At 65.3% G+C, this 55,083-nt stretch carries 55 protein-coding genes (1 of these 55 only partly in view); 31 read left to right on the top strand and 24 right to left on the bottom strand.

Annotated features, from left to right (window positions below; all coding sequences use genetic code 11):
- The 5 genes from FDW84_RS01430 to FDW84_RS01410 all read right to left on the bottom strand — a co-directional run.
- On the bottom strand, positions 1 to 389 hold the beginning of the coding sequence (locus FDW84_RS01430; protein ID WP_138605871.1) for an aldo/keto reductase. 445 nt of this gene lie to the left of the window's left edge; only the first 389 of its 834 coding nucleotides appear in the window; the start codon lies at positions 387 to 389; its stop codon lies off the left edge, out of view.
- A gap of 32 nt (positions 390 to 421) precedes the next feature.
- Positions 422 to 2,974, bottom strand: coding sequence for a rhamnogalacturonan lyase (locus tag FDW84_RS01425; protein ID WP_138605869.1), 2,553 nt, complete (start codon positions 2,972 to 2,974; stop codon positions 422 to 424).
- Between the two features lie 208 nt (positions 2,975 to 3,182).
- Positions 3,183 to 4,211, bottom strand: coding sequence for an NAD-dependent epimerase/dehydratase family protein (locus tag FDW84_RS01420; protein ID WP_138605867.1), 1,029 nt, complete (start codon positions 4,209 to 4,211; stop codon positions 3,183 to 3,185).
- The gene (locus FDW84_RS01415; protein WP_138605865.1) at positions 4,208 to 5,179 is read right to left on the bottom strand and encodes an aldo/keto reductase; all 972 of its coding nucleotides are present in this window, start codon (positions 5,177 to 5,179) and stop codon (positions 4,208 to 4,210) included. The genes FDW84_RS01420 and FDW84_RS01415 overlap by 4 nt, the downstream gene beginning before the upstream one ends.
- 34 nt (positions 5,180 to 5,213) lie before the next feature.
- On the bottom strand, positions 5,214 to 6,035 hold the full coding sequence (locus FDW84_RS01410; protein ID WP_138605864.1) for an aldo/keto reductase: 822 nt from the start codon (positions 6,033 to 6,035) through the stop codon (positions 5,214 to 5,216).
- A gap of 192 nt (positions 6,036 to 6,227) precedes the next feature.
- On the opposite strand from FDW84_RS01410, the gene FDW84_RS01405 reads away from it, so the two are divergent.
- On the top strand, positions 6,228 to 7,124 hold the full coding sequence (locus tag FDW84_RS01405; protein WP_138605862.1) for a helix-turn-helix domain-containing protein: 897 nt from the start codon (positions 6,228 to 6,230) through the stop codon (positions 7,122 to 7,124).
- 127 nt (positions 7,125 to 7,251) lie between these two features.
- A complete protein-coding gene (locus FDW84_RS01400) occupies positions 7,252 to 7,467 on the top strand; it encodes a hypothetical protein (RefSeq protein WP_138605860.1) in 216 nt (71 codons plus the stop codon).
- 83 nt (positions 7,468 to 7,550) lie between these two features.
- On the opposite strand, the gene FDW84_RS01395 is transcribed toward FDW84_RS01400, so the two are convergent.
- Positions 7,551 to 7,763, bottom strand: coding sequence for a dodecin (locus FDW84_RS01395; protein ID WP_138605858.1), 213 nt, complete (start codon positions 7,761 to 7,763; stop codon positions 7,551 to 7,553).
- 123 nt (positions 7,764 to 7,886) lie between these two features.
- Positions 7,887 to 8,591, bottom strand: coding sequence for a FadR/GntR family transcriptional regulator (locus FDW84_RS01390; RefSeq protein WP_138605856.1), 705 nt, complete (start codon positions 8,589 to 8,591; stop codon positions 7,887 to 7,889).
- Positions 8,592 to 8,749: 158 nt separating this feature from the next.
- Between FDW84_RS01390 and FDW84_RS01385 the strand changes: the two genes are divergently transcribed.
- The 8 genes from FDW84_RS01385 (at position 8,750) to FDW84_RS01355 (ending at position 16,039) form a co-directional block, all read left to right on the top strand.
- Positions 8,750 to 10,246, top strand: a complete 1,497-nt coding sequence (locus FDW84_RS01385; protein WP_138605854.1) for a four-carbon acid sugar kinase family protein — start codon at positions 8,750 to 8,752, stop codon at positions 10,244 to 10,246.
- Positions 10,247 to 10,275: 29 nt separating this feature from the next.
- Positions 10,276 to 11,175, top strand: coding sequence for an NAD(P)-dependent oxidoreductase (locus tag FDW84_RS01380; protein ID WP_138605852.1), 900 nt, complete (start codon positions 10,276 to 10,278; stop codon positions 11,173 to 11,175).
- Between the two features lie 140 nt (positions 11,176 to 11,315).
- Positions 11,316 to 12,734, top strand: a complete 1,419-nt coding sequence (locus FDW84_RS01375) for a GntP family transporter (protein ID WP_138605850.1) — start codon at positions 11,316 to 11,318, stop codon at positions 12,732 to 12,734.
- Complete coding sequence (locus tag FDW84_RS01370) at positions 12,734 to 13,600, top strand: class II fructose-bisphosphate aldolase (protein ID WP_138605848.1); 867 nt, start codon at positions 12,734 to 12,736, stop codon at positions 13,598 to 13,600. Before FDW84_RS01375 ends, FDW84_RS01370 begins: the two co-directional genes overlap by 1 nt.
- Before the next feature lie 442 nt (positions 13,601 to 14,042).
- Positions 14,043 to 14,378, top strand: a complete 336-nt coding sequence (locus tag FDW84_RS19955; protein ID WP_205754709.1) for a hypothetical protein — start codon at positions 14,043 to 14,045, stop codon at positions 14,376 to 14,378.
- Entirely contained in the window at positions 14,375 to 14,524 is a 150-nt protein-coding gene (locus tag FDW84_RS19950; protein WP_205754708.1) for a hypothetical protein, read from the top strand. The genes FDW84_RS19955 and FDW84_RS19950 overlap by 4 nt, the downstream gene beginning before the upstream one ends.
- Positions 14,525 to 14,539: 15 nt before the next feature.
- Positions 14,540 to 14,869 carry a GNAT family N-acetyltransferase gene (locus tag FDW84_RS01360; RefSeq protein WP_138605846.1) on the top strand — a complete coding sequence of 110 codons (330 nt, stop codon included), beginning with the start codon at positions 14,540 to 14,542 and terminating at the stop codon, positions 14,867 to 14,869.
- A 195-nt stretch (positions 14,870 to 15,064) separates the two neighbouring features.
- Positions 15,065 to 16,039 carry an NAD(P)/FAD-dependent oxidoreductase gene (locus FDW84_RS01355; RefSeq protein ID WP_138605844.1) on the top strand — a complete coding sequence of 325 codons (975 nt, stop codon included), beginning with the start codon at positions 15,065 to 15,067 and terminating at the stop codon, positions 16,037 to 16,039.
- 82 nt (positions 16,040 to 16,121) lie between these two features.
- Here the strand turns inward: FDW84_RS01355 and FDW84_RS01350 are convergent, their stop codons facing one another.
- Together FDW84_RS01350 and FDW84_RS01345 are read right to left on the bottom strand one after the other, a co-directional pair.
- Positions 16,122 to 16,436, bottom strand: coding sequence for a hypothetical protein (locus FDW84_RS01350; protein WP_138605842.1), 315 nt, complete (start codon positions 16,434 to 16,436; stop codon positions 16,122 to 16,124).
- A gap of 193 nt (positions 16,437 to 16,629) precedes the next feature.
- Complete coding sequence (locus FDW84_RS01345) at positions 16,630 to 16,971, bottom strand: hypothetical protein (protein WP_138605840.1); 342 nt, start codon at positions 16,969 to 16,971, stop codon at positions 16,630 to 16,632.
- Positions 16,972 to 17,359: 388 nt separating this feature from the next.
- Between FDW84_RS01345 and FDW84_RS01340 the strand changes: the two genes are divergently transcribed.
- From FDW84_RS01340 to FDW84_RS01320, 5 genes are read left to right on the top strand one after another with little or no spacing between them, the layout of a single operon-like run.
- Positions 17,360 to 18,910, top strand: a complete 1,551-nt coding sequence (locus FDW84_RS01340; RefSeq protein ID WP_138606466.1) for a pyridoxal phosphate-dependent decarboxylase family protein — start codon at positions 17,360 to 17,362, stop codon at positions 18,908 to 18,910.
- Positions 18,907 to 20,265 (top strand): lysine N(6)-hydroxylase/L-ornithine N(5)-oxygenase family protein, encoded by a 1,359-nt coding sequence (locus FDW84_RS01335; protein WP_138605838.1) that lies wholly within the window; start codon positions 18,907 to 18,909, stop codon positions 20,263 to 20,265. The genes FDW84_RS01340 and FDW84_RS01335 overlap by 4 nt, the downstream gene beginning before the upstream one ends.
- Positions 20,262 to 20,849 (top strand): GNAT family N-acetyltransferase, encoded by a 588-nt coding sequence (locus FDW84_RS01330; protein ID WP_138605836.1) that lies wholly within the window; start codon positions 20,262 to 20,264, stop codon positions 20,847 to 20,849. The genes FDW84_RS01335 and FDW84_RS01330 overlap by 4 nt, the downstream gene beginning before the upstream one ends.
- Positions 20,846 to 22,750, top strand: a complete 1,905-nt coding sequence (locus FDW84_RS01325; RefSeq protein ID WP_138605834.1) for an IucA/IucC family protein — start codon at positions 20,846 to 20,848, stop codon at positions 22,748 to 22,750. The genes FDW84_RS01330 and FDW84_RS01325 overlap by 4 nt, the downstream gene beginning before the upstream one ends.
- 39 nt (positions 22,751 to 22,789) lie before the next feature.
- A complete protein-coding gene (locus tag FDW84_RS01320) occupies positions 22,790 to 23,563 on the top strand; it encodes an SDR family NAD(P)-dependent oxidoreductase (RefSeq protein ID WP_138605831.1) in 774 nt (257 codons plus the stop codon).
- Here the strand turns inward: FDW84_RS01320 and FDW84_RS01315 are convergent.
- Together FDW84_RS01315 and FDW84_RS01310 are read right to left on the bottom strand one after the other, a co-directional pair.
- Positions 23,531 to 24,640, bottom strand: coding sequence for an FUSC family protein (locus tag FDW84_RS01315; RefSeq protein ID WP_138605829.1), 1,110 nt, complete (start codon positions 24,638 to 24,640; stop codon positions 23,531 to 23,533). The two genes, FDW84_RS01320 and FDW84_RS01315, sit on opposite strands and share 33 nt — an antisense overlap.
- Positions 24,641 to 24,866: 226 nt before the next feature.
- Positions 24,867 to 26,483 (bottom strand): MFS transporter, encoded by a 1,617-nt coding sequence (locus FDW84_RS01310; protein ID WP_138605827.1) that lies wholly within the window; start codon positions 26,481 to 26,483, stop codon positions 24,867 to 24,869.
- Between the two features lie 640 nt (positions 26,484 to 27,123).
- Between FDW84_RS01310 and FDW84_RS01305 the strand changes: the two genes are divergently transcribed.
- On the top strand, positions 27,124 to 27,381 hold the full coding sequence (locus FDW84_RS01305; protein ID WP_138605825.1) for a hypothetical protein: 258 nt from the start codon (positions 27,124 to 27,126) through the stop codon (positions 27,379 to 27,381).
- Positions 27,382 to 27,518: 137 nt separating this feature from the next.
- Here the strand turns inward: FDW84_RS01305 and FDW84_RS01300 are convergent, their stop codons facing one another.
- The gene (locus tag FDW84_RS01300) at positions 27,519 to 30,065 is read right to left on the bottom strand and encodes an ATP-dependent DNA ligase (RefSeq protein WP_138605822.1); all 2,547 of its coding nucleotides are present in this window, start codon (positions 30,063 to 30,065) and stop codon (positions 27,519 to 27,521) included.
- 40 nt (positions 30,066 to 30,105) lie between these two features.
- Between FDW84_RS01300 and FDW84_RS01295 the strand changes: the two genes are divergently transcribed.
- Both FDW84_RS01295 and FDW84_RS01290 read left to right on the top strand, forming a co-directional pair.
- Positions 30,106 to 31,221 (top strand): non-homologous end joining protein Ku, encoded by a 1,116-nt coding sequence (locus FDW84_RS01295; RefSeq protein ID WP_138605820.1) that lies wholly within the window; start codon positions 30,106 to 30,108, stop codon positions 31,219 to 31,221.
- 187 nt (positions 31,222 to 31,408) lie between these two features.
- The gene (locus tag FDW84_RS01290; protein ID WP_138605818.1) at positions 31,409 to 32,254 is read left to right on the top strand and encodes a class I SAM-dependent methyltransferase; all 846 of its coding nucleotides are present in this window, start codon (positions 31,409 to 31,411) and stop codon (positions 32,252 to 32,254) included.
- 169 nt (positions 32,255 to 32,423) lie between these two features.
- On the opposite strand, the gene FDW84_RS01285 is transcribed toward FDW84_RS01290, so the two are convergent.
- From FDW84_RS01285 to FDW84_RS01265, 5 genes are all read right to left on the bottom strand, one after another.
- The gene (locus tag FDW84_RS01285; protein WP_138132601.1) at positions 32,424 to 32,702 is read right to left on the bottom strand and encodes an HPr family phosphocarrier protein; all 279 of its coding nucleotides are present in this window, start codon (positions 32,700 to 32,702) and stop codon (positions 32,424 to 32,426) included.
- Between the two features lie 62 nt (positions 32,703 to 32,764).
- On the bottom strand, positions 32,765 to 34,846 hold the full coding sequence (locus FDW84_RS01280; RefSeq protein ID WP_138605816.1) for a PTS fructose transporter subunit IIABC: 2,082 nt from the start codon (positions 34,844 to 34,846) through the stop codon (positions 32,765 to 32,767).
- Between the two features lie 11 nt (positions 34,847 to 34,857).
- Positions 34,858 to 35,832, bottom strand: a complete 975-nt coding sequence (locus tag FDW84_RS01275) for a 1-phosphofructokinase family hexose kinase (protein WP_138605814.1) — start codon at positions 35,830 to 35,832, stop codon at positions 34,858 to 34,860.
- Positions 35,829 to 36,629, bottom strand: a complete 801-nt coding sequence (locus FDW84_RS01270) for a DeoR/GlpR family DNA-binding transcription regulator (RefSeq protein ID WP_138605812.1) — start codon at positions 36,627 to 36,629, stop codon at positions 35,829 to 35,831. The genes FDW84_RS01275 and FDW84_RS01270 overlap by 4 nt, the downstream gene beginning before the upstream one ends.
- A 375-nt stretch (positions 36,630 to 37,004) precedes the next feature.
- A complete protein-coding gene (locus FDW84_RS01265; RefSeq protein WP_138605810.1) occupies positions 37,005 to 37,262 on the bottom strand; it encodes a DUF6458 family protein in 258 nt (85 codons plus the stop codon).
- A gap of 237 nt (positions 37,263 to 37,499) precedes the next feature.
- Between FDW84_RS01265 and FDW84_RS01260 the strand changes: the two genes are divergently transcribed.
- From FDW84_RS01260 to FDW84_RS01250, 3 genes are all read left to right on the top strand, one after another.
- Complete coding sequence (locus tag FDW84_RS01260; protein WP_138605808.1) at positions 37,500 to 38,138, top strand: alpha/beta hydrolase; 639 nt, start codon at positions 37,500 to 37,502, stop codon at positions 38,136 to 38,138.
- Between the two features lie 394 nt (positions 38,139 to 38,532).
- Positions 38,533 to 39,285: an HAD family hydrolase gene (locus FDW84_RS01255; protein ID WP_138605806.1), complete on the top strand. Its 753-nt coding sequence runs from the start codon at positions 38,533 to 38,535 to the stop codon at positions 39,283 to 39,285.
- Between the two features lie 124 nt (positions 39,286 to 39,409).
- Positions 39,410 to 41,752, top strand: coding sequence for a glycoside hydrolase family 65 protein (locus tag FDW84_RS01250; RefSeq protein WP_138605804.1), 2,343 nt, complete (start codon positions 39,410 to 39,412; stop codon positions 41,750 to 41,752).
- A gap of 30 nt (positions 41,753 to 41,782) precedes the next feature.
- On the opposite strand, the gene FDW84_RS01245 is transcribed toward FDW84_RS01250, so the two are convergent.
- A complete protein-coding gene (locus FDW84_RS01245) occupies positions 41,783 to 43,093 on the bottom strand; it encodes an MFS transporter (RefSeq protein WP_138605802.1) in 1,311 nt (436 codons plus the stop codon).
- A gap of 157 nt (positions 43,094 to 43,250) precedes the next feature.
- Between FDW84_RS01245 and FDW84_RS01240 the strand changes: the two genes are divergently transcribed.
- Complete coding sequence (locus tag FDW84_RS01240; protein WP_138605800.1) at positions 43,251 to 44,051, top strand: hypothetical protein; 801 nt, start codon at positions 43,251 to 43,253, stop codon at positions 44,049 to 44,051.
- Entirely contained in the window at positions 44,035 to 44,784 is a 750-nt protein-coding gene (locus tag FDW84_RS01235) for a LamB/YcsF family protein (RefSeq protein ID WP_138605798.1), read from the top strand. The genes FDW84_RS01240 and FDW84_RS01235 overlap by 17 nt, the downstream gene beginning before the upstream one ends.
- Before the next feature lie 11 nt (positions 44,785 to 44,795).
- Here the strand turns inward: FDW84_RS01235 and FDW84_RS01230 are convergent, their stop codons facing one another.
- Positions 44,796 to 46,142 (bottom strand): DUF445 domain-containing protein, encoded by a 1,347-nt coding sequence (locus FDW84_RS01230; RefSeq protein WP_138605796.1) that lies wholly within the window; start codon positions 46,140 to 46,142, stop codon positions 44,796 to 44,798.
- 49 nt (positions 46,143 to 46,191) lie between these two features.
- On the opposite strand from FDW84_RS01230, the gene FDW84_RS01225 reads away from it, so the two are divergent.
- The 5 genes from FDW84_RS01225 to FDW84_RS01200 all read left to right on the top strand — a co-directional run bounded on the left by FDW84_RS01225 (position 46,192) and on the right by FDW84_RS01200 (position 49,539).
- Entirely contained in the window at positions 46,192 to 47,091 is a 900-nt protein-coding gene (locus FDW84_RS01225; RefSeq protein ID WP_138606464.1) for a glycerophosphodiester phosphodiesterase family protein, read from the top strand.
- Between the two features lie 100 nt (positions 47,092 to 47,191).
- Positions 47,192 to 47,668 carry a DoxX family protein gene (locus FDW84_RS01220; protein WP_138605794.1) on the top strand — a complete coding sequence of 159 codons (477 nt, stop codon included), beginning with the start codon at positions 47,192 to 47,194 and terminating at the stop codon, positions 47,666 to 47,668.
- Positions 47,611 to 48,465: an AzlC family ABC transporter permease gene (locus FDW84_RS01215; protein ID WP_371419116.1), complete on the top strand. Its 855-nt coding sequence runs from the start codon at positions 47,611 to 47,613 to the stop codon at positions 48,463 to 48,465. Before FDW84_RS01220 ends, FDW84_RS01215 begins: the two co-directional genes overlap by 58 nt.
- A complete protein-coding gene (locus tag FDW84_RS01210; protein WP_138605792.1) occupies positions 48,462 to 48,773 on the top strand; it encodes an AzlD domain-containing protein in 312 nt (103 codons plus the stop codon). Before FDW84_RS01215 ends, FDW84_RS01210 begins: the two co-directional genes overlap by 4 nt.
- A 424-nt stretch (positions 48,774 to 49,197) precedes the next feature.
- Positions 49,198 to 49,539, top strand: a complete 342-nt coding sequence (locus tag FDW84_RS01200; protein WP_138605788.1) for a hypothetical protein — start codon at positions 49,198 to 49,200, stop codon at positions 49,537 to 49,539.
- Between the two features lie 170 nt (positions 49,540 to 49,709).
- On the opposite strand, the gene FDW84_RS01195 is transcribed toward FDW84_RS01200, so the two are convergent.
- Complete coding sequence (locus FDW84_RS01195; RefSeq protein WP_138605786.1) at positions 49,710 to 49,937, bottom strand: hypothetical protein; 228 nt, start codon at positions 49,935 to 49,937, stop codon at positions 49,710 to 49,712.
- A gap of 227 nt (positions 49,938 to 50,164) precedes the next feature.
- Positions 50,165 to 50,800: a TetR/AcrR family transcriptional regulator gene (locus FDW84_RS01190; protein ID WP_138605784.1), complete on the bottom strand. Its 636-nt coding sequence runs from the start codon at positions 50,798 to 50,800 to the stop codon at positions 50,165 to 50,167.
- Between the two features lie 120 nt (positions 50,801 to 50,920).
- Between FDW84_RS01190 and FDW84_RS01185 the strand changes: the two genes are divergently transcribed.
- The 3 genes from FDW84_RS01185 (at position 50,921) to FDW84_RS01175 (ending at position 52,593) form a co-directional block, all read left to right on the top strand.
- On the top strand, positions 50,921 to 51,244 hold the full coding sequence (locus FDW84_RS01185) for a thiamine-binding protein (RefSeq protein ID WP_138605782.1): 324 nt from the start codon (positions 50,921 to 50,923) through the stop codon (positions 51,242 to 51,244).
- A gap of 74 nt (positions 51,245 to 51,318) precedes the next feature.
- Positions 51,319 to 51,996 (top strand): O-methyltransferase, encoded by a 678-nt coding sequence (locus FDW84_RS01180; RefSeq protein WP_138605780.1) that lies wholly within the window; start codon positions 51,319 to 51,321, stop codon positions 51,994 to 51,996.
- A gap of 120 nt (positions 51,997 to 52,116) precedes the next feature.
- Entirely contained in the window at positions 52,117 to 52,593 is a 477-nt protein-coding gene (locus FDW84_RS01175; RefSeq protein WP_138605778.1) for a Dps family protein, read from the top strand.
- A 125-nt stretch (positions 52,594 to 52,718) separates the two neighbouring features.
- Here FDW84_RS01175 and FDW84_RS01170 read toward each other — a convergent pair whose 3' ends face one another.
- From FDW84_RS01170 to FDW84_RS01160, 3 genes are all read right to left on the bottom strand, one after another.
- A complete protein-coding gene (locus tag FDW84_RS01170) occupies positions 52,719 to 52,895 on the bottom strand; it encodes a CsbD family protein (protein ID WP_138605776.1) in 177 nt (58 codons plus the stop codon).
- Positions 52,896 to 53,059: 164 nt separating this feature from the next.
- Positions 53,060 to 53,317, bottom strand: a complete 258-nt coding sequence (locus FDW84_RS01165) for a hypothetical protein (RefSeq protein WP_138605774.1) — start codon at positions 53,315 to 53,317, stop codon at positions 53,060 to 53,062.
- Positions 53,318 to 53,720: 403 nt separating this feature from the next.
- A complete protein-coding gene (locus FDW84_RS01160; protein WP_138605772.1) occupies positions 53,721 to 54,911 on the bottom strand; it encodes a YihY/virulence factor BrkB family protein in 1,191 nt (396 codons plus the stop codon).
- Positions 54,912 to 55,083: the final 172 nt, after the last annotated feature.

The following is a 55,083-nucleotide window of genomic DNA, read 5'->3' as shown; positions in this document are numbered from 1 at the left end:
GCCTGGAGCCGCTCGAACGTTTTCCATGTGGAGATGTATTCACCGCGGGCGGGCAGGGGCCAGTGGATCAGCAGCAGGTCTACATAGTCCAGCCCCAGCCGCTCCAGTGAGCCCTGCAGGCCCTCCACCGCCCTGTCGTTCCCCTGGAAATCGCCGTCAAGCTTGGTGGTGATGAACAACTCTTCACGCGGCAGTCCGCTGGCCCGGATACCGTTGCCCACCCCCTGCTCGTTGCGATACTTCACGGCAGTATCAATGTGCCTGTAGCCGGCTTCGAGGGCCTGGACGACGGCGGTGGCCACCTGATCGTCGTCCAGCGGCCAGGTGCCGAGGCCCACTTGGGGGATGGAGTAACCGTCATTGAGCTTGATCAGCGGTGCAAGTGTCATCTCAATAGTTTCTCCCGTAGGGCGGCGCCGTCCTAGCCCTCAAATGCCCGCAGAATATTACCGGCGTTGTATTCCAGCGCCACGCGAGCGGTGACGGAGACGGCGTCCGGGCCTTTCTGCTGGCCCAGGAAATCCACGAAACGCTGGATGGCCTGTGCGGCCTTTTCGGATTCCCCGTCGGCAACCGCCTTCGAGGCCTGCTTGATGCCCGCACCAAGCTGGCTGGCCACTGGCCCGGCCACGTCCCCTGACTCCACCAGGTCTTCCAGTACATGCTCCAGGGCCTTCACGCTGCCGGGAAGCCACGCCGCGCGCAACGGAACGTCAGCGAAGTCCATGTCCGACGCCAGGTAAAAGTCGGTGTAGGACGGCTGGTTGTAGCTGGTGTTCTGCCGGGCCACTTCCGCTCGGTACTGCGGATCGTGCATAAGGGTGTACAGCTTGTGGCTGGTTACCTCGGTGCTCATGAACATCCGCAGGGCCGAGCTGTCAGCCGTGCGCACCAGCATCTCCTCGCGCCAGTCGCCCACTACGTCTGCCACCAGGCTGGGGTTGCCCTTGGTGTCGTTGTTGGTGCGGGTGCCTGTAGCGGTGAGGAGCCTGCCGCGCTTCCAGTCGTCGATGCTGGGCGCCTGCTCCCTGGAGCCGTAGATGATCTGCGTGGTCATGTCGGCAGCCCACTTGATGCTCATGTTGGTGCCGGGGATGGTGGTGGAGATCTTGTCGCCGTCGGCTGACTGCATGCCAATGGCCCAGTTCTCGATGCCGGGAACCGCAGGATCGACGTCGCCGATCATGCCGCGGCCGGTGTCCCTGCCGGAGTAGGCGCCGAACAGCACCTCGCCCGAGGCGGCATCACGCATGGCGTAGCCGTAGGGAGCGTAGGTTCCGCCTTCATGCACTGTGAAGATTTCCTTGCCCGGCCGGGCGGGATCGATGTCCGTGACGTGCATGGCGTCGCCGTGTCCCAACCGTGCCTCCGTGCCGGGTGCCGCGCTGCCGGCAGGCAGCGTGTCGAACGAGCTGTACAGTACTGATCCGTCGTCGTCGATGGTGGCGGAGCCGTAGACGATCTCCTGCTTGCCGTCACCGTCCACGTCCGACGCGCTGAGGGAGTGGAAACCCTGCGTCGTGAGCTTGCCGTACTCGGGATCGGTGCCGTCACGGCCGTGGGGAGAGTCGTTGAACGGGTTGGTCATGGGCGTCCAGCCGGAATCGATGTTCCAGACGGAGGAGAGGCTGGTGCCGTCCCAGGTATAGCTGGCCATGGCGGTGCGGGTGTAGTAGCCGCGGGCGAAGACCGCGGCGGGCTTCTTGCCGTCAAGGTAGGCGACGCCGGCCAGGAACCTGTCCACGCGGTTACCCGGCTCGATGCGGGCCATCGCGTAATCGCCCCACATGAGGCCGTCGTCGTGCCTGCCTGGCTCGTAGGCGACGGTCTGGAGTTCCTTGCCGGAGGCGCCTTCAAACACCGTAAGGTACTCGGGGCCGGACAGGATGAAGCCCTCGAAGGCGCGCAGGTTATTCCGGCCGCTGCGCGAGGGAGCGTACACGTCCATGAAGTGGTTGGCGAGTGCCTCGGCGTCAGCCTGGGACAGCGGGTACTGGTACTGGGGCGCGATCCCGAAGGCTTCCTCCAAGGTGGCGGGCCAGTTGCCGGCCTTCACCTCCGGGTGAGCGCTCCAGCCCTGGAACATCTTCACGATGTGTTGGTGGTAGTCGGCCGCGCTCATCCGGTAATCGTCGGTGTTGGAGTAGCCGGCGTCGATGTCCGACTGCAGCAGCGAGATGAAGTTCTCGGAGGCAACCTGCCCGTCTGGGGTGTAGCTGGTGCTCTTGGTCCCCGGAGCGGTTTTCATCATCATCTCGGCCCGGCCGTCGCCGTCGAAATCGTTCACCAGGAGCTGGGTGTAGTGCGCGCCGGAACGGATGTTGACGCCCAGGTCGATGCGATGAAGCAGGGTCCCATCAGCCCTGTAGGTGTCCACGTAGGTGTTGCCCGTGTAGCCCACCTGCGAGACGTCCTTGGAGTTGTTCGGGTCCCACTTGACGATGAACTCGTACTGGCCGTCGCCGTCGACGTCTCCCACGGATGCGTCGTTTGCGTTATAGGTGTATGCCTGCCCTGCAGGAGTCATGCCGTCGGCCGGCTTCTTCAGCGGGATGTCCTTGAAGTTGCCGCCCCAGGAGGTGGTGCTGGCACTTGCGTCCACTTCAGCACCTTCGACGACGGCGCGCACCTGGTACTGCGACGTGGCGGTGCCGGAAGCATCCAAAAAGTTGGTGCTGTCAGTGACGGTCGCCAGCTTCTGCCCGTCGCGGTACACGTTGAAGTCCGTGCCCGTGAGTCCAATGGCGGAAGAGCCGGACGCTTCGTGGCCAAGGAGGCGCCAGCTCAGGAAAACACCTTCCGACGTTTTGGCGGCGACAAGGCCGCGGTCCAGGTGGTCCAGCTGGACGGCGGCACCGCCGGGTTTGGGAGAACGTTCGACGGCGGTCGCAGGGGCGGCGAGGCAGCCTACGGTAAGTGCCATACCGACGGCGGCGACGGACAGAAGGCGTACGGGATTGCTCCTCGGATTCATCAGTGAATCCTTTCAATTCAAAAGTGGGAAAACGCTTCCCAGACAACCTAGTGGGGGAGGGGGCGGAAGACAAGCCTTGCGGCCGGGACGGAAAGAAGGTATCTGGAACGTTCTAGAGATGGCGGGAAACACCGATAGCCCGCCGCGGTGGCAGCCCATTGATCGGCTGCACCACGGCGGGCTGGTGGATCTTTAGAAGGCGCTAATCTCAGGAGGCGCTGGGGCGGGCCCACTCCGTCAAACGGTCGCTCAGCTGCATGAACTGCTGGTCCACCACCTGAAGTCCAGGGTTGGCGTCGTACCACTGCACAATTTCGCGGGCACCGTCGGCGAACGGGATGGTTGCGCAGTAGTCCGGCACCAGCGACTTGATCTTCGCGTTGTCGAAGACCACTGAGTGGGAGCGGTCGCCCAGCAGGTTTGCCCCGAGCTCTGCGCTGTGGGCTGCTATGGTCTCGGATGCCACGTGGACCAGTTCGGGTTCGGGGACACCGGCTGCCCGCGCAAACAGCCGATAAATCTGGTTCCACGGCAGGTACTCGTCGGAGGTGATGGTGTAGCTTTCACCCACCGCCTGGGGCCTTCCGAGCAGCCCCACGAAGGCTTTGGCGAAGTCCTTGCTGTGTGTCAGTGTCCAGAGGGACGTGCCGTCTCCGTGTACCAGCACAGGCAGGCCGGCGCGCATGCGGTGAATGTCCGTCCAGCCGCCCACCATGGCGATCTTGGTGCGGTCATAGGTGTGCGACGGACGTACCACGGTGAGGGGGAAGTCCTGCTCCCGGTATGCCTCATAGAACAGTTCCTCGCAGGCGATCTTGTCCCGTGAATACTGCCAGAACGGGTTCTTCAGCGGAGTGGATTCCCTGATCGGCAGCCGCGTTGGCGGCTTCTGGTAGGCGGAGGCGGAGCTGATGAACACATACTGGCCCGTTCTGCCGGCGAAGAGGTCCAGGCTGGCCTTGGCCTGGTCCGGGGTGTAGGTGATGAAGTCCGTGACGGCGTCGAATTCACGCCCGGCCAGCGCGGCGTGGACGGCGGACGGGTCCCGCACGTCTGCAGTGAGGACTTCCGCTCCGTCCGGGACCGGCCTTGTGGACCAGCCCCGGTTGAGCATGGTCAGCCGGTGCCCCAACGCGACGGCGCGTTCTGCCGCCGCCGCGCTGATGACCCCGGTGCCGCCAATGAAAAGGATGCTCCTTGGGGCAACCGTGCCCGCGTCGGGGGTCAGCGCGTTCACCAGGCGTAGTCTTCCGGTGCCGTCTTGTGGCCGGGGAAGATGTCGTCCAGCCGCTTCAGCGCATCGGCGTCGAGGGCGACGTCCAAGGCCCGCACCGCGGCGTCGAGCTGTTCCTGCGTGCGCGGCCCCACGATGGGCGCCGTCACGGCAGGCTGGTGCAGCAGCCAGGCCAGGGCGACGTCGCCGGGCTCGTGGCCCAACTCGTCCGCAAAGTCCTCGTACTGCCGGATCTGGTCTTCGTGTTTCTTCAGCGTCTCCGCCGCCCTGCCCTCGGTGCGCCGGACGCCGTCGCGCTCTTTCTTTAGCACGCCGCCGAGAAGTCCGCCCTGGAGCGGCGACCACGGGATAAGCCCCAGCCCGTACTGCTGGGCTGCCGGAATCACTTCCAGTTCCACCTGGCGCATGAACAGGTTGTAGATGGACTGCTCGCTGACCAGTCCGGTGTAGTTGCGCCGCCGCGCCGCCTCCTGCGCCTGTGCAATATGCCAGCCGGCGAAGTTGCTGCTGCCGGAGTACAGGATCTTGCCCTGCTGCACGGCCACCTCAATGGCCTGCCAGATCTCATCCCAGGGGGTGTCCCGGTCGATGTGGTGGAACTGGTAGACGTCGATGTAGTCCGTCTGCAGGCGCTTCAGGCTCGCATCCAGCGCGCGGCGGATGTTCAATGCTGACAGCTTGGATTCGTTCGGCCGGTCAGTCATGGTCCCGTAGAGCTTGGTGGCCAGCACCGTGTGCTCACGGCGCTCGCCGCCCTTGGCGAACCAGCGGCCGATAATCTCCTCGGTCCAGCCGCGGTGGCCTGCGCCGCCGTAAACGTTGGCTGTATCGAAGAAGTTGATGCCCTGCCCGTGCGCCGAGTCCATGATGGAGTGGGCGTCGGCTTCGTCCGTCTGGGGGCCAAAGTTCATGGTCCCCAGGCAGAGGCGGGAAACCTTCAGGCCAGACCGGCCCAGGTGGGTGTACTGCATTGCTGGATCCTTTCGTGGTTGGGCCTGCCGGAACTTACATCTGGGTAAAGGCGGCGACGGCGGGATCGGACCCTTGGCGGGACCCTGACTCAAGTGCGGTGATGGCGGCAATCTCCTCGTCCGAGAGGGTGAGGGATGAGGCTGCGAAGTTTTCGCGGATCCGGCCGGCGTCGATGGACTTGGGGATAACAATGTTTCCGGCGGCCAGGTGCCAAGCGAGCACCACCTGCGCGGTGCTGGCGTTGTGGGCGTCAGCGATTGCAGTCACCGCATTGCCGTTCAAGTCGGCGCCCCGGCCAAGAGGGCTGTACGCCTCCACCTCGATGCCCAGGTCCCGGCACTTTGCCGCCAGCTCTGCCTGCTGGTAGCTGGGGTGCAGCTCAATCTGGTTCACTGCCGGCACGATTTCCGCTGACTCCAGCAGGTTGTCCAGGTGCTCGGCCAGGAAGTTGGAGACGCCGATGGCCCGGATCTGGTTGTTCTCGTACAGCCGCTCCATTTCCTTCCAAGCCTGCACATACAGGTCCTGCGAGGGCACCGGCCAGTGGATGAGGTACAGGTCCACGTAGTCCAGCCGTAGCGCTTTACGGCTGTTCTGGAATGCCTCCTGGGCCCGGTCCTGTTCGCCGTTACGAAGTTTGGTGGTAACGAAGATGTCCTCGCGGGGAATGCCGCTTGCGGCGATTGCAGCTCCCACGCCTTCCTCGTTGCGGTACGCCGCTGCTGTGTCGATGTGGCGGTATCCCGCTTCGAAGGCGTCTTCCACGGCGCGCTGGGTGTCCTCCGGCGGTACCTGGAAAACACCGAATCCAAGCTGGGGGATGGTGACGCCGTTGTTCAGTGTCAGCTCTGACATAAGGGGCTCCTCGATAAGTGCATGGTGGGTGCCGGTGGCTCGACGTGAGAAAGCGGTTTCCGCTGGCTCGGTATCGAGCCTATGCACATTTGGCCCACAAGTCAGCAACCCTGCCTGATTCTGTTTTTCCTAGGACTGCCAGTCCTACCTTCGTTGTAGGACAGACCCGCGATGCGGGGCACAATGTTCTCCATGGGTCAAAGCGCCGAGTTCGGAAAATTCCTCAAGGCAATGCGGTCCCGGCTGAGTCCCGAGGACGCCGGCGCGGGGCCTACTTCCGGTGCCCGCAGGGTTCCGGGCCTGCGCCGGGAGGAAGTAGCCCGGCTGGCAGGGGTCAGCACCGACTACTACGTCCGCCTGGAGCAGGGAAGGAACATCCATCCTTCACGCACGGTGCTGGAAGCGGTGTCCCGGGCGCTCCGGCTCAGCAGCAGCGAGCATGAGCACATGATGGATCTATTGGAGCACTGTGCCGGCAGTGCGCGCTCGACTGTCCCTGCCGGAGCGCAGGGCGTGCGCCCTGCGCTCCGGCAACTCCTTGATGCAATGGGCGATGTGCCGGCCTTGGTGCTGGGACGGCGAAGTGATGTTTTGGCGGGAAACAGGTTGGCCTTCCTGCTGTTTGCCGATTTCCCTGCCCTGCCGGCAAGCGAACGGAACCTGGCGCGCTGGATCATTCTTGATCCTGCTGCCCGCGAGCTTTTCCGGGACTGGAAAAGTGTCGCGGCGGAAGCAGCGGGCGCACTGCGGCTCGACGTCGGCCGGCACCCCAACGACGCCCAGGCCAACCAGTTGGTGGGCGAGCTCGCGGTCCACAGCGAGCAGTTCAGACAGTGGTGGGCAGGTCACCGCGTGGCCACCCGGTCGGCGGGCAGTGTGCGGCTGCATCATCCCGCCGTAGGAGACCTGGAACTGAACTTTGAAAACCTGGCCCTTCCGGATGATCCTGACCAGACGCTCAGGGTGTATTCCGCGCGGGCAGGGTCGCCGTCGGCCGACGCTCTTGCACTGTTGGGGAGCCTTGGGGCGGCCGAGCCTGCATCGAAGCGGCCGAGTGCCGCTGCGGCAACCGCGGAGGCAGTGGAGTAGCTCGGGCGGGAAATTGTACTTTTGGCTATTCGCGGCACTGCTTTCTGGCCATGAGCCCATTGGGAACGGAAACGCGCTGTTCCTAGGCTGGAGTAACACGCTTTCTCCACCAAGGATGGTCTCAACGATGAAACGCATCGCCCTGCTGAAGGAACGCCAGGCTGCCGCCGCCGGCACTCCCTCCACCGTTACCGGCTCACACTGCCCGGCGTCCGGCCTCTGGAGCCCGGACCATGATCCGCATACCGTTTTGTCCTTCTTTGAAGGCAACGTATTTCCCGCGTTCGACGGCGCTCCCACCGTCTGGCGCCGACGCCCGGCAGGTGCGGTGTCCGCGAACTAGTTAAAACCAAACTGGCCCGCAGTAAACGTTCCGGCAACCCGTCTGGTGCGGCGTTTTCTGCGGGCCAGTCTGGCTGGCTTAGATCACTGTTCTTCGAGGCGGAAGCCGATTTTCATGGTGACCTGCCAGTCAGCAACCTTGCCCTCTTCCAGGTGCCCGCGGATCTCCTTGACTTCAAACCAGTCAAGGTTGCGGAGGGTCTGGGACGCTTTGGTGATTCCGTTGCGGACTGCGTCGTCCACGCCCTGGTCAGATGTGCCGACGATTTCGGAAATGCTGTACGTGTGATTGGCCAACTTCGCTCCTCGTGATCAAAAGTGCTCCCGGTTGCGGGCGGTCCTTGAAGACTAGTGGCATCCCCGGAGCCTTGACCAGCCCTTATACGGATGTTGTGTGGGCCTGTGAGGGCGGAACAGAAGTTACTTTCCCTCGAGCACCAGGTTCTTCAGGTCGTCCAGTGTCTGCTGCATATGTGCGTCCATCGCCTCGCGCGCCCTCGAAGAATCCCTCGACTGCAGTGCCTCCGCGATGGCCCGATGGTGCCTGATGGCGTGTTCCTGGATTGCCGGAACAGCGGACGTTTCCGTGCGCCGCTTCTCCAGGACCCGGTGCAGCGGCTCGAACAGCACGGACACAAACACGTTGCCGGATGCGTGGAGGATGACATCGTGGAAGGCGAGGTCAGCCTCCACGAAGGCGGCGACGTCGTTGACCTCGCGGGCGGTGCTCATGGCGGCCACATGGGCAAAGAGGGTCTCGATGTCCTGCCCGGAAATACGTGTTGCCGCAAGTTCGCACGCCCCGGTTTCGAGCATCCGGCGCAGTTCAATGAGCTGAATGGAAGCCTCAGCCTCATTCCGCCCTTCGGAAGCTGCCCTGAGTACCGCTTCCAGCGACGTCCAGCGGCTGAGCGGATTGACGAAGGTGCCGCGGCCGCGCTCAACACTGAGGATTCGCTGGGCCTGGAGCGTCTTCATGGCTTCGCGCACGGTCATCCGGCTAACCTCGTGCCGGGCGCTCAGCTCATGCTCTCCCGGAACCGTCGCCCCGGGCGGAAACTCACCCGAAATGATGCGGTCAAGCAGTTCATCCGCGACCTCGCCCACCAGCGATTGCCTTGCCATGCTGCCCCCGTCACTGCTGTCGTTGGATATGTCTGACAAGTCTACTTGCGCGTCTTTATGTCCTGTGCCACACTAGCAACCAAATGCAAGATGTCAGACATCTTACAGTTTCTATAACATCCGGATCCTTTCGGATTCAATTCACAATGGAGTGCACTGTGACGCTTGAAGCAGACGTTCTGGCCGCCTACCCGGCCGAAGTCCGGATTCCCGCCGAACTGGTGGCCAGCACCTTGGCCGCTTCCAACGCGGAGTTACCGCGTGTCCTGGTAGTGCTCGACGACGACCCCACCGGGACGCAGTCCGTGGCGGACCTGCCCGTGCTCACCCGCTGGGATGTCGAAGACTTCATCTGGGCCTTCGGCCAGTCCAAGCCCGCTGTCTACGTGCTGACAAACACGCGAAGCCTGGATCCTGCCGAAGCCGCTGCGCGGAACGAAGAGGTGGTCCGCAACGCCCTCGCCGCAGCCGGGGCTGCCAGTGACCTTCGCCTCGGCTTTGTCAGCCGCAGCGATTCCACCCTCCGCGGCCACTACCCCCTGGAACCGGACGTCATCGCCGCAACCGTGGCTGAGGTCAGCGGAGAAAAGACCGACGGTGTTGTCCTGGTGCCTGCCTTCCCCGACGCCGGCCGTGTCACCATCGGCGGCGTCCACTACATGCGCGGCACGGGCGAAGCTGCCGGCATGCTGACCCCCGTCTCCGAGACCGAGTTCGCCAAGGATGCCACCTTCGGCTTCACTACTTCGGTGATGGCCGACTACGTTGCCGAAAAGTCCCATGGCCGGATCGCCGCTGACTCTGTCATAGTGCTGGACCTCAACATCATCCGCGCCGGCGCGGATGCCCAAAACCCGGCTGACAGCGCGAAGATCAATGCAGACGCGATCGCCGACGCGATCGGGGAGGCCACGGACTCCACCCCCATCGTGGCCGATATTGTCACCGAGAATGACCTGCGTGCCCTGTCCCTGGGCCTGGAAGAAGCTGAACGCCGCGGCAAGAAACTCCTCTACCGGGTGGGCCCGCCCTTCGGGCGTGCCCGCATCGGCCAGGAAATCCGCACCGAACTGACCGGCGCCGAGGCCTACGCCGGGAACACCCCGTCCGAGGCCGGCGGGCTCATCGTGGTCGGATCCCATGTTGGCGTCACCACCCGCCAGCTCAAAGCCCTGACGGAACAGCACAGCGCCGCCCGCAGCGTGGAAATCGACGTCGAGAAGCTCCTGGGTGCCCGGGAAGAAGCGGACGCCCACCTGGACCAGACGGTGGACACCGTCGTCGAGGCCCTCCGCGGCGGCGACGTCATCGTCCATACCAGCCGCCTGCTCATCAGGACGGACGACGCCGCCGAAAGCCTGCGGATCGCCCGCACTGTGTCCGCCGCCGTCGTCGCCGTGGTGAACCGGACCCTCAAGACCTTCCCGCCGCGGTTCGTCATCGCCAAGGGCGGCATCACCTCCTCCGACGTGGCCGCGCACGGCTTGGAAATCCGCCACGCCATTGTCCGCGGCCCCATGCTCCCCGGCATCGTGAGCCTGTGGGAACCGGTGGACGGCCCGGCCAAAGGCATCCCGTACATCGTCTTCGCCGGCAACGTGGGGGATGACCAGTCCCTCGCCGACGTTACCCGCAAGCTCAGCAACACCTTCTGAAATCCCCCGGAAATTCAATGGAGAACACCATGACCAGCAACTGCACCGTCACCGTCCTGGGCCTTGGCGCCATGGGCCTGCCCATGGCCACCCGCCTCGCCTCCCAGCTGAACGTCCACGGCTTTGACATCGCCGAACCCCGACTGAAGCTCGCTGAAGAAGCCGGTATCGCCACCTTCGCCTCAGCCCGTGAAGCCGCCAAAGGTGCGGACGCAGTGCTCCTCGCTGTCCGCAATGGCGAGCAGCTCAACGACGTTCTCTTCGGCGAAAACGGCGTGGCCCCGGTGCTGGAACCGGGCGCTGTCGTCATCCTCGGCAGCACCGTGGGCACTGAAGCCATCCCCGCCACCGTGGAGAAGCTGGCGAAGTACGGCGTGGACCTCGTGGACGCCCCACTGTCCGGCGGGCCCAAGCGCGCCGGCGAAGGCGACCTGCTGATCGTCGTCGGCGCTTCCCCGGAAGCCCGTGAAAAGGCAGCCCCGGCCCTGGAACTGCTCGCCTCAACCCTGACCGTGGTGGGCGACAAGCCCGGCGACGGCCAGGCACTCAAGACCGTGAACCAGCTCCTCTGCGGCGTCCACATCGCTGCGGCAGCCGAGGCCCTCGCCCTGGCCGACGCGCTCGGACTGGACCAGGCCAAGACCCTCGCCGCCCTTGAGGCTGGCGCCGCAGGCTCCTTCATGCTGTCAAACCGCGGGCCCCGCATCCTCGAGGCCTACAACGAGGATGGCGCCGAGGTCCTGTCCCGCCTGGACATCTTCGTCAAGGACATGGGCATCGTGGGCAAGGCCACCCGCGCCGCCGGCCTGGCAGCCCCCGTTGCCTCCGCCGCTGAGCAGCTTTACCTCCTGGGCCAGGCGCAGGGCCTCGCCGCCGCCGATGACTCCGCCGTCATCAAGGTGGTCGCCCCCACCAAGCGCACCAAGTAGCAAGTACTTCCCCTCAAAGGTACGACGGCGGCGGTCCCCCCTCCGCCGTCGCCGTACCTCCCAGCGTTTCCCCCCAAGCGCATTCCCCTCATGAAAACCAGCTCGCTACGCTTAGCCAGCAACGTCAAAGGAGACACACGATGAGCGCATTAGCTCTTCTTGCCATAGCAGCGGCGGGCGTCGCCCTGCTGCTTGTGGCCGTCATCAAATTCAAGATTCCCGCCTTCCTCGCACTGCTCGTGGTCAGCGTCACCGTTGCGCTGGTGGCGGGCATCCCTTTGCCGGACGTCATCAAGACCGTGACTGAAGGCATGGGCGGAACCCTCGGTTCCGTTGCCATCCTGGTTGGCCTGGGCGCCATGCTGGGCAAGATGATCGAGATTTCCGGCGGCGCCCAGTCGCTCGCCGGCAAGTTCACCCAACTGCTCGGTCCCCGCCGGGTCATCGCCGCCCTCACCGCTGCCGCCTTCCTGTTGGCAATCCCCGTCTTCTTTGACGTCGGATTCATCATCCTGATCCCCATCATCTACGGCTTCGCCAAGGCCGCCGGCGTCAATCCCGTCAAGATCGGCCTGCCCGTGGGCGCCATCATGCTGGCAATCCACGTCGTTGTGCCGCCGCACCCAGGCGTGGTGGGCGGTGCCGGAATCCTCAGCGCGGACATCGGTTGGACTACGATCCTGGGCCTGGTCCTCTGCATCCCGGTCGGTGTCCTCGGCTACTTCGTCGCCCGCAAGCTGAACCGCCGAGAAATCGCCATGCTGCCCGCCACCGCCGAGCAGTTCCGGCTGTTCGGAACCGGCAACTCGCAGGTGGAACAGGAAGCCGCCCAGGGCACCTCCAAGGTTGCCGTCAAGAACCAGGTCAAGACCGCACCCAGCCCGGCCATGATCATCACACTGATCGTCCTGCCCATCCTGATGATCATGGTGGGCACCGTCGGCGCAGTCATCCTGCCCAAGGATTCATTCCCGGCCCAGCTCGCTGCCTTCATCGGCGCACCGCTCATCGCACTTCTCACAGCACTTGGCCTCGCCTACTACTTCCTGGGTATCCGCCGCGGCTGGTCCTCACAGCACACCGGTGAAGTCATGGACTCGGCACTCGCCCCCACCGCCATCGTCATCCTGGTTACCGGCGCCGGCGGCGTCTTCGGCAAGGTGCTCACCGTATCCGGCATTGGCAAGGCGCTTGCGGAGGGGCTGCAGACCGCAGGCCTTCCGGTCATCGTGATGGCCTTCGTCCTGGCTGCCATCCTGCGTGCCTCACAGGGTTCGGCCACCGTAGCCATCATCACCACTTCCGGGCTGCTGGCAGCATCAGTGGCTGACGGCGGGTACTCACCGATCCAGACCGCGCTGATCCTCGTCGCCATCGGCTTCGGTGCCTTCGGCCTCAGCCACGTGAACGACTCCGGCTTCTGGATTGTCACCCGCTACCTCGGCCTCTCGGTGGCCGACGGCCTGAAGACCTGGACGGTGCTGACCACCATCCTGGGCCTGGCCGGCTTCGCGCTGACGCTCCTGGTCTGGGCCCTCGTGGGAGGCCTGGGCGTCTGATGCGCACCCGACTCGACCACCTGGTTACCTCCGCCCTGCAGCACGGGTCCGCGGTCCCTGCCTTCACCTGCTACGACTTCACCACTGCGCTGGCGGTAGTGGGCGCTGCCGAGGAATCAGGCCGCGGCGTCATCCTGCTGGTGGCACCCAAGACCGCCGCCACCTCCAGCGGCCTGCGTCTCATCGCAGCGCTCCGCGGCCTTGCGGATGCGGCGTCGGTGCCCGTCGCGGTGCAGCTGGACCACGCAACTGATCTGGAAGTGATGGCCGACGCCGTTGCAACGGGGGCGGATTCCGTCCTCGCCGACGGTTCGTCCCTTCCTTACGAGGACAACATTGCGCTCGTTGCCTCGGCGCGCGCACTGTTGGGTCCCGACGTCGTGCTCGAAGCGGAACTTGGAGGACTGCCCGGAGATGAAGACCGCGCCTTCGGTACGGACATTCCCGGCACTGAGACGCCAGGGGCAGCCGTGGCCGGCCTGACGGACTCCGCCCTGGTGGAGGACTTCGTGGCCCGCACCGGCGCGCAACTGCTGGCAGTCGCCGTCGGGAACGTCCACGGCAAGTACAAGGGCGAGCCGCAGCTGCGCTGGGACGTGCTGCAGGACATCGCCGTGCGCACGCACCTTCCGCTGGTCCTGCACGGAGCCTCCGGAATCCCCGCCGAGGAGCTGGTGAAGGCCGCGTCCATGAACGTGGGCAAGGTCAACTTCAACACCGAGCTGCGCACCGGCGTTCTGGCCACGCTGCAGGAACAGCTTCCGGCGCACCGGGCGGACGGCGAAAACCTGCAGGCGCTCCTGGGTCGCTGGAACAGCACCGCCCGCGGGTTCGCGGCCACCACGCTGGCCACGCTGTCCCGCTAGGGCGACCCGGGCGCACAATAGTGCTGTCAGCAGGGACAACCTTCCGGTAGGTGCCAAGGTGAGCGGCGTAAGGGAGCAGAGGGCCAGCCCGCAGTCCGGCGCGGCAGGCAGCCGCGACCCGGTCCTGGACCTTGTCCGGTTCATCTGCCTGGTGCTGGTGGTGGTGCCGCGCTGCTGGCGGCCATGTTCCTCGGACTGTAGGCGGCCGGCGTACTGGGCGTGCACCCCCAGGTGGTCCAGCTGATGGCGTCCGGAGCCGCCATGCCGCTTTGGTTCCTCGCGGCGTACCTGGCAGCCCAGCTGAACATCCCGCTCTTGGCCGCCTTCCACGCCCGGAACCCGTGGCTCGCACTGGGGGTGCTCGCTGCCCTGGTGGTGGCGGTGGATTGCCTGCGGGCGACCCTGCCTTGGCTCGCCTATGCCAACCTGGTCTTCCTGTGGTGTGCGGTACAGCAGCTGGGTTTCCTTGCTGCCGACGGCCGGCGGCCGCTCATTGACGATCTACCTGTGGCACCTTCCCCTGCTGGTGGGCATGTCGGGGCTGCTTCTTCTCACGCCCATCCCCCAGCCCGCTTCCGGAACCGCCGGGTGGTGGTGGGCAAGGCCCTTCGTCCTGCTGGCACTGGTCCTCTTGCTGCTGCCCATCGTTGCGGCCTTTGGCCGCCTTGAGGATCGCCCGGCGACATCACTCGCCACCCGCCGTCGTTCCACGCCTGCGGTGGCCGCCGCCGTCGTGGTTGTTTTCATCCCCGTGGTGGGAGCGGCAGTCAACGGGTGACGCCGGGGGTGCTGGGGGCCGGAGCCGCCTGCTTCTGGCTGGCGCTGGTGCTGCTGCACGGGGTGCGCGGCATCGCCCGGCCATGGTCCAGTCCGAGGTCCAATCACGGCAGCGGGGGCTGGGGCATTGCCAGCGGACTCAAGTAGTGCCAGTGTCGAACCATGACCGAGAACACGATATCCACCGAGGATAAGTTCGCCCCCGATGTCTCGGTGCGGCGCAACGATGCGAAGCACCGCTATGAGCTGCACGTTGGCGATAAGCTGGCCGTCCAGTCCTTCTACCGGGACCTGCCCGGCCACATCGACTTCACCCATACCGAAACCGCTGAGGGATTCGAGGGGCAGGGGCTGGGCAGGGTGCTGGCCCATTTTGCGCTGGACGATGTGGTGGCCGCCGGGAAACGGATCATTCCACATTGCCCGTTCATAGCCGGCTACCTCCGCAAGCATGAGGTCTATGGGCAGTGCGTAGACTGGCCGGACAGCTGAGCCTTTCCGGAAAGCCGGGGATCCCACCTGAACTTCCAGAATCGAATTCCTCCATGAGGACCGGACAACCCGGGCCTGGGCGTTACAGCGCCGCTGGACCGGGTACTTTCTTATGAGCGCAGCCCTGCAGTGGGCGCACGCTGTTGACAAGCGCCGGCTCATTGCCTGGAGCGCACTCCCGGAAGGACATCCCGGATGGAATATCAGGAACAACTGTTTGACGTCGCTGTCATCGGCGGCGGACCGGCGGGACTCAGCGCAGGGGTGGCCCTGGCCAGGGCTTTGCGGTCGGTCCTGGTAGTAGATGCCGGCGGGCAGCGGAACCTGAAGGCACAAGGTGTGCATGGTTTCCTTAGCCGTGAAGGAGTCAGTCCCCAGGAGCTCCTGGCTGCCGGGCGCGAGGAACTGTCGGAGTTCGGCGGGACAGCCGTGACAGGTTTCGTGAAGTCCGCACGGCGGGACGACGGCCACTTCGTGCTCACGCTCGACGACGGTTCCACCTGCACGGCCAGGCGGCTGCTGATCACGTCCGGAGTCACCGATGAGCTTCCGGACCTGCCGGGAGTGGCTGAACGCTGGGGCCGGGATGTCCTGTACTGCCCCTACTGCCATGGCTTCGAGATACGGAACCAGCGGGTGGGGCTGCTGGCCGCTGGTGCCCACGCAGTGCTCCAGGCTTTGACGTTCCGCCAGTGGAGCCCGGACGTCACCCTCCTGCTCAACGGCGCGGTGACCCTGAGCGCTGGAGAAGCAGAACAGCTGGAAGCACGGTCCGTCAAAGTGGTGGATGGCGGGGTTAGCGCGCTGGTGGTTCAGGACGACAGGCTGACAGGGGTTTCCCTCGACGACGGGTCCGTGGTGGCGCTGGATGTGCTGGCAGTCAGCCCCGCAACGATGAGCAAGGCGAACATGCTGCAGACCCTGGGCCTGGAACCGGAGGACCTTGAGGAGGGTCCGGGTACCCGCCTTCAGACCGATGAGAGCGGCTTGACGCAGTGTCCAGGAGTGTGGGCCGCGGGCAATGCAACCGACGTCTCGGCGCAGGTCATGACGGCGGCTGCCGCTGGACTGAAAGCGGCTGCGGCCATTAACGCCGACCTTGTGCTGGAAGACACCCGGCAGGCTGTGGAGTTGGCAAGGGCCGGGACCACGGCGGTCCCGGCCCGATAGGGCTTCCAGCGCCGGGGCCCGGTAGCCCGAGCTGCCCTCGGTCAGGTGGTCCGGTTAGGTGGCCCGAGTCAGCCGGCCCGGGTCAGCTGGCGAGAGCGTGCTCGGCCAGGACTGGAGCATCGATAGTGAAACCGCACGCGCAGCGGTAGGTCTCCACGTGTTCCGACCCCGCGCCGACGCTTACCGGGAGCACGGTTGTTCCGTCCACGTAGACAGGCTGCCGGACCGGCAGTTCCCCGGGATCCACCAGTTGCATGGGCGCCCGGCAGTGCATGCGGGAGTCGAGGGTGAGCAGCAGCCCCATGTCCGCGGGCCGGGTGGCGCTGAGAGGAGTTTCCACTTCTGCAGCGGCGGGCTCCCCGGGCACCGTCAACTGATCTGCTGTTCCTGTGGTCATGATGGTCATCCTTGAGCTTCTTCACGGAACTGCCGGCGTTGGCGGTCCCGCCGCGAACTGCTTGCGGAGGTTCATTTACCCCATTACCTAAGCATGCTTACTATTAGTTGGGCAAATCGATTGTGACCCAAGGCACGCCGCTGCTCCACGCCACGCGCCGCTAGTGCCCAGCGCTCGGGCTGGGAGCCTTTGCCTATCCATGCCGGCGCTGCCACTGCAGGGCGTGCCATAAGAGCAGGGAGATGAGCGCGGCGAAGCCGGCGAACATTAGGTAAGGGGCAAGCGTAAACAGCAGGAAAGGCGCCGGCATCCCGTTCGCCGCCGGCCCCACCATGAGGTCTGCGTTGATGAAAATCCAGCCGCCTCCGCCGATGAGCAGGGCGGCCAGGAGCCAGAGTGCGGCAATGAACGGGTTGACGGCCATGCCGATGCCCCTGCTGCTCGTATCGCCGGAATCAGCCCCATAGTCGCTGATGGGATTTCCGTCCTGGTCCACTTCCCGAAACCCGATCACGCCTGCTTGTCCCTGATCCATGCTTCCCCCTGATGGAATGCTGCCCCCGTGGCCGCCGTATGCCCACCCTAGCGCCAGTAAGGCGAGCCGTCTTGCCATGTGATTTTCCTGGCGGCCCGAACTGATGCAGGGCAGTACGAGACTCTCAGCTCCCAGTCAATGACGCCCAAATAGGGGCGTGGGTCAGGCAATGCCGGGCTTCGACAGTAATACATCACAAAAGTTTGACGAAAAGGGTCACCTAAGTAAGGCTTGCCTTTGTAATTGTCTGTCGACTGAAGGAAGACCAGTGCCCTTGATGCCCCGCCTTGACCAGTTACCCGTGGACCACCCGCACCCCGCACCCGGAGGGGCGGACCAGCAACCGTCAGCGCAGGAGCAGCAGGCGCAGGGACTGCGAGGCCGGGAAATGCTGACCGAGGACCTTCCGGCCAACGACTTCGGTTCCCGGGTGGAACTGGCGCTCTCGGCCACTAACCACCTCTTCAATGCGCGCAACTCGGCACGCTACGTGGCGCAGGTGCTGCAGGGTGTTACGGCCGTTGCCACCAAGCTGGAGCGGACAAGCCGGCCCTTCACCGGCGTCGAACCTGCCGAAATGCTTGAACGTGTAGGCGCGGTGGACCTGGAAACGCCACTGCCGGATACGGCTGCCGCACTGCAGGAACTTGAGGAGGTGTACCTGCGCGACGCTGTCTACTTCCATGACCCCAAGTACGCGGCCCACCTGAATTGCCCGGTGGTGATTCCCGCCTTGGTGGGTGAAGCCGTCCTGTCCGCCGTGAACTCCTCCCTGGACACGTGGGACCAGAGCGTCGGCGCCACCATGATCGAACGCCGGCTCATTGAGTGGGCGGCGCAGAAGCTGCACCTCGGCGGCAGCGCGGACGGCATCTTCACCTCCGGCGGGAGCCAGTCCAACCTTCAGGCGCTGTTGATTGCCCGCAACCACGCCGTGGCCAGCCTCCGTCAGGACCCAACCCGCGGCGGCCTCCGGCTCCCGGCGCTCCTGGAGAACCTCCGTATTTTCACATCGGAGGACAGCCACTTCAGCATCCGGAAGTCGGCATCGATACTCGGCCTCGGGTTTGACGCCGTCGTTCTCATTCCCTGCACAGCGGACCACAGGATGGATCCCGCTGCCCTCGCCGCGGCGCTGGCAGAAGCACAACAGACCGGCCTGACGGCGATGGCGGTGGTGGCAACCGCCGGCACCACCGATTTTGGCGCGGTGGACCCGCTCGCCGACCTCGCCGCCCTGGCACGGGCCCACGGTGCCTGGTTCCACGTAGACGCCGCGTACGGTGGCGGGCTGATGGTTTCCGGGCGGTACCAGCACCTGCTGGACGGCACGCACCTGGCGGACTCCGTTACGGTCGACTTCCACAAAACGTTTTTCCAGCCGGTCAGCTCCAGCGCCCTTTTGGTGCGGGAGTCTGCCATGCTCCGGCACATCACCTACTACGCGGAGTACCTCAACCCGGAAAGTGCGGCCCTGGCCGAGATTCCGAACCAGGTGGACAAAAGCATTCAGACTACCCGCCGCTTCGACGCCCTTAAGCTGTGGCTCACCCTCCGCATCATGGGCGCTGACGCCATTGGAGCGCTGTTCGATGAAGCAATCGACCTTGCCGCCCGCGTGGGCGCGCTCCTGGCCGCTGACGACGATTTCGAGCTCGCCGCACCGCCACAACTAAGCACCCTGGTGTTCCGGTACCGCCCGTTGTTGGAAGGCCGTGAACGGCTTTCCGAGGACGCGGCGGACACCCTTAACCAGTCCATCCGCGCCGCCGTTTTTGCCTCCGGTGAGGCGGTGGTTGCCGGCACAAAGGTCACCGGACGGCACTACCTCAAACTCACCCTCCTCAACGCCGAGGCAACCCTCCAGGACATCGCCGGGATCATCGGCCTCCTGCGCCGCACCGGTGCAGGGCTGCTGCAGAGCGAGGTGCCGGCATGAGCACCTCCTGCTCCGGCAGGATCCACGACTTCGCGGCCGTCGGCGTCGGGCCCTTCAACCTTGGCCTCGCCGCGTTGGCGGACCCGGTCCGGGGCTTGGACGGCATTTTCCTGGAACAGCGCGAATCCTTCGACTGGCACCCGGGAATGATGCTGGAGCCCGCCCACCTGCAGGTGCCCTTCATGGCGGATCTGGTCACGCTGGCGGACCCCACCTCCCCATACTCGTTCCTGAACTTTCTCAAGGAGACCGGGCGGCTGTACCGCTTCTACATCCGGGAAAACTTCTACCCCCTGCGCGCAGAGTACAACCAGTACTGCCAGTGGGTGGCAGGACAGCTGTCTTCCATCCGTTTTGGCACAGCTGTGGTGGAAACAAGGTACGACGACGGCGTGTACAGGCTGACAGTTGCAGGTCCGCAGGGGCCCGGGGTGCTTTACGCCCGGCGGCTGGTGCTGGGCACCGGCACGTCCCCGTACATCCCGGAGGCGGCAGCCGACATAGCGGCAGAATCAGCCGCCGGCCGCGGGGGAGTGGTGCTCCACAACGCTGACTACCTGGGGCGCAAAGCCGAGCTGCAGCAACAGCCCAGCATCACCATCCTGGGCAGCGGCCAGAGCGCGGCCGAGATTTACTATGACCTGCTCCAGGAAGCGGACCACTACGGCTACCGGCTGAACTGGGTCACCCGCTCGGGCCGGTTCTTCCCGCTTGAGTACACCAAACTGACCCTTGAGATGACCTCGCCGGAGTACGTGGACTACTTCCACGGCCTTCCCCAGCACCAGCGGGACCACCTCAACAAGACCCAGAAGAACCTTTACAAGGGCATCAACTCCGACCTCATCAATGCCACCTACGACCTCCTCTACGCCAAGGGCCTTACCGGCATGGTGGACACCCGGCTGCTGACCCACTCGACGCTGACAGCCGCCCAATGGGACGCCGCCGCCGGGACCCACAGGCTTTACCTGCAGCACGGGGAACAGGGTACGTCCTACACGCTGGACAGTGAGGCGGTGGTGCTTGCCACCGGGTACGGATACCGGGAGCCCGGCTTCCTGGCAAGCATTGAGCACCGGATCGCCCGGGACAGTGCAGGCAGGTTCGCCGTGGACCGGAACTACAGCACCGGGATTGAGCCGGGTGAGATCTTCGTCCAGAATGCAGAACTCCACACCCACGGCTTTGTCACCCCGGACCTGGGAATGGGCGCCTACCGCAACTCGTGCATCCTCCGGGAGATCATCGGGCATGAGGTGTACCCGGTGGAGCGCAGCATCGCGTTCCAGCAGTTTGGCTCCCCGGCCGGCGCGGCGGTGCCTCAGGACGTTGCGGCGGAGGTGCTGGCATGAGGTTTACGTTCCGCTGCCTGGACCCCGTGGCTGACGCGGCGCTCCTGCACGGCTGGGTGACCCAGCCGTACGCCTCGTTTTGGGGCATGCTCGGCGGGGGCGTTGACGACGTCATGGCGGAGTACGCCAAGATCCAGGCCAGCGGGCACCACCACGCCCTCCTGGGGCTCGACGGCGGCGTCCCCGCCTTCCTGATGGAGGAGTACCTTCCCGGGTCCTCGCCGCTGGCTGCGGTCTATCCGGTCCAGCCGGGCGACCGGGGCATGCACCTGCTGGTGGCGCCGCCGTCGTCAGGGCCTGAACCTGGCTACACGGCGGCGGTGATGGACGCCGTCCTGGCCAGGCTGTTCACCGAGCCCGGGGTGCAGCGCATCGTGGTGGAGCCCGATGCGCGGAACACCAAAATCCATGTCCTCAACCAACGGTTCGGCTTCCGGCCTGCCGGCATCGTAACCCTTCCGGACAAGGAAGCGCTCCTCAGCTTTTGCAGCCGCACCGACTACCTTGCCGCCCGCTCCCCGCTTCCGGTTGCCGCCCCTGAGTCCACTGCCCGCACCCCCATTACCCCAGGAGCATTACCGTGACCGTCCATCCTGATTCACCCGCAGCAGCCGCAGGCTCCGCTCCCACCTCGGACTCTGCCGGCACGCCGCACCTCACTTCCCTGCAGTGGGACAACGCCAACCGGCACCTGCTGCGCAAGGCGCTCGCCGAGTTCTCCCACGAACGGATCCTTGCTCCGGAACCGGTCGCTGTCCTGGAAAGTGAAACTGCCGGACCGGCCGGCCCCGATAAACCTGCCAGTGGCTGCCGCGGCAATTACCGGCTCCGCAACGATGACGGCATGTACGAGTACCAGTTCACAGCACGGGTCCTGGAACTTGACCACTGGTCCATCGATCAGGACTCCATCCGGTGCTTCCGGGACGGCGCCGAAGCGCCGCTGGACGTGCTGGAGTTCATCACGGCCTTTCATGAAAGGCTCGGCATCAACCTCCAGATGCTCCCCGTCTATCTCGAGGAAATCAGCAGCACCCTGGCAAGCCACGCCTACAAACAATGGACCGGCCAGCCCACTGCAGCCGAACTTGCCGGTGGAATCACCGGCGGCGCGGACGTGGCTGCGGACTTCCAGGCCATTGAGAGCAGCATGACCGAGGGTCACCCATGCTTCGTGGCCAATAATGGACGCCTGGGCTTCGGCCTTTCCGACTACCTTGCCTTTGCTCCGGAAACCGGCGCTCCCGTACAGCTGGAGTGGATCGCCGTCCACCGGGGCCATGCCGTCTTTACGTCAGCGTCAGGACTGGACTACCGGGCCCACCTTCATGCTGAACTCGGCTCCCTGCTGGGCACCTTCGACGCCGAACTCCAGTTGCTGGGCCTGGACCCGGACCAGTACTTCCTCATGCCCGTGCACCCCTGGCAGTGGGAGAACAAGCTGACGGTGACCTTTGCAGCAGAGATTGCCCGGCAGCGTATCGTGCACCTGGGCACGGGACGAGACCAGTACCAGGCGCAGCAGTCCATCAGGACGTTCTTCAACTCCAGCGCTCCGGGCCGCCACTACGTCAAGACCGCCCTTTCCGTGCTGAACATGGGTTTCATGCGCGGACTGTCGCCGCAATACATGGAGGCCACCCCGGCCATTAATGACTGGCTGCGGAACCTGATCGGTGCAGACGATGCACTTCAGGCGCGCGGTTTCACCATGATCGGCGAGGTCGCTGCCGTCGGCTACTACAACGGGTATTACCAGGCAGGGTCCGCCCACGGCTCCCCCTACCGGAAGATGCTCTCCGCGCTCTGGCGCGAAAGCCCGCTGCCGCTGTTGCAGGACGGGCAGCAGCTGGCCACCATGGCTTCGCTCCTGCACGTCGATTTCCAGGGGAAACCCATGGTCTCGGCCCTCATCGAGCGCTCAGGCCTGGCACCGCAGGACTGGCTGCGGCGGTACTTCGAGGCCTACCTGGTGCCGCTGGTGCACTGCCTCTTCAAGTACGAGCTGGCCTTTATGCCGCACGGCGAGAACGTCATCCTGGTCCTGGCGGATGGCGTGCCAGTGCGGGCCATCATGAAGGACATCGCCGAGGAAATCGTGGTGATGGGGGACAGGACGGACCTTCCCGAAGAGGTCTCCCGGATCCGAGCGGACATTCCGGAAGGCGAGAAGGTGCTGGCCATCTTCACAGACATCTTCGACTGCATCTTCCGGTTCCTCGCAGCACTCCTGGCAGCGGACGGGAAGCTTAGCCAGGAGAAGTTTTGGAGCACAGCTGCTGCGGCCATCAAGGACTACCAGGCGCAGCATCCGCAGCTGGCGGACCAGTTCGCCCGCCATGACCTTTTTGCCCCCGATTTTGAACTGTCCTGCCTGAACCGCCTCCAGCTGCGCAACAACCAGCAAATGCTGGACCTGGCCGATCCCTCGGGCGGGCTGCAGATGGCCGGGCGGCTGGCCAACCCGCTGGCGGGGTTTGCGTAGACGCGGGAAAGGAAGCTCATCGGTGGCTAGGCTTGCAGGATGACGCCAAACACTGCCGGACACACTGCCCTCGTTACCGGCGCCAGCGCAGGCCTGGGCTCCGAGTTCGCCCGCCAGCTCGCTGCCCAGGGGTGCAACCTGGTGCTGGTGGCCCGGAACCGGGCACGACTCGAGGACATAGCGGCGGAGCTGGCGCGCCGCTATGGCATCACGGCCGAGCTGCTGCCCGCGGACCTGGCCGATGATGCCGGCGTGGCTGCCGTCGTCGAACGCCTGTCAGATCCCCGGCGGCCGGTGGACATCCTGGTCAACAACGCCGGAATCGGGCTGCTGCACAACTTCGAGGACAACCACATTTCGGAGGAGAAAAAGCACCTCAAACTGCACGGGGAAACGGCCATGGAGCTCACGCACGCTGCGCTGAAGGGGATGCTGGAGCGCGGCCAGGGCCGGATCATCAACGTGGCCAGCATCGCGGCGTTCCTGCCCCGCGGCACTTACTCGGCGGCCAAGGCGTGGCTGGTGAGCTTCAGCCGCTGGGCCAATCTGGCCTACGGGAAACGGGGCATCAAGGTCACGGCAATTTGTCCGGGCTTCACGCACACGGAGTTCCACGACAGGATGGGCATGGACAAGTCCGTGGCACCGTCCTGGGCCTGGCTGCAAGCGGAACGGGTAGTGCGCGAGGGTTTGGCGGACAATGCCCGCGGCAAGGCGGTGTCCATACCCTCCAAGCGGTACAAGGTGGTGGCCGCCTTCGCCCGGGTGGCGCCGGCAAGGCTAGTGGCGGGGCCGCCGCGGAAGCCGCAGTAAGGGCGTAAGTCCCCACAGCTGGCGGGCCGAGCGCGAGCCGGACCGCCGGAGGAGCACCACCACGGCAATGCCCACCAGCGCGCCCACCAGGGTCTCCACGCCACGTTCCAGGATCAGGACTCCGGGGTCGATGGGGGCGGCAAGCTGGGTCATCAGAAGGATCACCGGCGTAAAGGAAACCATGGCCAGGCCGTAATGGCGGGCCATGAACAGCTCGGTGGTGAACTGGAAGAGGACCACCAGGAGCGCCATGGTCATTGCCTGCTGGCCGGGGAACAGCCCGGCCAGTGACCATGGACCTGGCAGGATGACGACGGCGGTCACTGCCAACCCCACGAACGTTCCCACGATGCGGTGGATGCCGCGCCGGACGCTGCTGGGAAGGTCGGCGCCGGCCAGCGGCACGGCGGCAGCAGCCATGGCCCAGTGCGGATGGCCGCTGCCGGACAGCACCCCGATACTCCCGGCGGTACCCACGGCCAGGATGTACCGGGCGGCGTGCACCAGCAACGCCCGCCGCCCGGCGGCCCCATCGTGAGGAACGGAGCGGACGGCGCCCTCTTGCCAGGACCTGCTGCGGATCCAGCCGGCGAAGCCCACCAGGACGGAAAAAGCAGCGGCTCCTGCGGCAATGGCAATGGCCATCTGCCACGGAACCACGGTGGGCACCGAGGCGCAGGCTCCCAGTGCGAGGATTCCGAAGAACGGCCCGTTCGGCTTGAGCCGTACACGGTCCGCGAATAGGGATCCCGCGCCTGCCAGCACAGCCTCTACTCCTACCAGCCACCAGGAATGGAGGTGGTTGACGGACAGGAACACTCCAACCGCCACGCCGCCCAACAGGACCACGGCGGCCTGGGACTGGTGCCGGAGCCTGAGCTGGTGCCGCTCTGAGCGGCCGTACATGCCGGTAAGGGCGCCGAATACGGCGTAGATGATGAGGTCCGGCCGGCCTGCCGCCAGGAGCAGGAGCGAGGGCACCGCAACGCTGAGGGCAACGCGCAGCGCTGCGAGGTGGTCATTGTTGGCAGGTTCCAGGCGGTGGAGCGCGCGCAGCTGCAGGAGGACCCGTTCCATGCCCACACCACCTCTTGCCGCCGCTTCCCGTTCTGGCCTTCTGGAAGTTACCACCGGTTTTTCCGGCGGTCATTTCCGCAAGCGGCCACAGGACATGGAACGTCATGGTGATGGCGCGCCAAAGGCCCGCCCTGCGTGCTTCCCCCAAGGAAACACGCCGGACGGGCCTTCATAGAGCGGGGCTACAAGGCGCGCCCAGGACCGGTGGCGTTGCGCCCAGCCGGTGCTAAGCGCGGGAAGGAACCTTATCCGCGTCCCGTCCATCAGTGATGTCCTGGGTTTCGAACGGGAGCTCGTCCAGGTTGATCAGCGGGTTCTCGTCCTGGGTGGCAACAAGTTCCCGGGCCTCTGCCTGGGTGTCCACGCTGGGCATGGATCCGGGCAGCGGGCGCCGGGCTGATTCCTTCAGGAAGTAGATGGCCACGGCACCCACCAGCGAGGTGGCCATCAGGTAGTAAGCGGGCATCATGTCGTTGCCCGTGGCGTTGATGAGCGCTGCCACGATGAAAGGCGTGGTGCCTCCGAAGATCGCCACCGAGAAGTTGTAGGCGATGCCCATGGCCCCGTAACGGCTGGAGGTGGGGAACTGCGCCGGAAGGGCGGACGCCAGGTTGGCCACGTAGAAGGTCACCGGGAACGCGATCAGCGCCAGGCCGGCCAGGGTGGACCAGATTTCACCGATGCCAATCAGCAGGAAGGCCGGGATGGCGAGTACCACGGTGCTCAGCGCGCCGATCCACAGGACGGGCCGGCGGCCGATCCGGTCGGACAGCTTGCCGGTCAGCGGGATGCAGAGGCTCATGACCACCAGCACTGGGATGGTCAGCAGGGTGCCGTGGACCTCGTCATAGCCCTTGGACTCTGTGAGGTACGTAGGCATGTAGGACGTGAGGGCATAGCCTGCAGTATTCGCGGCGGCCACCAGGATCATGGCAACGATGATGGAGCGCCAGTACGCCTTGACGATTCCCACCGGGCCCTTGACGGCTGCTTCGTCGGAGGCGGCGGCATGCTTGGCCAGGTCCTCCTGGGCATCGAGGGTGGCCTGGAACTGCGGGGACTCCTCGATCCTGCTTCGAAAGTAAACGGCGATCAGGCCAAGCGGACCGGCCACCAGGAACGGGATGCGCCAGCCCCATTCCTCCATGGCGCTTTGCCCCAGCGTCAGCTGCAGCACTGACACCAGAGCGGCGCCGAGGGCGAAACCGAAGTAGCTGCCCATATCCAGGAAGCTGGCGAAGAAACCGCGCCGCTTATCCGGGGCGTACTCGCTGACAAAGGTGGTGGCGCCGGCATATTCACCGCCGGTGGAGAAGCCCTGGACAATCTTCAGCAGCACCAGCAGCCCTGCCGCCCACAGTCCGATCTGGGCGTAACCGGGAAGGAGCCCGATGGCGAAGGTGCTCGCGGCCATCAGCATGAGCGTGGCGGCAAGGATCTTCTGCCGGCCCATCTTGTCGCCCATCCAGCCGAAGATCACGCCGCCCAAGGGCCGGGCGATGAAGGTCGCGGCAAAGGTGCCCAGCAGGAACAGCGTCTGGGTGGTGGGGTCTGATTCCGGGAGGAACACGGGGCCCATGGTGGTGATGAGGTAGCCGAAGACGCCGACGTCGTACCATTCCATGGTGTTGCCCACTATGGTTCCGCCGAGGGCTTTCTTCAGCATGGGCTGGTCAACCACGTTGACGTCCGACTCCTTGAGCCGGCGGCGTGCGAGCAGTTTTGGCTTCCGCGGGCTCTTGGGAAGAGCCGACGACGGTGCACCGGGAGGTGCGGTTGGGTAGGTTCCGGAGGCGCTGGTAAGGCCTGCGGAAGAGTCGGTCCTGCTTCGGTCTGTGGGCATTTGGGCCACTCCTGGGGAGGTCATTTGCTTGCGACTTGTAGCTGCCCCGCTCCGGGCAGGCCTTCGATTTTACGGGAATTCGATGGCGTCCGCGGGTTTGATGCCGTAGGATCGCTCACTTTAGCCCGGTTTCCGCACCTTCCCGGCAGCGGGTTTTCCCAGCTTTTCCCGCGTGTTTACTGGGATGCAGGCGGGTTGTGACCATTGTTACCGAATCTTTTTCCTGACCCGGCTGGTTTAGCTGCGGATTCAGGGGAATCGACCCCGGAAAGTGATGGGCGCCACGCAGCAAAACCCGTGAGAAGGGTGTGCGGCGGCACCCGCCGGGCTGCCGCCGTCGCTCCCTGTTGGTCATGCCTTAGTGGTCGGGCCCCGTCGGCGTGCTGGTGGCCTGTTGCCGGTTCACACCTTGGGGTTCACAGGCAGCGGCCCGGTGCCTATGGTTGAGCCATGGGAATACTTTCTTTCGGCTAGTCGGATGAGTGCGGCAGCCCCAGGGGGGCCAGACCCCCGACCGCAGCACCGCAATCAGCCCGTATTCATGGCGCTTGCAACAGGAAAACTGCTGGCGTGTCCAGCACCCCCCTGGCCTTAGGCCGCCCTTTCGAAGTACTTCGTTTCATCGCGGAGAGGAAGAAAAATGGCTGACGAACACCTCAGATCCTCCATCAAACCCGAGGTGATGGACCACCTCGCAGCGGCAATAAAGAATCCGGATCTTCCAGGTCCCGCACCCATCGACTCAGCCGGAATGCCACGGCAGAACTCCTGGCCTGAGGGCAACGGCAAGCGCCGGCACCCGAAGGAGCACAGGGCCGGCGCCGGGCGGATGGGGCATGAAGCCGCAGTAACGGCAGTACACCGCACCAGCCGGCCTCAGATGCCGCATTCGTCCTAGGCCCGGCGGAGACGCGGCCGACGCCAGGGACACCGAAAATCACCAGCGATACTCAAATTACCCGGCGGCCCCCAATTTTGGTGGGCGCCGGGTAATTTGTGCGTCGAGGGGTTGTTTGCGCGTCGCCCGCCCCTTGTTCAGCCCTCGCGCACTACCTCCGCCGGGTCCTTGTCCAGCCGCCACCCGCGCCATACCGGGTGCCGCAACCGTCCCGTCCCGGTCCACTCGCTGTAGGTCACCTCGCCCACGAGCTGGGGTGCCACCCAGTGGGCATCTGCCGCGTCCGGCCGTGGAACGTCCAGGAACGGTGAGGTTTTTCGGGCCAGGCGGTCCACTGTCTGGCGCAGTTCTTCGAGTTCCCGGCCGCTGAAGCCGCTGCCGACGCGCCCGGCGTACTGCAGCTTCCTGCCGTCCGGGATGCCCACCAGCAGCGAGCCCACGGTGTCCTGCCGGCCTCCCTTGCCGGGGCGCCAGCCGCCCACTACCACCTCCTGGGTCTGCTCCACTTTCAGCTTCATCCAGGTCCACGTCCGCTGCCCGCTCACGTAGCGGCTGTCCGTCCGTTTGGCCATCACCCCTTCCAGCCCCAATTCCCGGGCACTGTCCAGGATGTCCTCCACCCGCTCCTCCAAAACCGGCGAAAGGGCTGCCGGGCAGCCGGACGGGGTGAAGAAGTCCTCCAACCGTTGCCGGCGCTTGGCGAGCGGCAGCTTCCGAAGGTCCGTCCCGCCGTCATTGAGCAGGTCGAAAAGCATCAGCTGAACGGGAATGGCCTTCCGGGCCCTTTCGACGTCGGCGGGCCGGGTAAGCTTCATCCGGCCCTGGAGGAGTCCGAAATCCGGCCTCCCGGAAGGCCCGGCAGCGATGATCTCACCGTCCGCCACAAACGGCCGGTCCGGCCAGCAGGTCCGGTCCGCAAACTCCGGATACGTCCTGGTGACGTCGATGCCGTTGCGGCTGAATATCCGCACCGTTTCCTCGTCCGCTATCAGGATGGCGCGCACCCCGTCCCACTTGAGCTCATACTGCCAGTTGCTGCCCTGCAGGTCTGCCGCATCGCCGGGGGTGGCCATCATGGGGCGGTAATCCTCGGGGGAGGCCACCGTGCTTTGTGCTGCCGGTGCCGCTGACACTTTCCGCGCTGGCGCTGTTTTCGCCGGCACTGTTTTTGCCGGCACTGTTTCCTCGGGTGCCTCTTCCCCCGCCGGCTCGCTGTCCTCCTCCCTCCCTGCCGGTGCGGGCCGCCGTCGTCCGCTGGGGTGCTCCTTGTCCATGAGGTGAATGAGCCATTGCCCTTCAACGTCCTTGCCCTGCCCGCGCCCGGTGTGGATCAGGGCGAGCTTCTTGCTGCCGCCCAGTCCGCCGCCCTCGGAGCCGTTCAAGGTGACGATGACTTCCCGGCCGTTGATCCACTTGTGCAGTTCATACGTTCCGGTGTCCCAGATGGTCATCTCGCCGGCGCCATATTCACCCTTGGGAATGGTTCCGTGGAAGGTGAGGTAATCCATTGGGTGGTCCTCGGTCTGGACAGCCAGGTGGTTCTTCCCGCCTGTCTCCGGGACGCCCTTGGGGAGCGCCCAGGACACCAGGACGCCCTCGTGTTCCAGCCGGAGGTCGAAGTGGAGCCGGCTGGCGTGGTGCTCCTGGATGACGAAGGCGTCGCCACTGCCGGCTGCGCCGCTGAAGGGCTCCGGAGTGGCTTGGGGATCGCGCATGGAACGGTACTTTGCCAGTTTGGGATTTGCCTCCTGGCTTTCCGGTTCAGGTTCTGCCGGGTCGTGGGGCGGGTGTCCAGAGGCCTGGACGACGGCGGCGAACGGGTCCAGGCCCTCCTGCACCCGCTGCAGCACCTCCTTGTAGTCCAGGTGCCCCAGGCCCGGGGTGCCAATCTCGTCCCAGGTCCGGGGTGCCGCCACCATGGGGGTGGGCCGGCCCCGCAATGAATAGGGCACGATGGTGGTCTTGGCAGCGTTGTTCTGGCTCCAGTCCACCAGCACCTTGCCCTTGCGGAGCGTCTTTTTCATGTCACTGACGGCCAGGTCCGGATGGTCGGCTTCAAGGGCCCGCGCGAGCTCGCGGGCGAAGGCGGAAATCTGCTCGGAGGTCTGGCTCCGGTCCAGGGCGGCGTAGAGGTGGATGCCCTTGCTGCCGCTGGTCACCGGCACCGTATCCAGACCAACATCCTGGAGAATCGAGCGGGCCAGGAGCGCCACTTCGACGCACTCCTCAAGTCCCGCACCCTCGCCGGGATCCAAATCCAGGACCAGCCGGTCCGGGTTCAACTGGTTGCCGTGGGAATCCACCTGCCATTGCGGAACGTGGATTTCCAGCGAGTTGATCTGACCGAACCAGGCCAGCGTGGCGGGGTCGTTGACCAGGGGGTAGTAGATGGTCCGGTCTTTGTGGGTGATCGCGGCGCGGGGCAGCCAGCCCGGGGCGGAGTCCTCGAGGTTCTTCTGGAAAAACACCTCGCCGGGCTTCTCTGCGGTGCCCACCGTGTTGACCCACCGCTTCCTGGTGGCGGGCCGGTTGGCTGCGGCGGGAATCAGGACGTGCCCCACCGCAGCGTAGTACGCCAGGACGTCCGCCTTGGTGGTGCCGGTCTCCGGATAGATGATTTTGTCCAGGTTGGTAAGGGTCAGTTCGCGTCCCGCGACCCGGACACGCTCCTTAGCTCCTGCCACGGGGCTTCACCTCCGGCGCTGCGTGATGTTCACTTGAGGAATGAGAGCCATCTGGAAAGGTGCCATCGCGTTCGGCCTGGTCAACGTGCCCGTGAAGGTCTACAGCGCCACTGAGGATCATGACATCAGTCTGCACCAGGTACACAACGCCGACGGCGGCCGGATCCGCTACCAGCGCCGGTGCGAGGTCTGCAGCCAGGTCATTGATTATTCGGACATTGAGAAGGCCTACGAGGAAGACGGCCGGACGGTGATCCTGTCCAAGGACGAACTTAAGGCGATCCCGGCGGAGAACAGCCACGAGATCGAAGTGGTGCAGTTCGTCCCGTCCGAGCAACTTGAGCCCATGATGTTCGAGAAGAGCTATTACCTGGAGCCGGATTCCAAGTCTCCCAAGGCTTACGTGTTGCTGCGCAGCGCCTTGGAGGACACAGACCGGGTGGCCATCGTCCAGTTCGCGCTGCGGGAGAAGACGCGCCTGGGCGCCCTGCGGATCAAGGACGACGTCCTGGTGCTCCAGTCCCTCCTGTGGCCGGACGAGGTGCGTGAGGCCAACTTTCCGTCCCTTGAGACATCCATCAGGATCTCTCCCCAGGAGCGCGATATGTCCGCTGCCCTGGTGGAGTCGATGGCCGCGGATTTCGATGCCGCCGCCTTCACTGACGACTACCAGGTACAGCTCCGCCAGCTCATCGAGGCCAAACTGGAGCAGGGCGACGCGCTGGACACCGAGGAGACGTTCGGCGTGGAAGCAGGCGAGGGCGGCAAGGGCGAAGTCATCGACCTGATGGAGGCGCTGAAGCGGAGCCTGGACCGCAAGCGCGGCGGCGGGTCCGAAGCCGCTGCCGGCGGTGCGGACGGCGAAGCTGCCGGGGAATCCGGTGGGGAGGCGGGCAGCGCGAAGCCGGCGCGGAAGCGGACCACGGCCAGCAAAGCCGAGGCCGGCACGGAGACGGAAACAAAATCCACTGCCAGCAAGTCCGGTGCTGCAAAGTCCACGGGCGCCAAGACCGGTACCGCAAAAACAAGCACGGCCAAGGCCACCGCCAGCAAGACCACGGCTGCGAAGTCCACGGCTGGCAAAACCGCTGCCAAGCCTGCATCGAAGACCACCGCCGGTAAGGCAACCGGTACCAAGGCCCGCAAGCCGGCGTGACGTGTAGGTCCTGTCGTGTGTCCCGGTGCTTATTGCCATGTACACGAAACTACTAAGCTTGCTTGCTTTCCGGTAGCCATACCTCTTTACAGCGGCGTCGCGCGCGCCCACAATGAGTCGCATCGCAGCCTCCGCTGTGCCAACAGCGTGCTGCCACTCTGACCGGCCATAGGAGAGGGACGCGGATATGAACGACCAGACGCAGGCAACGGAGGCGGACCGGGAGCTCAAACAGAAACACCGGGCCATGTGGGCCTCCGGTGACTATCCCGCCCTTGCTGATGAAATGCTCCTTGAACTCGGTGCCATCCTGGTGGAGGCCTGCGGCGTCACCTCCCGGCAGCGGGTCCTGGACGTGGCCGCCGGGTCAGGAAACGCCGCAATCCCGGCGGCAATGATGGGCGCCAAAGTGGTTGCCAGTGACCTCACGCCTGAGCTGTTCGAGGCAGGCCGCCGGGAAGCCGCCAACCGTGGGGTCAGCTTGGAGTGGCAGGAAGCCGACGCCGAGGCCCTGCCTTTCGGCGACGACGAGTTCGACACTGTCATGTCCTGCCTCGGGGCCATGTTCGCGCCCCACCACCAGGCAGCAGCCGACGAGCTGGTGCGCGTCTGCAAGCCCGGCGGCACCATCGGACTTCTCAGCTGGACCCCGGACGGGTTCATCGGCAGGATGTTCGCCACCATGAAGCCGTTCGCCCCGCCGCCCCCGCCCGGTGCCCAGCCGGCGCCGCTGTGGGGGAGCGAGGATCACGTGCGCGAACTGCTGGGGGACAGGGTTACCGGGGTCCACGCCCGCAAACAGGCACTGGCCGTCCGGAGCTTCCACAGGCCTGAGGATTTCGTCCGCTACTTCAAGTCCCACTATGGCCCCACCATCTCCGTCTACAAATTCATCGCCGCGGACGGGGACAAGGTCAAGGCGCTGGACCAGGCGCTCACTGAACTTGCGGATTCGTTTGGTGACGCCCACGGTGATACCCCCTTCCAGATGGAGTGGGAGTACCTGCTCTTGACCGCCAAGAAAGCAAAGTAGGCACCAACTGGGTAGCAGCAGGTGTCGTTATGGGCCTCCATAACGACACCTGCTGCTACCTACTTGGGTGAGGAGGCGCTTAAAACCGGCAGCCGCCGTCGTGTGCTTCCCCTGTGTGGGAAGGCCCGACGGCGGCCGCGGCACTTAGCTGCCTTGCCAACCTTGGCGGCTACTCGGCGTCGTGGTCCGTTTCGAGGATCTGCACCAGGCGGTCCAGGGCATGGTCGGCGCCATCCCCTTCGGCCCGCAGGACCACCACGTCGCCGTGGGAGGCGCCCAGGCTCATGAGGGACAGGATGCTGGCGGCATCCATGGCCTCGTCGGCCGGTTCGCCCTCGCGGGCAATGGTGATGTCAAGGTCGAACTCGCCGGCTGCCTCAGCGAAAATGGCGGCGGGGCGGGCGTGCAGGCCTACTCGGCTGGCGACGGTTGCGGTGCGTTCTGGCATTGTTGCTCCTTTGTCTTTCGGCTTGCTGTTGGTCCAGGGCCGGTTCGGTAGTCGGTGGCCGGTCAGACCGTGGCGGGAACGCTCTCCACGGTAGCAGCGGTCTTGGGGGCTGCCCAGCGCTTCAGCGCCACGACGGCCAGGGCGGTGACGATGGTGCCGGCGATGATCGAAAGCACGAACATCAGCACGTTGCCGATGGCGAAGAACACGAAGATGCCGCCGTGGGGTGCCTGGGAGGTGACTCCGAAGGCCATGGTCAGTGCGCCGGTCAGGGCGCCGCCCAGCATGCTGGCGGGGATGACGCGCAGCGGATCTGCGGCTGCGAACGGAATGGCGCCTTCAGAGATGAAGGATGCGCCCAGCAGCCAGGCAGCCTTGCCGTTTTCACGCTCGGCCAGGCTGAAGAGCTTCCGGTCCAGCACCGTGGCCAGGGCCATCGCCAGCGGGGGCACCATGCCGGCAGCCATCACGGTTGCCATGATCTGCCAAGGGGCCTGGTTGTCCGCGCTGCCGGCACTCAGCCCGGCCACGGCGAAGGCGTAAGCCACCTTGTTGACGGGACCGCCCAGGTCGAAGCACATCATGAGACCCAGGATGATGCCCAGGACCACTGCCGAGGCGCCGGTCATGCCGGAGAGCCAGCCGTTGAGGGCGGTAGTGAGGCCGGCGATGGGTCCGCCGAGTACAAGGAACATCAGGCCGGAAGCCACGATCGAAGCGAGCAGCGGGATGATGACCACGGGCATGAGGCCGCGCAGCCAGCGGGGGACCTGCCAGGTACCGATCAGGTGTGCCACGTAGCCGGCCAGCAGGCCGCCCACAATGCCGCCGAGGAAACCGGCGCCCATGAAGCCGGAGACTGCACCGGCAACGAAGCCGGGGGCGATGCCGGGGCGGTCAGCGATGGCGTAGGCAATGTAGCCCGCCAGCGCAGGGACCAGGAAGCCCATGGACAAGGCACCGATCTTGAACATCACGGCACCGAGGTAGGTGGCAAGTCCGCCCTCGGGCAGGTTGCCGAAGTTGTTCTGGAGGACAACGTCGTCTGCCACGTCGGTGATGTCGTAGCCGCCCAGCAGGAAGCCCAGGGCGATCAGGAGGCCGCCGCCGGCAACGAACGGGATCATGTAGCTGACGCCGGTGAGCAGCGCCCTCTTGAGCTTTTGGCCGATGTGCTCGCCCTTCTCCGCGGCGGCCTGGTCGGCCTGCTCCTCGGCGCCGAAGTGCGGCACCCGGCGGGCATTGGGGTCCTTGGCGGCGGCGAGCGCCTCCTGGACCATCTTGGCAGGCTCGTCGATGCCGCGCTTGACGGGGGCGTTGATGACGGGCTTTCCGGCGAAGCGCTCCTTGCCCCGCACGTCCACGTCCACGGCGAAGATGACAGCGTCGGCCGCGGCGATCACGGCCGGGTCCAGCGGCTTGGCGCCGGAGGAACCCTGGGTTTCCACCTGAAGGTCCACACCGGCTTCCTTGGCCGCTGCCACCAGGGAGTCGGCCGCCATGTAGGTATGTGCGATGCCCGTGGGGCAGGCCGTGACGGCGACGAGGCGCTTGGGACCGGCGTGGCCGGAACCGTCGCCTGAGGCAGCTACTGCCGACGCTCCGGACTGGCCGGTTGCGTTCAGGGTACCGGAACCTGCGCCGGCGGAAGCGGCGGCATCGGCCGGGGCTGTTGCTGCGTGCGCAGCCGGCTTGTCAGCCAATGCGCCGTCCACCAGTTCCACGATTTCCTCGCGGGATGAGGCGCCGCGCAGGGCTGCGGTGAAGTCCTTTTTGATGAGGGAGCGGGCAAGCTTGGAGAGCAGCTTCAAATGCGCCTGGTCTGCTCCGTCCGGTGCCGCAATGAAGAAGATCAGGTCTGCAGGTCCATCCTTGGCGCCGAAGTCCACCTTGGGGTTGAGGCGGGCCATGGCCAGGGTGGGCTCGGTGACAGCGGCTGACCGGCAGTGCGGGATGGCGATGCCGCCGGGGATGCCCGTGGCGGTTTTCTGCTCGCGGGCCCAGGCATCGGCGAAGAGGCCTTCGACTTCTGATGCGCGTCCGGTGGCAGCTACTTTGCTTGCCAGGTGCCGGATCACCGTCTCGGTTGAGTTGCCCAGGTTCTGGTCGAGCTCGACCAGTTCCGTGGTGATGAGCTGGGTCACTGTCAATCCTTTCAAAGGGCCGTGATGGTTACGGCGTCCGGGGTGGTTTGGTGGACTGCCGGGACAGTGGAACCCGGCAGGGAGGCGGCGGCGGCACCGTGGGCCACCGCCTGCCGAAGGCAGTCGGCCGGGGCGCCGCCCTGGCCGTGGGCGAGCAGGTAGCCGGCCAGCGCGGAATCGCCCGCGCCCACCGTGCTGACTGCGGCGACCGGCGGGTGCGTGGCCAGCCACGCGCCGTCGGCCGTTACCAGGACAGCTCCCTTGGATCCGAGAGTTGCCAGCACAGCACCCACACCGGAACGCACGACGGCGGCGGCTGCTGCCGCGGCGGCAGCCGGGTCCGCTTCCAGTTCGTCAGCGGTGGCCGGGGAGGCGAATCCGGCTGCGGCAGCCAGTTCCGCCAGTTCTTCGGCATTGGGCTTGAGGAGGTCCGGCATGCCCTCCGCGCCGCCGGTCAGGGCGGCTGCGAGGGGCTGGCCGGACGAGTCGACGGCGATGCGCGGGGCAGCGCCGTCGGCGGATGTGCGCAGCCGCTGGGCTACGGTTGCGTAAAAATCGGCAGGGAAACCCGGCGGAAGCGAGCCCGCGAGGACAACCCAGGTGGCGCCGCGGGAGCTTTCCAGCAGCAGCTTGATGAGGGCTTCCTGCTGGTTTTCGTCCAGGACAGGGCCGGGTTCGTTGATCTTGGTGGTCACACCGCCGGGTTCGGTGAGGGCCACGTTGGTGCGCAGCGGTTCGCCGATGGGGAGGGAAACGAAGGGCACCCCGCTTTCGCGGAGGCCGGCAAGCACGGGGTCGCTGTCCGCTCCGGGGAGGACCGCCACGGACTCCAGGCCCGAGGCCACCAGAGCACGTGAGACGTTGACGCCCTTGCCGCCTGACTCCTGGCTGACGGAGACGGCGCGCTGCACTTCGCCGCGTTCCAGGGGGCCGGGCAGTGCAACGGTACGGTCAAGGCTGGGGTTGGCTGTGAAAGTGACGATCATGCGATCACCACGTCGACGCCGGCTTCTTCCAAAGCTGCTGCCAGTTCGGGGCCGGGTTCGCTGTCTGTAATCAAGGTGTCCAGGTCTTTCAGTGAGGCGAACTGGACCAGGGTTTCCGTGTCCAGCTTGGAGGAATCGGCCAGAACCACGATGCGGCGGGCCGAGTGGACGAAAGCTGCCTTGACGGCGGCTTCCTCTGGATCGGGCGTGCTGAGGCCAAAGCTGGCATGGATGCCGTTGGTGCCGATGAAGGCAATGTCCGGACGGAGCCGGCCGGCGGCCTCCACGGTTGCCTGTCCCACGGCAACCTGGGTGATTCCCCGCACCCGGCCGCCCAGGACATCCAGCGCGATCCCGGGGACGTTGGAGAGTTTGCCGGCGATGGGAACGGCGTGGGTGATGGCCACCAGCTCCCGTTCCGTGTCACCCAACGGGTCATTGGCTGCGCGGCGCGAGAGCATGTCGGCCAGCACTTCGGTGGTGGTGCCGCCGTCGATCAGGACGCTGCCGGCCGAGCTGCGGGGAATCAGGGCGAGGGCGGCCTCGGCGATCCGGCTCTTTTGGTCCGGCCGCTGGATGGCCCGGTCGTTGACACTTTCCTCGGTAGTGCTGAACCGGTCTGCCGCAACAGCTCCGCCATGGACGCGGCGCACCGTTCCGGCATTTTCAAGGGCGGCAAGATCCCGTCGGACGGTTTCCGTGGTGATGCGGAAGCGCTCGGCCAGGAGGGTCACACTGACCCGGCCGCTGCCGGCAACAAGCTCGGCAATCTTCTGCTGGCGCTCCTCGGCGAACACATACCCTCCGTTGCGTAAGGCTGTTTGGTGCGGCTGCTGGTGGTCCTGGTGCTGCAGCTTTGCTCCTGGCGTGCGGAGCGCTGCCTTTGCGTGACTGGCATCACATGATGTTGAGTTACTTGACTTTATCTTTGGTTGTGTTGGTTTGTCAATGGAAACCCACGCGAAACAAAATTGTCACCGTAGCCGGGCGTGAGCCGCCCGGACTGGGAAGCTTTTGGGCAAATTCCGACTGCCAAGCCCCACAGCCCGGCATATCTGGCCGAAGATCAAAGGGTGGGAGCGAGAAAGCCGGGCCGGACCACTATGGTCCGGCCCGGCTCTCCGGGTTCATGTATTTTTCCTGCCAGGACTTCGGCGGAATCCTCGCGGCGGCTACAGTCCGCCGTCGCGGCTTTCGTTGCGGGTGATGCGCTCGCCCGTGTTTGGATCCACTACGGATCGCGATTCACTGACGCGCCGGCTGCGGCCGGGCGAGGCCAGGATGAGGGAGGCGACGAGGCCGATGACGCCCACGGCCATCAGGATGTACCCGACGAGGACCTGGTCGACGGCGGGGATCAAGCCTGGAGCAACCGCCCAGGCGAGGATGGCGCCGAGGGCGATAAGGAAAATGGAGGATCCGATTCTCATGTCTTGCTCCTTCTGGTCGAGGATGGGCATTGTCTTAGCCCCTGACAGATGCTAAGCATGCTGTCCGTTGATCGCCACGCTACAGCTCGAGGGGGCCTCGATCAACGCTTTGCCATCTCACTGAGCGTTTCAGATGTGTAACGGCTGTGCAGGAAGGGACTCACGTTTCTGTTCCTGATGGGCCTCCAACCGGCACGGCTCATCTTCGGGTGCGCCACTGCTGGCTAGGCTGACTTAATGCAAACAGTCGTATGGTCCAAGCCTGAGGGCGAGCGGGCCGGTACTCCCTTGCTGGTGATGATGCACGGTTACGGCACGGACGAGTCCCGCATGGTCCGCCTCTTCGAATACCTGCCCGGGGAGTTCACCTGTGCGGCGCTCCGGGCCCCCATGCCTATTGGCGACAGCTGGGGCTGGTTCCTGCTGGATTACTTCCTGGCCAACGACTTTGCTGACGTCATCAAGGCCGCCAATGCTGTCCAGAGCTGGATCAACAGCGTCAAGGGCCAGCACAGCAGCGTCAGCCTGCTGGGATACTCGCAGGGCATGGCGATGGCAAGCACCCTCCTGCGCCTGCACCCCAAGGACTATGAGGCTGTTGTGGGCCTTTCCGGCTTTGTCCTGCAAAACGAACTGCTGTCCCTCACCGAGTCCTTCGATACCAAGCCGCCCTTTTTCTGGGGGCGGGACAAGGCCGACCTGGTCATCAACGAAGACGCCATCGCGTACACCGAGGAGTGGCTCCATCAGCACACCCTCCTCACGGCCAGGACCTACCCCGGCATGGGCCATGCGATGTCCAAGACGGAGATGGTGGACGTCAGTGTGTTCCTCCGCCACTACGTACCTCGGCAAGACGGTCCTGCCCGCGGCTAGCTTCTGTGCCACGGCGGCGAAGTGCACCTTATCCACAGGCAAGGTATAAACAGTTGCCAGCCAAATTTGTAAGCGCTTACACTCGTCTTCGGCCGTTGTAGCGGCCCCTGAGCTGGGCGGACAAGGAGATCAGCGCGGTGCGGACGATTTACTGCAGCCGGACAACGTCCCGGAGCTCGCTGTCCCAGCCGCAGCGCGTTACGCCCGGCTTGTCCCAGGACGGGCATGGTGTCCACAATGGTGGGGGTACAACGATCAGCAGGGCCCGAGGCCGCCGCGTTCCTCCGCAGGCGCCGTCCAGCCCGCCTGCAGATTGTTTCGGGCGTCGAGGCCTCCACACTCCACAGCATCCCCGTTTCGAGGCTGCCCGCCGTCCTGAAAGGACAACCCGCTGATGACCGAAAAGACAAGAACAGACCACGCCGCCGCGGCGCTCTCCGCCTGGACCGGTGCCGGCGCCATCCTCTTCGACCTCGATGGGGTGCTGACGCCGACGGCCACCGTACATGAGCAGGCCTGGCAGGAGCTGTTCGAGGACTACCTCGCCGAGCAGCCGGAAGTTCCCGGCTACACCGAAAGCGACTACTTCGACCACATCGACGGCAAGCCGCGTTTCGACGGCGTCCGTGACTTCCTGGCCTCACGCGGGATCGTGCTTCCCGAAGGACCCACTGATGACGACGCCGCAAACACCACGGTCCAAGGCCTGGGCAACCGCAAGAACAGGATCTTCAACGACATCGTCAGCGCCGGCGTCGAACCCTTCGACGGCTCTGTCCGCTTCCTCGAAGCCGCCCTGGAACGCGGACTGAAGGTCGCGGTCGTCTCGTCCTCCCGCAACGCCCCCGCTGTCCTGGCCGCCGCCGGACTCACTGTCCACTTCCCAGTGGTGGTGGACGGTGTGGTGGCAGCCAGGGAAGGGCTGCCGGGAAAACCCAGCCCCGCCACCTACCAGTACGCCGCCCGCCTGCTGGACCTGCCCAGCGAGGAGTGCGTGGTGGTTGAGGACGCAGTCTCCGGAGTCCAGGCCGGCAAAGCAGGATCCTTCCACTCGGTGATCGGGGTGGATCGCGGCGCAGGTCGGCAAACGCTGCTTGAAGCTGGAGCCACCCTGGTGGTCAGGGACCTCAGCGAACTCCTGCCCTAGGGACCTGCTGCCCCCGGCAGCGCCTGCCGCCACCCCCGGCGGCGCCAGTAAACTCTTCCTCCCCATCAGCATCCCCGGCCGGCAGCACACCGGCTGTCCGGCTAAACGCCAAAGGACCAACACCATGGCTTTCATCTCAGCGGACCACGAAAGGTTCCCCAACACGCCCTGGCAGCTCGTTGAAACCCGCCACGAACCGGGCAAAGAGGGGACGCTCGAGACCCTCTTTGCCCTCGGCAACGGCCATCTGGGAATCCGCGGTGCGCACTGGGCGGCTGCCGACTCGGACCTGCCGGGCAGCTTCGTCAACGGGCTGCACGAGATCTGGGACATTAAGCACGCTGAAAACGCCTTTGGCTTCGCCCGCACCGGCCAGCGCATCCTCTACATCCCGGACGCCAACAATTTCACCCTGATCATCGACGGCGAACCGCTCACGCTGGCCGAGTCCGAGGTCCTGGATTACCGGCGATCGGTGGATTTTTCCACGGGCTTTTACGAATGTCGGATCACCTGGCAGTGCCGCTCCGGCGCGGTAGTCACCACCACTGAACGCCGGGCCGTTGGTTTCGCCTCACGTGGCAGCCTTGGCATCTCCCTGGAAGTGGCCACCGACCGCGACATCTCGGCGGACGTCACCTCGTCGGTCATCAACCGGCAGGACCAGCCGGTGGAAGACCATTCCGCGCACGATCCCCGCCGGGCGGGCCGCCACGCTGGACGCGTGCTGCTGCCCCTGCGCCTGGACGGCGGAGACGGGTCGCTCCGGCTGGCCTGGGAAGCAGCCGAATCCAAGCAGCGCGTGGGCCTGGCAGTGGACCACTGGACCTCCTCCGGACACCAGCCGTTCGAGACCCGGGTGGACCAGGATGACAGCAGCGTCCGCTACGTCCTGGCAATCAGCGCCAATGAGCCCTTCCGGCTGGAAAAGAGCGTCAGCTATGCCGCCGCCGCGGCAGCCCAGGACCCATCCGTTGATGCAGCCGAGGTGGCAGAGGAAGGCCTCCGGTCCGTCGGGGAGATCTTCGCCGAAAGTGAAGCGCATTACCGGGAGTACTGGGCTGTCGCGGACATCGTGGTGGCCGGCCAGCCAGTGCTCCAGCAGGCCATCCGCTGGAACCTGTTCCAGCTTGCCCAGGCCACGGCACGCGCGGGCGTTGCAGGGATCCCCGCCAAGGGGGTGACGGGCTCCGGTTATGAGGGCCACTACTTCTGGGACCAGGAGGTCTACCTCCTGCCCTACCTGACCTACACCAATCCGGAGGGCGCCCGGCAGGTCCTGGAATTCCGGCACGCCATCCTGCCCGAGGCCAAGATCCGGGCCAAGGAACTCAGCGTGGACGGCGCCCTGTTTCCGTGGCGGACCATCAACGGGCTCGAGGCAAGTGCGTACTACGCAGCCGGTACGGCGCAGTTCCATATCGCGGCCGCCATTGCCTTCGCCACCAACCGGTATGTCTGGGCAACGGGGGACACCGCCTTCCGGGACGGATTGGGCGCCGAACTGCTGATTGAGACAGCCCGCATGTGGATTTCGCTGGGCTTCTTTGGCAAGGATGGCCTCTTCCACATCCACGGCGTCACCGGTCCGGACGAGTACACCGCAGTGGTGAACGACAACCTGTACACGAACGTAATGGCCCGCTTCAACCTGCGTGCCGCCGCTGCCTTGGAACATGCCGGCATCACCCAGGAGGAGCGGCAGTTGTGGGAGGCGGCGGCAAACCGCATGCACCTGCCGTTTGATGAGCGCATGCAGGTGCACTCGCAGGACAACGACTTCATGACCCTCGAGCCTTGGGACTGGACCACGCCCCGGTCCAAGTACCCCCTGCTCCTGCATTTCCATCCGCTGGTCATCTACCGCCACCAGGTCCTGAAGCAGGCGGACACCGTGCTGGCAATGTTCCTGCAGTGGCAGGACTTCAGTGCGGAGGAGAAGCAGCGCGCCTTCGATTTCTATGACCCCCTTACAACGGGGGATTCAACGCTGTCCGCGTGCGTCCAAGGCATCATGGCCGCCGAGGTGGGGTACTCGCGGGAGGCGCTTGAGCACTTCACGAATGCTGCTTTCATCGACCTGGACGACACCCACGGCAACACCATCGACGGCGTGCACATCGCCTCCACCGGCGGTGTCTGGAGTTCCCTGGTGAACGGCTTCGCAGGGCTGCGGGACCAGGGACCCGCACCATACTTCGACCCGCGGCTCCCGGCCGAATGGGAAGGGCTGGCGTTCCACCTCAAGATCCGCGGCCGGTTGCTGCGGGTGGAGCTGGACGCGGGCACCATCACCTTGACCGTCCAGGAAGGCCAGGCCCTGGACGTGGGCGTCCGCGGACAGCTCCTCACGGTGGGCGCAGAGCCCGTCCAGGTGCCACTTGCGCCCGTGCCGGAACCGGAACCCACCGTCTTCCCCAGCGGACATCCGACGGCGAGCATCCCGGTGGTGCGCGCAAACAATTAAGTGACGTGCCCGGCGGCAGGGTGGGACGCTTCAGTCCCCGCCCGCCGCCGCACGTTCCACCTCAGGTGACCGGTCCAGGGGGTGGGCCGTCTCGTCGTCGCGCATCCGTGCCACGGCCAACGCGATAACCGCCATGACAGGGCACACCCCGCCTGCCACCAAAAAGATCAGCCAGAGGGGCAGGACCTCGGCAGCCGGCCCCGCCAGTGCCATGGACACGGGCATCAGGGCAAGCGACACGAAGAAGTCCAGGCTGGAAACCCGGCCCAGGAGGTGCGGCGGGACGCGCCGCTGCAGCAAAGTGCCCCAGATGACCATGCCCACGCTGCCGGTGGCACCAAAGATGAACAACGCGGCGGCGATCGCCCAGAAGCTGTCCATGATTCCAACGGCAGCCAGCGGGAAGCTGCCCGCTCCCCAGCTCACCATCATGACCGTGAGGTAGCGCCGGGGCAGCCGCCGGGAGGCGGTGACGAGCGAGCCCAGTGCGGCGCCGACGCCCATCACGGCGAGGAGGAAGCCGAACATGCTCGAATCGCCGCCGAGCTGGTCCCGCACCACGAAGGGCAGCAGAACCTCGATGGGGCCGATCAGGAACAGCACGGAGATGCACGCCCAAATCAGGGTCCAGAGCAGCCATGGGGTGCGCAGCGTGTAGCTGACGCCCTCACGCAGGTCATGGAGCAACGTCGACCTGCCCCGGCCCCCTCTGGTCGCGCCGTTCCCGGCGCCATCCACCGGAGCAGCCAGTGCGTGCTGGCCCAGGAAGTTCAGGACGATGAAGGCCAGGAGGTGGCATAAGGCCACTGCCGTGACAGCGTGTGACGGCGAGAGCGCAGCCACCACCATGCCCGCCACGGCCGGGCCGGCGGCCTGCTGGAGGACGGGGCGCATGGTCCCTTCCATCCCGTTCGCTGCCAGCAGGTCCTGGGCGGGCAGGATCCGCGGCAGGATGGCGGAGTAGGCGGGGAAGAAGAAAGCGGCGCCGACGCCGAGGACAAAGGACCCTGCAGCCACATGCCAGAGCTGGAGCAGCCCGGCCACGGCCAGCCCGCTCACGCTGGCTATCACCGCCAGGTTCGCTCCCTCCACGGCGATGATCAAGCGGCGCTGGGGGATCCGGTCCGCGGCGATTCCGCCTGCCAGCACGAATGCCACCAGGCCCACGCTGCCAGCTGCGGCCACCAGGGAAAGTTCCAGCGGGCCGCCGCCAAGGTGGATCACCTGGTACACCATGGCCACGGCCCACATTCCTGAGCCAAAAATGGAGATGGCCAGCGCTGCGATCAACACCCTGTACTCACGGTGGGCAAAGGGCCGCAGGGCCTTGGGGGTGGGCATACGGTAAGTCTAGGCTTGGGGCGCCTGCCCGGACAGCCGGAAGGCTACCCTCGGATGGACAGGGTGGGGCACCGGCATTCGGTGGCCTAGTGTTAAGCAACCTTAGTATTAGGGAAGGCCGCAACCAGCGCGGCCGGCGAGACCAACAGAGGTGACTATGGCCAAGCGCAGCAATCCCGCAGTACGAATCGCAAGCGAAACCGCCCACAACGCCGTGTTCGACGCCGAAGGGAATCCCAAACCGGGCGTCCATAACGCGCTGCTCCGGGCGGTGGAGATCCAGCGTCCGCTGGTCCTTGCCTACATCCGCCGGCTTCAGAAGAAGCACCCCCGCGCGACGGCGGCGCAATTGGCGGACGTCCTGGAGCGGGACTATCTTCGCGCCGTCACGGGCGGCGGGGCGCTGGTGGGAGCCACCGCCGTCGTTCCCGGCGTGGGCACTGTAGCGTCCCTGGGCCTCTCCGCGGCCGCCACCGTGGGGTTCCTGGAAGCAACCGCTCTCTACGCCACCTCTCTGGCGGAGCTGCACGGCATCCGCCTGACCAACCCGGAGAAGGCCAGCACCATGGTGATGGCCCTGATGCTCGGTGAGGAAGGAACTGCGCTGCTCGGAACGCTCAGCGGGCAGGGGGCAGGCAAGGGCATGAACGCCACTTGGGGCAATGTGCTCTCCAAGTCCATGTCCGTGCCCTCCTTCGGTTCGGTGCGGAACCGGATCCAGAAAGCCTTCCTCAAGAACCTGCTGAAGCGGCAGGGGACGGCGTTGTTCGGCCGCGCCCTGCCGTTCGGTATCGGCGCCGTGGTGGGCGGAGCCGGTAACCTCGTGATGGGCCGTGCGGTGGTGGCCAATGCGAAGGAAGCATTTGGTCCCATGCCTGACACCATCCCCGGGGAGCTCAACGCTGCAGCCCCGGACAACCTGAAGCTGGAAGGCAACACCCTTGGATCTCAACGCTGACCTTGGCGAATCGTTCGGCTCCTGGATTATGGGAGACGACGCCGCCATGTTCCAGCTGGTCACCAGTGCCAACGTGGCGTGCGGCTTCCATGCCGGCGACCCCGTGACCATGCTGGACAGCTGCCGGGCAGCCTACGAGCTCGATGTCACCGTCGGTGCGCACGTGGGGTACCGGGACCTGGCAGGCTTCGGCCGACGCTCCCTGGACATGAGCTTTGACGAGCTGTTCGGGGACGTGCTGTACCAGCTGGGCGCGCTCGACGGCGTGGCGCACGCCGTGGGCGCCTCGGTGGACTACGTGAAGCCGCACGGCGCGCTGTACAACCGGCTGGTGCATGACGCCGAACAGGCCTCAGCGGTGGTGGCAGCAGTGAACGCCTATGATCCTGGTTTGCCTGTCCTGGGGCTGCCCGGCTCGGAGCTGCTGAAGCAGGCAAAGGACGCCGGGCACCCGGTGTTCATCGAGGCCTTCGTGGACCGCGCCTACCGCGGGGACGGCACGCTGGTTCCGCGCTCGGAGGAGGGCGCCGTCCTGCACGACGTCGATGCCATCGTTGAGCGGGCAGTGCGGCTGGCTGCCAAGGGAGAAGTCGTGGCCGTGGATGGAACGGTGGTGCGCGTACGCCCGGATTCCCTGTGCATTCACGGCGACACCCCGGGTGCCGTGGAGATGGCTGCCGCAGTCCGCGCAGGACTGGAAAGTGCGGGCATTGACCTGGAGTCCTTCGCGTAGCCGGGCAGCCGTCACCCAAAAATCAGGTGCGCCACCGTAAAGATCGCAAGCCCGGCCAGTGAGCCCACCACCGTGCCGTTGATCCGGATGAACTGCAGGTCCTTACCCACCTGGAGCTCGATCTTCTGCGAAGTTTCCTCCGCATCCCAGCGGGCCACCGTGTCCGTGATGACCCCGGCGATGTCCGACCGGTAGGTCCGGACCAGGTAGCTGGCGGCGTCGCCGATCCAGGCGTTGACCTTGCCGGCAAGCTCAGGCTCGCTGACCAGCCTGGCGCCAAAGTCGCGGACCGCTGCCTTGAACTTGACGGTGAGTTCGCTGTGGGGGTCGTCCACGGCACCGAGCAGGGCGTTCTTCACGGTTCCCCAGGTGCGGAAGGCAAGTTCCCGCACCTCGGGGTCGCCCAGGACCTGGGCCTTGATGTCTTCCGCCCGGGCGATCATGGCCGGATCGTGCTGGAGATCCTGTGCCAGGTCATTCAGGTATTTGTCGATGGACTGGCGCACCTGGTGGTTAGGGTCCGCCTGCACCGCGCGCACGAACTTCAGCATCTCCACGTACACCTTGTCGCCCACCAGGCCGTCCAAAAACTGGGGGACCCAGGTGGGGGAGCGGTCCGAGACCAGCCCGGTTACGGTGTCATGGTTGTCGTCCACCCAGTCGGCCGCACGGTCAACCAGCAGGTCCACCAGCTTGTGGTGGTGGCCGTCATGGAAAATCCGCGCCGCCAGCTTGCCCACCGGAGGCCCCCACGGCGGAGCCAGCAGATGCTTACGCACCATGCCCTCGATGACTGCCTGGACGTCGTCGTCGTTCAAAACCTTGAAGGTACCGCGGATGAGCGCGGCGCCTTCCTTTGCCACCCGCTCAGCACCTGCCGGGGTGGCCAGCCACTCACCGGCGCGGCGGGCAATGTTGACGCTTGCCAGCTTGTCCTGGACCACCTGCTCCGAGAGGAAGTTGGTCTCCACGAATTCGCCCAGCGAGGCGCCGATCTGGTCCTTTCGGCGCGGGATGATGGCGGTGTGCGGAATCTTGATGCCCATGGGGTACTTGAACAGGGCGGTGACGGCGAACCAGTCGGCCAGAGCGCCCACCATGCCGCCCTCCGCCGCCGCACGCACGTACTGGAGCCACGGGTACTCCTTCTGCAGCGCAAACGCGAAGACGAAGATCACGGCCATGGCCACCAGCAGCCCCAGGGCCACCAGCTTCATTTTCCGCAGCGCTGCCGCCTTTTCCGCGTCACCGGCACTGAGATGGTGGACGACGGCGGCACGCGCCTTCATCCGGGGCGCTGCGGTAGGTGCGGGCCCTGTATGTGCTTCCCGGGTCGTTGGCTCAGAGTTCACCTGCATGTGCCAAGCCTAGCCCCGCAGGATGCGCGCAGTCGGCTACCGTGTCTCCATGACCAGTGATGAGCCAGTGCCGCAGCGGCCGTTGGTCCTTGCCCACCGGGGCTCCAGCGCCGCGTTCGCAGAACACACCCGCGCGGCGTACCTGCAGGCCCTGGCGGACGGCGCCGACGGCGTGGAGTGCGACGTGCACCTCACCCGCGACCAGCACGTTGTCCTCCTGCATGACGCCAACCTGGACCGGACCTCGGACGGGACAGGGCCCGTCGCGGAGCGGACGCTGCGGGAACTGCGGCACCTGGACTTCTCATCGTGGAAGGGCGTGCGCATCCCCGAGGTATACGGCGCCAGGTCGGAACAGTTCCTGACCCTGCCGGATCTCCTGGACATACTGCGGGCCGCCGGGCGGCCGGTGAAACTGGCCATCGAGCTCAAGCATCCCAGCCCTTACCAGCTCAAGCTGGAGGACAGGGTGCTCGCGGTGCTGCGGAATGAGGGGTGGCAACCCCGAAGTTCGTCCCTGGACAACGTGTCCGTGACTTTCATGAGCTTCAGCCCGGACTCCATCCGGCACCTGCTCCGTTCGGTTCCGCCGGAATATGTCTGCCAGTTGGTGGACGACGTGGACATCCGGGTGATCCGGACCGGATTGGGCTTCGGGGTGATAACAGGGGGTGCGATCGCCAACCTGATGAAGGCCACCCAGCTGGAGGGCGAACGGATCCTGGACAACGGTGTGGTGGGATTGGCCGGTCCAGGCATTGCCTACGTCCGCCGGCATCCGGCGACAGTCCGGCGGTGGCTGGAGTCCGGGCGGCGCTTTAGGGTTTGGACCGCGGACTCGGAGCAGGATGTGGCCCTATGCCAGGAGCTGGGCGTCCATGAAATCACCACCAATGTCCCCTCCCGCGTCCTTGCCCAGCTGCAGGTGGCCACACCCCAGGGAAGATAGCCGTGGACCGGCAAGGTGGCTGTTTCTGGTTGCGCTGCCGGAGCAGGGTCCTGGTGCTGCATTTTTCAGCACCCCGGCATGCCTGTGATTGAGTGGAACCATGCTTTTTCCCCGCTCCGGCCGGGCCGTCCAGAATCTTTCCGCCGCCGGCATGAGCGCCCTGCTCCTGGCCAGCGCCATGAAGCATTTCCGTGATCCCGCTTTCTACCGCCCAGTGGTCCCGGACTACCTGTGCCGGGAAGACGCCGGCGCCGGCCAAAGCCCCGCCCCTGCCCATCCACTTGCCATCCTTTCGAGGGATGAATGGATCGCCGTGAGCGGACTTCTGGAACTCGCAGCCGCCGTCGCCATCCTGGTCCCGTTCACGCGCAGGTTGGCCGCCACAGGCACGGCACTAATGTTCACCGCGTTCCTGGCAGGGCACCTCGACGCACTCCGGCGCGCCTACGGACCGCAGGGTAACCCGGTTCAGCGGAAGGTTCACACCCTGCGGCTTCCGCTCCAGGCGCCGCTCATCGCATGGGCGTGGAGCCTCCGGACGCGGGGCGTACGGGCAGGCGGGGGAGCGGAGCTGTGACCCTTTTGGCTTCCCCGGCCGTGCGGATGGGTATTTCCATCAGTATCGCTACCGGGCTTTACGGCGTGTCCTTCGGGGCGCTCTCCGTCACGTCGGGACTCAACTTCTGGCAGACGATGGCATTGAGCATGCTCTTGTTCAGCGGCGGCTCGCAGTTCGCTTTCATCGGGGTAGTGGCCGGTGGCGGGTCAGGCATCGCTGCGATGAGTGCGGCCACCCTCCTGGGCATGCGCAACGGAATCTACGGCATGCAGCTCAACGCCCTGCTGCGCCCCACGGGCTGGCGGAAGTACGCAGCCGCGCAGGTGACCATCGACGAATCCACGGCAACCAGCACCGGCCAGACTGACCCGGCGGAACAGCGCCGCGGTTTTTGGGCCGCGGGCATTGGGATCTATGTGCTCTGGAACCTGTTCACTGCGGTGGGTGCCCTGGCCGGAAGCGCCCTGGGGGACCCCAAGCAGTGGGGACTTGACGGCGCGGCCGTGGCTGCGTTCCTCGGTTTGCTGTGGCCGCGGCTGAAGGGACGCGAGCCGGTTGCCATTGCCGTCGTATGCGCCGTTGCCACGGTCCTGGCTGTGCCGGTCGTTCCGGCCGGTGTTCCCATCCTGGTGGCAGCCGTGGTGGCAGCCGTAATCGGTTGGTTCAGCCACGGCCGCAGCGACGAAGGCCTGGAGCCTGACGTGGACCCCTACCGGGAACGCCACCGGCACGGCGGGCATGGCGGGCAGCCTGGCGGGTCCGGGCAGGGCGGAGCGGACCACGCGGCCGGTTCAGGGACTGGAGCAGCTGAATGAATTTGTGGTTCTGGCTCCTGGTGGCCTGTGCAGCGGCCTATGCATGGAAGTTGGTGGGCTACTTTGTCCCCGCCCGGCTTCTGGAGAATCCGCGGATGTCCCGGGTAGCGGGCACCATGACCATTGGATTGCTGGCATCCCTGACCATAGTGAACACCCTCGCCAACGGTCAGGTGCTGGCTGCCGACGCCCGGCTCGGCGCACTCGCGGCCGCCGGCATCGCACTGGCCCTCCGGGCACCCTTCCTGGTGGTGGTCCTTGCAGGGGCGGGCACCGCAGCGCTGCTGAGGATCCTTGGCTGGAACTGAGGCTGGCTAAACGGCCCCGAAAGAGTGGCAGGGATCACATGCATCAGGCCCCGCCGGTTGTATTATAAGAGCGGCTATGCAGTTGGCCATGGAAAACCCGCAGGAATGGGAACCATGAAAAATAAGCTGCACGCAGCCGGGGAAAGAGCCGGACGCCCGCACCAAAAGAATGTTCGACGCCGGGCCGGCCTTCCTGCCAAACGCTTCTTCACCCGGTTTGCCCGCTTGTCGGACGTCCCGCCAGGGGACCTGGAATTACTCTCTCAGAGCCTGCGGAGCGCCCTTGACCTGGATCCGGCGTCCCAGATACCGGCGCTGCAGGCCTTGGTGCATCGGGAGCTTCGGGACAGGGGCGGCCAGGAAGGCCCCGGCAGCGGCTAGGAAGCCCGGCAGCCAGTGCGGCAGCCATAAAGGAGGAACCGCGATGAGTGATCAACCGCGCCCGGGACAGCCGGAGAGTGGGCAAGATCCTGGAGATGCCGTTCCCGGAGACGACGGCAGTCAGACCGTCGGGAAACCAGCTGAGGCCGTGCCTGGACCGGAGCATCGCGGGAAGTCGCGGCAAACATACCTCGATCCGGGAGGTTCGAAATCCACCAGGGATATCCGGGACACCGCCCGACGACGGCGGGACGCCGAGGAAAAGCTGCAGCAGCATCTCATGGAGGCCAAGAGCCACACTCCCAACGAGTACCACCATCACGAACAGCACCATGCGGAGCAGCCCCACGGCGTGGGGCAGCACGGGGAACGTGACGGGGAATAACGGCCTGGCCGGCTGGGAAATTGCCGGCGGTGCACACCGATTGCCTGGTGGCTCGCGTGAGCACAGGAGTCATGTGATTGACGAGCAAAGATGCGGTGGAAGAGTTAGCGCGGAGGAAGGGGTAGCGGGGGCTTCAAGCGATGCCGGCCCAGCTGCCTGCACAGGTGGGGCTAGGCTACTCCGTGGGCGGCGCCGTCAGGTGAAGCTGCCGACCTGCGGCAGCTTTCTTCGACAGCCATCTCGTACCATGCCTGCGCACCGAATTCGGGTTCGGGCGTGTCGAGGTTCCGGTACAGGGCATCCAGGAGGTTTGCGAGATCCTCGGCGGTCAATATCGGAAGAACTTCTTCCGGCCCGCGGGGATCGTTCAGGTAATGGTTAAGTTTGGAGCTGTTCATCGCGGTGCGGCCGTTGGGCGCCGGTGATGCCTGAACTGGTGCATGGGTGACTCCATCTCAAAGGCAGAGACGGGCTGGCTGCGTAACCCTCCTCGAGTCTATTGCACCCGCTGTACACCCACAATGGCGCCACGGGAGGGCGGCCCCTGGCCGCCGTCGGGCCTTGTGCCGCAACTCTTTCCAGCTCCTCCCGCAGCCTCCAGGTGAAGCCCTGCGGATGCAAGTCCTTAGTCCAGCTGTGGCCCCACGGCAGGGGAATGCGGAACCGGAACGTGCGCGGGAAGCGGGCGGCTTGGCCGCACCGTGCAGATGGCATCCTCAACCAGGGCCAGCGGGCGCCGCCAAGCCTCAGAACCCGGTTCCATGGTGTCTACTACGCTAATCAGCATTGCGAGCAGCCGGAACATATCTGTCATGGAAATGTCCGCGCGCAGGCTCCCCTGGCCCTGCCCGCGCACCAGCAGCACACTCATCGATTCCATCAGGGAGCCCGTGATGCCGGTCAGGAGTTGGCGCCGACCTGCTACTGCACCCAGCAGATTGGCATCGGCGCTGGCAGCAGCCATCAGTGCCTCCAGGACCCGCATCAGGCCTGCAGCGGCGTCGATGTCCGCGAGGGCACCGTCCATCACCGGATCCACCGTCAGGCGGAGCTGCCGGTTCAGCGCCGCGAGAACCAGCTCTTCTTTGTCTGCAAAGTTACGGAAAAGGGTCGCGGGACCCACTCCGGCCGTGGCTGCGATGGTCTGCAGGGGTACTTCCGGGCCAAATTCGCGGAAGCACTGGCGCGCCGCTGTGATGATCTTGTCCACATTCCGCGCGGCGTCGGCGCGGAGTGGTTTGCGGGCGACTGCGAGGCTCATGCGAAAAGGTTAGCAACGGAGCTTTCGGCGTTCACCGTTACTGGAGGGTAGGGGCTTTTGTGACGCGTCGCCGCTTTTGGTGCCCGGCACCACATCGGCGGGGCATGGCACACTGGCTTCATGTTGCTTGCATTTTCTGTTGCCCCCTCCGGTGCTCCCAGCGAAGGTGCCCGTCCTGCCGATGCGTCAGTGCACGACGCCGTTGCCGCCGCCGTCAAAATCGTCCGGGAATCAGGGCTTCCCAACAAGACGGACTCGATGTTCACCACCATTGAGGGCGAGTGGGACGAAGTCTTCGATGTGGTGAAGCGGGCCACCGAAGCGGTGGGCCGCTACGGCAGCCGGGTGTCCCTGGTCATCAAGGCGGACATTCGGCCCGGCTACACGGGAGAGTTGACCGGCAAGGTTGAACGGCTGGAGGGGGCCCTCTCCGACGGTTCCTGAACCGGCGCGAGGCCCGCCCGCACGTCCCCAAACCCTCTCTGGACCCGCACGCCGCCCCGTGCCAAACTGTGGAAATGTTCGAGCACAAGCCCCGCCCGGAGTGGGTCGCCACGGAGGAGTTCCTGTCCGACGTTGTGGTCCATCCCGATCCGGCGCTGCAGCAGGCCATCCGCTCGGCTGCGGAGGCCGGCATGCCCCCGATTGAAGTGGCGCCTAATGCTGGCAAGCTCCTGAAGCTCCTGGTTCAGCTTTCCGGCGCACGCCGGATACTCGAGATAGGCACGCTTGCCGGATTCAGTACCATCTGGATGGGCAGGGGCCTTCCCGACGGCGGCACGCTGGTGACGTGCGAATACCTGCCCAAGCACGCAGAGGTAGCGTGGGCCAACATCGACGCCGCCGGCCTGGGGGAGAAAGTGGAGATCCGGCTGGGACCCGCACTGGATACCCTGGCGGCCCTGGAGGAAGAGGCCCGGGAACCGTTCGACTTCATCTTCATTGACGCGGACAAGGAAAACAACAGCCGCTACCTGGAATGGGCGGTCCGGTTGGGCCGGTCCGGCGCCACTGTTGTCCTGGACAACACGATCTGGGAGGGAGCGGTCCTGAATCCAGAGATGGACCCGGTGAACGCGCCCGGGATTATCGACGCGCTTAAGTTACTGGGTGAGCACCCGGGACTGGATGCCACTGTCATACAGACTGTCGGGTCAAAGGGGTGGGACGGATTCGCCTTGGCGCGGGTCCTGTAGCTCCCGCCGGCGCTCTTCACCCCCTGCGGAACTCCTTTGCACCAGGAAAGTGGTAAGTATGCTTAGAATTAATTTCGGCCGGAACCAGGTCCGGACAGACAGCAGCAGTGGAGGAAATTAATGAAAGCTTCACCCACCCTTGCCAGTAACCTGCAAATGGTGCTTACCGACCTTATCGAGCTGCACCTGCAGGGAAAACAGGCCCATTGGAACCTCGTGGGCACGAACTTCCGAGACCTGCACCTGCAGCTCGATGAGATCATCGCTGCTGCCCGGCTCTTCGCTGACCAGGCCGCGGAACGCATGCGTGCCCTGCATGCCCTGCCCGACGGCCGCAGCAGCACGGTCTCAGCGGGCAACCGCCTCGAAGAATTTCCGGAAGGGCTGGTTTCCACCAGGGACACGGTCCAGCTGATCACTGCCCGGCTGGAGCGGGCGGTCCAGACCATGCGTGATGTCCACGATGAGGTTGACGAGGAGGACCCCACCAGCGCGGACCTCCTGCACGCAGCCATTGAGCGGCTGGAGCAGCTGGCGTGGATGGTCAACGCTGAGACCATGGCTCCCACCGCAGCGGTGACCGAACCGGCGTCGTAAGCCACCCCGCTTTGCCGCTGCCCGCGTGCGGCATTCAGCGGCGGGCACTCCAAGGCGGGGCAGGGGACTGTCAGAGCAAAGCAAAGGGCTGCTGCGATAACGCAGCAGCCCTTTGCATGGTGGAGCTATTCCTTCTTGAACGCGTCCTTGACCTTCTCCGCGGCCTGCTTCAAATCGGCCTTGCTCTGGTCCAATCTGCCTTCCGCCTCAAGCCCCGGATCATCCGATGCCCGGCCTGATGCCTCCTTGGCTTTGCCTGCAAGCTTTTCCGCGGCATTGTCGATCTTGTCATCCAAACCCATCGCCACATCCCTTCGGCTGGTCCGGAGACGCCGACGCCCCCGGTCATGCCTTCATGCTAGCCAGCGGCAGCACACTCCAACAGTGCTTTCCTTGCAGCCGAAGCAGGCAAACCTGAAGGCGTGAGGCCGCAACAGTCGCGGTAGGAACAGGCCGGTTCAGGAAGTCAGACCAGGTCCGGGGCGCTTGCCACGATGTAGTCGGCAGCTGCGGGACCGGTCATCGACAGGTTATTGCTGTCCGGGTTGATGCCATGCTCCAAAAGGGCATCCCACAGCGCTTCCGGCGGCTGCAAAAGGGCCTTGTGGAGGAGGCACCAGCTGGTGTAAAGACCGTACAGTTCGTCACGTCCGAGGCCAAGCCCCGGCTCCCTGTCCGGGACAACTGCTTCGGCAAGAAATTCTTCAAAATGTGTAGCAGGCATGTCCGCTCATTCGGGGTCGACCGTGATGCCGCCGTATCTGCTTCAGCGGTCCTGCCGGCGCCCGAAGGAGCCAGCAGAGTAATCTCGAAAGTATTGCAGTACGGGCCGCTTGTCCAGTCACGGCCGCCGCCTCTTAAGGATCGAGGGGGCCGACGGCGACTGGGGGGACTGGCCTCGGTCTCAGAAGAGGCCATCTCGCCGCCGGCCCCGCCTTGTCCCGGGCCACCTTGTCAGCCCGGGAAGCCTCAACAGGACCTCCACTACAATTTTCCCCCATCTTGGGGGTCCTGCCTAGTGCCTGCTGGGAACGCGGTGCATAAAGAGAGGCACAGTGCCCGGGGTCGGACACTGTGCCTCTCAAGAGAACTGCCGGCCCCTCTTAAAAAACTGTCGGCTGAGAAAACTAGCGGCTGCCGTTCCCTTGGCTGCCATTGGAATCCCGGAGTTTATTCCGGACGCGATCACGGTGCGGCTCCGTCTCCTGCTTCGCGTTGTTATCCTGGCCGGAATTTTCTTCGCCGCCGTTACCATTTTGGGCACTGTACTTTTCACGCAGTTCCCGGCCGTGCTGGATGTCCTCTTCCTCCTGCTTCTGCAACTTCTCGCTCTTCTTGGTGTCGCGCGGCGGCAGCTGGATGGTCTCTTCAGCCTCGATGCCAGCCTGGAGCTGACGGCCCCGTTCCATCTCGGCGTCAAACTCAGCGCCAAAGAGCAAGGACATGTTCAGGATCCATAGCCACAGCAGCATCACGATCACACCGCCCAGTGCACCGTAGGTCTTGTTGTAATTGCCGAAGTTGCCAACGTAGAACCCGAATCCGAGCGAGGCGAGCAGGAAGACGAACAGTGCGATGGCGGAACCCATGCTCATCCACTTGAACTTGGGCTGCTTGACGTTGGGGGTGGCGTAGTAGAGCACTGCGATGATCACGATGATGAGGCCCACCATGACCGGCCACTTGGCGATATTCCAGATGGTGAGGAAAACACCGCTGAGGCCAATCAAGCCGCCAACCGCTTCCGCGACCGGGCCGCTGAGCACCAGCATGCCTGCCAGGATCGCGATGATGACTACCGCCAGGAGGGTTACCACCAGCATGGTGCCGCGCAGCTTGACGAACGGTCGCCCCTCATCCACCTCGTAGACGCGGTTCATCGCACGGCCGAAAGCACCAACGTATCCGGAAGCGGACCATAGGGCGGTGGCAAGACCGATAACCAGCGTCAGCCCGGCCGCCGGAGCGTTGGCGAGTTCCGAGACCGTGCCGCTGACGGTGTTGACCGTCTCGGCAGGGGCAAAACCACGGACGATGTCCAGCAGGGCAGTGGTGGTCTTTTGTGGGTCCCCGAAAAGACCGATCAGTGACACGAGTGCCAGGATGGCCGGGAACAGCGACAGGACGGCATAGTAGGTCAACGCTGCTGCGAGGTCCGGGCACTGGTCTTGGTTGAACTCGCGCAAGGTCTTCTTGGCAATGTACTTCCAGTTCGGCTTGTCCAGGTCCTTGGGGCTGTCCGGCTTCCGGGAGTCGTTTGGATCCGGCGCCTGGCCTGCTTTGGCCGTGCTGCTCTCGGATGCGTCATGGGGGGCCATGGTGTGTCCTATCGATCGGGGTGCGAAAACTGAGAAGCCGGCTCCGCGGAATGGCGGGGCCGGCCTCTCAGGTAGTGCTCGTGCCTCTTCGTGCCGCGTTCAGTGGCGGGTCAGGTGTTTTGGACGTTGGTTTTGGCGTCGGTGGCGCGGTCTTTGACGTCTGTTGCGGCGT

Source organism: Pseudarthrobacter sp. NamE5 (assembly GCF_005796225.1).
GTDB lineage: Bacteria > Actinomycetota > Actinomycetes > Actinomycetales > Micrococcaceae > Arthrobacter.
The sequence above is the reverse complement of the archived record's forward strand: the minus strand, read 5'-3'. Positions and strand labels throughout refer to the sequence as shown.

What these genes read in the sequence shown, in the direction of transcription:
- FDW84_RS01425 (WP_138605869.1), bottom strand. Translation starts at nt 2,974, where the DNA reads ATGAATCCGAGGAGCAATCCCGTACGCCTTCTGTCCGTCGCCGCCGTC.
- FDW84_RS01415 (WP_138605865.1), bottom strand. Translation starts at nt 5,179, where the DNA reads ATGCAGTACACCCACCTGGGCCGGTCTGGCCTGAAGGTTTCCCGCCTC.
- FDW84_RS01410 (WP_138605864.1), bottom strand. Translation starts at nt 6,035, where the DNA reads ATGTCAGAGCTGACACTGAACAACGGCGTCACCATCCCCCAGCTTGGA.
- FDW84_RS01405 (WP_138605862.1), top strand. Translation starts at nt 6,228, where the DNA reads ATGGGTCAAAGCGCCGAGTTCGGAAAATTCCTCAAGGCAATGCGGTCC.
- FDW84_RS01400 (WP_138605860.1), top strand. Translation starts at nt 7,252, where the DNA reads ATGAAACGCATCGCCCTGCTGAAGGAACGCCAGGCTGCCGCCGCCGGC.
- FDW84_RS01390 (WP_138605856.1), bottom strand. Translation starts at nt 8,591, where the DNA reads ATGGCAAGGCAATCGCTGGTGGGCGAGGTCGCGGATGAACTGCTTGAC.
- FDW84_RS01380 (WP_138605852.1), top strand. Translation starts at nt 10,276, where the DNA reads ATGACCAGCAACTGCACCGTCACCGTCCTGGGCCTTGGCGCCATGGGC.
- FDW84_RS01375 (WP_138605850.1), top strand. Translation starts at nt 11,316, where the DNA reads ATGAGCGCATTAGCTCTTCTTGCCATAGCAGCGGCGGGCGTCGCCCTG.
- FDW84_RS01370 (WP_138605848.1), top strand. Translation starts at nt 12,734, where the DNA reads ATGCGCACCCGACTCGACCACCTGGTTACCTCCGCCCTGCAGCACGGG.
- FDW84_RS01360 (WP_138605846.1), top strand. Translation starts at nt 14,540, where the DNA reads ATGACCGAGAACACGATATCCACCGAGGATAAGTTCGCCCCCGATGTC.
- FDW84_RS01355 (WP_138605844.1), top strand. Translation starts at nt 15,065, where the DNA reads ATGGAATATCAGGAACAACTGTTTGACGTCGCTGTCATCGGCGGCGGA.
- FDW84_RS01350 (WP_138605842.1), bottom strand. Translation starts at nt 16,436, where the DNA reads ATGACCACAGGAACAGCAGATCAGTTGACGGTGCCCGGGGAGCCCGCC.
- FDW84_RS01345 (WP_138605840.1), bottom strand. Translation starts at nt 16,971, where the DNA reads ATGGATCAGGGACAAGCAGGCGTGATCGGGTTTCGGGAAGTGGACCAG.
- FDW84_RS01340 (WP_138606466.1), top strand. Translation starts at nt 17,360, where the DNA reads ATGCTGACCGAGGACCTTCCGGCCAACGACTTCGGTTCCCGGGTGGAA.
- FDW84_RS01335 (WP_138605838.1), top strand. Translation starts at nt 18,907, where the DNA reads ATGAGCACCTCCTGCTCCGGCAGGATCCACGACTTCGCGGCCGTCGGC.
- FDW84_RS01330 (WP_138605836.1), top strand. Translation starts at nt 20,262, where the DNA reads ATGAGGTTTACGTTCCGCTGCCTGGACCCCGTGGCTGACGCGGCGCTC.
- FDW84_RS01320 (WP_138605831.1), top strand. Translation starts at nt 22,790, where the DNA reads ATGACGCCAAACACTGCCGGACACACTGCCCTCGTTACCGGCGCCAGC.
- FDW84_RS01315 (WP_138605829.1), bottom strand. Translation starts at nt 24,640, where the DNA reads ATGGAACGGGTCCTCCTGCAGCTGCGCGCGCTCCACCGCCTGGAACCT.
- FDW84_RS01310 (WP_138605827.1), bottom strand. Translation starts at nt 26,483, where the DNA reads ATGCCCACAGACCGAAGCAGGACCGACTCTTCCGCAGGCCTTACCAGC.
- FDW84_RS01305 (WP_138605825.1), top strand. Translation starts at nt 27,124, where the DNA reads ATGGCTGACGAACACCTCAGATCCTCCATCAAACCCGAGGTGATGGAC.
- FDW84_RS01295 (WP_138605820.1), top strand. Translation starts at nt 30,106, where the DNA reads ATGAGAGCCATCTGGAAAGGTGCCATCGCGTTCGGCCTGGTCAACGTG.
- FDW84_RS01290 (WP_138605818.1), top strand. Translation starts at nt 31,409, where the DNA reads ATGAACGACCAGACGCAGGCAACGGAGGCGGACCGGGAGCTCAAACAG.
- FDW84_RS01285 (WP_138132601.1), bottom strand. Translation starts at nt 32,702, where the DNA reads ATGCCAGAACGCACCGCAACCGTCGCCAGCCGAGTAGGCCTGCACGCC.
- FDW84_RS01275 (WP_138605814.1), bottom strand. Translation starts at nt 35,832, where the DNA reads ATGATCGTCACTTTCACAGCCAACCCCAGCCTTGACCGTACCGTTGCA.
- FDW84_RS01265 (WP_138605810.1), bottom strand. Translation starts at nt 37,262, where the DNA reads ATGAGAATCGGATCCTCCATTTTCCTTATCGCCCTCGGCGCCATCCTC.
- FDW84_RS01260 (WP_138605808.1), top strand. Translation starts at nt 37,500, where the DNA reads ATGCAAACAGTCGTATGGTCCAAGCCTGAGGGCGAGCGGGCCGGTACT.
- FDW84_RS01255 (WP_138605806.1), top strand. Translation starts at nt 38,533, where the DNA reads ATGACCGAAAAGACAAGAACAGACCACGCCGCCGCGGCGCTCTCCGCC.
- FDW84_RS01250 (WP_138605804.1), top strand. Translation starts at nt 39,410, where the DNA reads ATGGCTTTCATCTCAGCGGACCACGAAAGGTTCCCCAACACGCCCTGG.
- FDW84_RS01245 (WP_138605802.1), bottom strand. Translation starts at nt 43,093, where the DNA reads ATGCCCACCCCCAAGGCCCTGCGGCCCTTTGCCCACCGTGAGTACAGG.
- FDW84_RS01240 (WP_138605800.1), top strand. Translation starts at nt 43,251, where the DNA reads ATGGCCAAGCGCAGCAATCCCGCAGTACGAATCGCAAGCGAAACCGCC.
- FDW84_RS01230 (WP_138605796.1), bottom strand. Translation starts at nt 46,142, where the DNA reads ATGCAGGTGAACTCTGAGCCAACGACCCGGGAAGCACATACAGGGCCC.
- FDW84_RS01225 (WP_138606464.1), top strand. Translation starts at nt 46,192, where the DNA reads ATGACCAGTGATGAGCCAGTGCCGCAGCGGCCGTTGGTCCTTGCCCAC.
- FDW84_RS01220 (WP_138605794.1), top strand. Translation starts at nt 47,192, where the DNA reads ATGCTTTTTCCCCGCTCCGGCCGGGCCGTCCAGAATCTTTCCGCCGCC.
- FDW84_RS01215 (WP_371419116.1), top strand. Translation starts at nt 47,611, where the DNA reads ATGGGCGTGGAGCCTCCGGACGCGGGGCGTACGGGCAGGCGGGGGAGC.
- FDW84_RS01210 (WP_138605792.1), top strand. Translation starts at nt 48,462, where the DNA reads ATGAATTTGTGGTTCTGGCTCCTGGTGGCCTGTGCAGCGGCCTATGCA.
- FDW84_RS01200 (WP_138605788.1), top strand. Translation starts at nt 49,198, where the DNA reads ATGAGTGATCAACCGCGCCCGGGACAGCCGGAGAGTGGGCAAGATCCT.
- FDW84_RS01195 (WP_138605786.1), bottom strand. Translation starts at nt 49,937, where the DNA reads ATGAACAGCTCCAAACTTAACCATTACCTGAACGATCCCCGCGGGCCG.
- FDW84_RS01190 (WP_138605784.1), bottom strand. Translation starts at nt 50,800, where the DNA reads ATGAGCCTCGCAGTCGCCCGCAAACCACTCCGCGCCGACGCCGCGCGG.
- FDW84_RS01185 (WP_138605782.1), top strand. Translation starts at nt 50,921, where the DNA reads ATGTTGCTTGCATTTTCTGTTGCCCCCTCCGGTGCTCCCAGCGAAGGT.
- FDW84_RS01180 (WP_138605780.1), top strand. Translation starts at nt 51,319, where the DNA reads ATGTTCGAGCACAAGCCCCGCCCGGAGTGGGTCGCCACGGAGGAGTTC.
- FDW84_RS01175 (WP_138605778.1), top strand. Translation starts at nt 52,117, where the DNA reads ATGAAAGCTTCACCCACCCTTGCCAGTAACCTGCAAATGGTGCTTACC.
- FDW84_RS01170 (WP_138605776.1), bottom strand. Translation starts at nt 52,895, where the DNA reads ATGGGTTTGGATGACAAGATCGACAATGCCGCGGAAAAGCTTGCAGGC.
- FDW84_RS01165 (WP_138605774.1), bottom strand. Translation starts at nt 53,317, where the DNA reads ATGCCTGCTACACATTTTGAAGAATTTCTTGCCGAAGCAGTTGTCCCG.
- FDW84_RS01160 (WP_138605772.1), bottom strand. Translation starts at nt 54,911, where the DNA reads ATGGCCCCCCATGACGCATCCGAGAGCAGCACGGCCAAAGCAGGCCAG.